We start from the raw sequence: 56824 nt of genomic DNA, 5'->3' as shown, positions 1-56824 counted from the left end.
GTCACTGGTGTGCCTGTTGCTGGCGGGTGCGCGGTTTGAGCTGGGCGGTTGGTTCCAACTGGGGCTGCTGGCGGCGGCGGGCTGCTTTGCCTGGGAATTCTGGTATACCCGGGACAGGGACCGCCTGAAGTGCTTCAAGGCGTTTTTGCACAACCATTGGGCCGGGTTGGCGATTTTTATCGGGATTGTGGTGGATTACGCGGTTCGCTGAAGGCCGTTTTTTGTGGTGATTGACCTGGCGCCTTCGGGAGCAAGCCCCCTCCCACACTTGAATGTATTCACACATCAAAATGTGGGAGGGGGCTTGCTCCCGATGATTTTCAGCAGCGCCGCACAGTCACGGCTTGATCACATGCCAGGCGCCACCCTTGCCATCCCCGGTCTTGTCACCGGTCTTCTTGTCGTCCTTGTAGGTGTAGACCGGCTTGCCTTTGTAAGCCCATTGGCTGGTCTGGTCGTCACGGGTGATGACCTTCCAGTCGCCCGTCGCAATGTCGGTGGACTCGGCCTTCAACGGCGGCCAATTGGTCGCACATTGTTCCTTGCACACTGACTCGCCATCGGCATCCTTATCAAAGGTGTAGAGCGTCATGCCCTTGTGGTCCACCAAAATCCCGTCTTTGGTCATCGCCGGCTCTGCCGCAAACGCCAGGGTCGGCAGCGTCAACGCCGCCGTAACCAGCAGGGCTTTCCAGGAAAAAGTACTTTGAGTCATCGGAACCTTCCTTTTGTGGTTGTCAGGATTCGGACCCAAAGGGTAGTCCAGAGTGCCGCGAATTGCCCAAGCGACTAAATTACTGTCACACGACTGCAATAATTCCGTTATCTAATGCGGCGCAAGACAGTTAAATGACAAGAGGATTGAGCATGGTTGGCAGGAGCATTCTGATCGTTGACGACGAAGCGCCCATTCGCGAGATGATCGCCGTTGCGTTGGAAATGGCCGGCTATGACTGCCTGGAGGCGGAGAACTCCCAGCAGGCCCACGCCATTATCGTCGACCGCAAGCCGGACCTGATCCTGCTCGACTGGATGCTGCCCGGCACCTCGGGCATCGAGCTGGCCCGCCGCCTCAAGCGTGACGAGCTGACCGGGGATATCCCGATCATCATGCTCACCGCCAAGGGCGAAGAGGACAACAAGATCCAGGGCCTGGAGGTCGGCGCCGATGACTACATCACCAAGCCGTTTTCCCCACGGGAACTGGTCGCACGTCTGAAAGCCGTGTTGCGCCGTGCCGGCCCGACCGATGGCGAGGCGCCTATCGAGGTCGGCGGCCTGCTGCTGGACCCGATCAGCCACCGTGTGACCATCGACGGCAAGCCCGCCGAGATGGGCCCGACCGAATACCGCCTGCTGCAATTTTTCATGACCCACCAGGAACGCGCCTACACCCGTGGCCAACTCCTGGACCAGGTGTGGGGCGGTAATGTTTATGTGGAAGAGCGTACCGTCGACGTGCATATCCGCCGCCTGCGCAAAGCCTTGGGCGATGCGTACGAGAATCTGGTACAAACCGTGCGCGGCACCGGCTATCGGTTTTCCACCAAAGGTTGAGCCAGTCCCATTCCTCCCTTAACAGCTGACAAGGACGCATGTTTAAGTGAACCAGAACTGGCATGGCACCCTGATCCGCCACATGCTCCTGCTGATCACCGGCTGCCTGCTGGTAGGCCTGGTCAGCGGCTATTACGGCTGGAGCCTGGCCGTCGGCATTGCCCTGTACCTGGGCTGGACCCTCAAGCAATTACTGCGCCTGCATGACTGGCTGCGCCAGCACAAACCCGACGAAGCACCGCCCGATGGCTACGGCCTGTGGGGCGAGGTGTTCGACAGCATCTACCACCTGCAGCGCCGCGACCAACGGGTACGCGGGCGCCTGCAAGCGGTGATCGACCGGGTGCAGGAATCCACCGCCGCGCTTAAAGACGCAGTGATCATGCTCGACAGCGACGGCAACCTCGAGTGGTGGAACCGCGCCGCCGAGACCCTGCTGGGCCTCAAGACCCCCCAGGACAGCGGCCAACCGGTGACCAACCTGGTGCGCCATCCGCGCTTCAAGGAATACTTCGAGCAGGAAAACTACGAAGAAGCCCTGGAAATCCCCTCGCCCACCAATGACCGCGTGCGCATCCAGCTGTACCTGACGCGCTACGGCAACAACGAGCACTTGATGCTGGTGCGCGACGTGACCCGCATCCATCAGTTAGAACAGATGCGCAAAGACTTCGTCGCCAACGTCTCCCACGAGCTGCGCACGCCGTTGACGGTGATTTGCGGCTACCTGGAGACGCTGCTGGACAACGTCGACGAGATCAACCCGCGCTGGAGCCGTGCCCTGCAGCAGATGCAACAGCAAGGCTCACGCATGCAGACCCTGCTCAACGACCTGCTGTTGCTGGCCAAGCTTGAGGCCACCGATTACCCCTCGGACAACCACCCGGTGGCGGTGCAAAGCCTGCTGCAGACCATTAAGAACGACGCCCAGGCCCTCTCCGGTGAGCGCGGCCAGCAGATCACCCTGGAAGCCGACACACAGGTGCTGCTCAAGGGCAGCGAGGGCGAGTTGCGCAGTGCGTTTTCCAACCTGGTGTTCAACGCGGTGAAGTACACCCAGGACAAGGGCAATATCCGTATCCGCTGGTGGGCCGACGAGCACGGCGCGCACTTGAGCGTGCAGGACTCTGGCATCGGCATCGACACCAAGCACTTGCCGCGCCTGACCGAACGCTTCTACCGCGTCGACTCCAGCCGCAACTCCAACACCGGCGGCACCGGGCTCGGCCTGGCCATCGTCAAGCATGTGCTGTTGCGCCATCGGGCACGCCTGGAAATCAGCAGCGTGCTAGGGCATGGCAGTACGTTTACCTGCCATTTCCCGACAACGCAGGTAACTCGTTCGCGGGTGATCGGCACAGATGAATAACTTGAAAACGACGCTGAGCTAAGGGTGGGAGCGGGCTTGCTCGCGAAGGCTGTGGGCCAGCTATGAATGTGTTGACTGACCCACCGAATTCGCGAGCAAGCCCGCTCCCACATTGGACTTGCAGCGTTTCCAAGAACGTATTCCTTGCCCCGCCCGGCAGCGGGCACTAGGCAAGCGCCCCATCAGCCGCTACATTGCCCGACTTGCGCCTGCCTTTCAGGCCCACCTGTCACCCCTTTTTGAACACACGGAACCCGCAAAACCCCATCATGGACCCTTCCCCTGGCATCACCGTCGCCACACTCTTCGCCGATTTCGGCATGATTCTTTTTGCACTGATCCTGGTACTGCTCAACGGTTTCTTCGTTGCGGCGGAATTCGCCATGGTCAAACTGCGCGCCACCCGGGTCGAGGCCATCGCCCACAAGAACGGCTGGCGCGGGCAGATCCTGCGCACCGTGCACAGCCAGCTCGACGCTTACCTGTCGGCCTGCCAGCTGGGTATCACCCTGGCTTCCCTGGGCCTGGGCTGGGTCGGTGAGCCGGCCTTTGCGCACATCCTCGAACCCATGCTGGGCGCCATCGGCGTGCAGTCGCCGGAAGTGATCAAGGGCGTGTCGTTCTTTGCCGCCTTCTTCGTGATTTCCTACCTGCACATCGTGGTCGGTGAGCTGGCGCCCAAGTCCTGGGCGATTCGCAAGCCTGAACTGCTGTCGCTGTGGACGGCGGTGCCGCTGTATCTGTTCTACTGGGCGATGTACCCGGCCATCTACCTGCTCAACGCCAGTGCCAACGCTATCCTGCGCATCGCCGGCCAGGGCGAACCTGGCCCGCACCATGAGCACCATTACAGCCGCGAAGAACTCAAGCTGATCCTGCACTCCAGCCGTGGCCAGGACCCAAGCGACCAAGGCATGCGTGTACTGGCTTCGGCGGTGGAAATGGGCGAGCTGGAAGTGGTCGACTGGGCCAACTCCCGGGAAGACCTGGTGACTCTGGACTTCAATGCCCCACTCAAGGAAATCCTCGCACTGTTCCGTCGCCACAAATTCAGCCGTTACCCGGTGTATGACGCGGTACGCAATGAGTTTGTCGGCCTGCTGCACATCAAGGATCTACTGCTGGAACTGGCTGCCCTGGACCATATCCCCGAATCGTTCAACCTGGCTGAACTGACCCGCCCGCTGGAGCGCGTTTCGCGGCATATGCCGTTGTCGCAGTTGCTGGAGCAGTTCCGCAAAGGCGGCGCACACTTCGCTCTGGTGGAGGAAGCCGACGGCAAGATCATCGGCTACCTGACCATGGAAGACGTGCTGGAAGTGCTGGTGGGCGATATCCAGGACGAACATCGCAAGGCCGAACGCGGCATCCTCGCCTACCAGCCCGGCAAATTGCTGGTGCGTGGCGACACGCCGTTGTTCAAGGTCGAACGCCTGTTGGGCGTCGACCTGGACCACATCGAAGCCGAAACCCTGGCCGGCCTGATCTACGACACCCTCAAGCGCGTGCCGGAGGAGGAAGAAGTGCTGGAGGTTGAAGGCCTGCGGATCATCATCAAGAAGATGAAAGGGCCGAAGATCGTGTTGGCCAAGGTCTTGCTGCTGGACTGACCCTCACTTGCCCAATGCAAAATTGGGCAATGTCCCGACCGGCAGGTTGAACTCGTAAGGGATCGACACCAGCCCCGCCTCGGTGGCGCGCTGCACCACGAAGTGCAGGTGTGGCCCGCTGCTGTTGCCGGTATTGCCCGACAGCGCCAGCGGGCTTCCCACCGCTACACGCTGCCCTGCCCGGACGCTGACCGAACCTTGCTTGAGGTGCAGGTACACACCCTGGGTGCCGTCATCGTGCTGTACCCGCACAAAATTCCCCGACGGATCAGGGCCACGTCCCAGTTGGTCATTGCCGATCTTCACTACCACCCCGGCCCGCGCGGCAATGACTGGCGTACCTTCAGGCATGGCGATATCCATGGCGTAGCGGCTCTTGGCATCGGTATGGCTGAAACTGCCGTTGGGGCCTTGGGTCAGGCGGAACGGGCCGCCTCGCCAAGGCAACGGGTAGCGATAGGCTTGCTTCGTAGTGGGCACATCCAGCACCGGCCGCCTCACCCGCTCGACCCTGCGCTCCTGGATCACAAACGCCTGGGCGCCCGGGGTTTGCCGGTCGCTGAAAAACACCACGCCATTGGCATCGGTGGATTTGTAGAGGGTCATGGCCTGGGTCAAGGTGGCGACCGAGACCAGCACGCAGGACAGCAATAGGCGAAGGAGCATGGTGCGAACCTGCCGGGGTGACTGAACGGCAGGCTAGCAGCAGATCATGACAGCCCTATGCAGGCAGGGCGTTAAAACAGATATCCACATTCATCTGGGCGGCAGCCGAAAGATTGACCAATGCATCAAGAGAACACTTATCGATCTTGCCGTTGAGCACATCGTTCAGGCGAGGCTGACTGATACCCAGCCTTTGCGCCGCATCCTTCTGGGAAAGCTCCCAACCGCGAATGGTGTTGCACAACTCCAACAGCAACTTTGAGCGAAGGCGCATATTGGCGGCTTGCGCAGGCGTGTCCTCCAGAGCATCCCACACACAGTTGAAACGCTCGGAATGTAACTTTTGATTTGTCATGGGCTTAACCTAATTCCTGCAATCTGGCGCGAGCCAGTTCGATATCCCGCCCTTCGGTTTTCTGTGTGGTCTTGCGCAACGCGTGCAGCACGTAGACAGCTTCCGGCCGATTGACCACATAGAACACTCGAAACGCTCCCGATTCCTCAGTGATCCGGATCTCCTTGACGCCCCTCCCGATTGTTTTCATCGGCTTGCAATCAAAGGGCTGTTCACCCCGTTGCAAGAGATCCAACTGAAAACCGGCTGCCCTTCGGGCGTCGAGAGGAAAATCCTTGAGATCCTTGAGCGAGCTTCCTAGAAACACCACATCCTTGTGCCTTGGCATTGGCTTCTCCTTTCCTGGAAAGAAAAAGCGTAATCGACGATTCAGCCGAAAGCAGTGCAGGTTTGTTTCAAGGCATAGCAACGACTCGAGACCACTGAAGCCTTATCGAGAGACTATATCGAAACAGATATAAATCAAGCCATCTGACGGGAATCAGATGCTCGGTCAATTTCCGCTATTCAGGCGATCAAGCACCCGGCACAAAATGCTTCTGCGCCGTACCGCGCGCAATCAGCCGCGAGATGTAGTCCAGCTTCTGTGCATCCTGGTCGATAAAGCGGAAGGTCAGTTGCAGCCAGTCGCTGTCGGGCTTGGGCTCGTAGGCAACGATGGCGTGCAGGTAGCCGTTGAGGCGCGCGACTTCGGCGTTGTCGCCCTGCTCAAGGTCGAGCACGGCGCTTTCGAGTACTTGGGGCAGGACTTCGCCGCGCCGCACCACCAGCAGCGCTTCCTTGATGCTCAGGGCCTTGATGACGCATTGCTGGGTGCCACTGGAGAGGCGCAACTGGCCCTGGCCGCGACCGCCCGCAGGCGTGGCCGCAGGTGCCGCTACAGGTGGACTATTGAGCAGGCCCTTGCTTGGCGCGGCCGCCACGGGGGCCGGCTTGACCGCTTCGGGCTTGCCGCCGGTCAGGGCGCTCAGGGAGTCGTTACCAAAGGCCGAGTTCATCTTGGTCGGCGCGCTGGCGATCAGTGCATCGAGACGACCGATCTTGTGCAGGGCCTGCTTGACCTTGTTCAGCAACTGCTCGTTGGTAAACGGCTTGCTGACGTAGCCGGAAACACCGGCCTGGATCGCCTGCACCACGTTTTCCTTGTCGCCACGGCTGGTCACCATCACGAACGGCATAGCCTTCAGGTGGGCTTGCTCGCGGCACCAGGTCAACAGTTCGAGGCCAGACATCTCCGGCATTTCCCAGTCACACAGCACCAGGTCGAAGGTTTCGCGCATCAGGATGGATTGCGCCTTTTTGCCGTTCACCGCGTCTTCGATCTTGATCCCGGGGAAGTAATTGCGCAGGCACTTCTTCACCAGGTCGCGAATAAACGAGGCGTCATCCACCACCAATACACTGACTTTACTCATCGACCCTTCATCCTATAAAAACTCGGCATGCAAAACGCCTGACTGATGGCATTTTGCCAAAACCCGCTAGTCACAGTAGGACTTATGGCGCCTGCTGTGTAAAAAATTCAGATGCCGCAAACGAAAACGCCCGGCCAGAGGCCGGGCGTTAATTTCTCGGGCAACCTTACTTATCGTCAGATTCGCCCGGAACATTAGGGATTAGATCAGCAGTGCCTTCAACTTCGGCCTTCATGCGCTTGAGGCCCATGTGCCGAACATCGGTGCCGCGCACCAGGTAAATCACCAATTCCGAGATATTGCGCGCGTGATCGCCGATACGCTCCAGGGAGCGCAGCACCCAGATGATGTTCAGCACCCGCGAGATAGAGCGCGGGTCTTCCATCATGTAGGTAGCCAACTCGCGCAGCGCGGTCTTGTACTCGCGGTCGATGGTCTTGTCGTACTGGGCCACCGACAACGCCAGATCGGCGTCAAAGCGGGCGAAGGCGTCGAGGGCGTCACGCACCATGTTGCGCACCTGGTCGCCGATATGGCGCACTTCCACGTAGCCGCGGGGCGCTTCGCCTTCTTCGCACAGCTGGATGGCGCGGCGGGCGATCTTGGTGGCTTCGTCGCCGATACGCTCCAGGTCGATCACCGACTTGGAGATGCTGATGATCAAACGCAGGTCGGAGGCCGCCGGCTGGCGACGGGCAAGAATGCGCAGGCATTCTTCGTCGATATTGCGTTCCATCTGGTTGATCTGGTCATCGATCTCGCGCACCTGCTGGGCCAGGCCCGAGTCGGCCTCGATCAGCGCGGTGACCGCATCGTTGACTTGCTTCTCCACCAGCCCGCCCATCGCCAGGAGGTGGCTGCGCACTTCCTCAAGCTCGGCGTTGAACTGCGCGGAGATGTGGTGGGTTAAGCCTTCCTTCGAAATCATAGTTTTGCTCCGCAAAAGCTGTAAGCCGCAAGCTACAAGCTGCAAGCTGATGTGTGTCGTGATCAAAATGCTTTTACTTGCCGCTTGAAACTTGCGGCTTGCAGCTGGGGCTAGCCGTAGCGCCCCGTAATGTAGTCTTCGGTCTGCTTCTTCGCCGGATTGGTGAACAGGGTGTCGGTATCGCCGAACTCCACCAGCTTGCCCATGTACATGAACGCGGTGTAGTCGGAAACCCGCGCCGCCTGTTGCATGTTGTGGGTCACGATAACGATGGTGAACTTGGACTTGAGCTCGTAGATCAGCTCTTCGACTTTCAACGTCGAGATCGGGTCGAGGGCCGAGCAAGGTTCGTCGAGCAGCAGCACTTCCGGTTCCACGGCGATGGTGCGGGCGATCACCAGACGCTGCTGCTGGCCGCCGGACAAACCGAGTGCCGATTCGTGCAGGCGGTCCTTGACCTCGTCCCACAGTGCCGCGCCCTTGAGGGCCCATTCAACCGCTTCGTCGAGGATGCGCTTCTTGTTGATACCCTGGATGCGCAGGCCGTAGACCACGTTTTCGTAGATAGTCTTGGGAAACGGGTTGGGCTTCTGGAACACCATGCCTACGCGGCGACGCAACTCGGCCACGTCTTCGCCCTTGCGATAGATGTTGGTGCCGTAGAGGTTGATCGCGCCTTCTACACGGCAACCGTCGACCAAGTCGTTCATGCGGTTGAAGGTGCGCAGCAATGTCGACTTGCCGCAGCCGGACGGACCGATAAAGGCCGTCACACGCTGCTTGGGGATGTTCATGCTGACGTCGAACAGCGCCTGCTTGTCGCCGTAGTACAGGCTCAGGCCCGGAACTTCGATGGCCACGGTTTCCTGGGCCAGGCTCAGGCTCTGTTTGTCGCGACCCAGGGCAGACATGTTGATGCCGTGGGAATGGTTTTCGTGTTGCATGGGATGCTCCCTGTGCTACCGATTTGTTGTGTGGGAGGGGGCTTGCTCCCGATGGCGGTGTGTCAGCTTGCACACTTGTTTCTGATACACCGCTATCGGGGGCAAGCCCCCTCCCACATTTGATCTGCGTTGAATTAGCTGTCGAGCGCTTTGTATTTTTCGCGCAGGTGGTTACGGATCCACACCGCCGACAGGTTGAGCGTGGCGATCACCAGTACCAGCAGCAAGGCGGTGGCGTACACCAGCGGCCGTGCGGCTTCGACGTTGGGGCTCTGGAAGCCGACGTCATAGATATGGAAGCCCAGGTGCATGATCTTCTGGTCCAGGTGCAAGTAGGGGTAATTGCCGTCCAGCGGCAGCGACGGCGCCAGTTTCACCACACCGACCAGCATCAGGGGCGCCACTTCACCGGCGGCGCGGGCCACGGCGAGGATCATGCCGGTCATCATCGCCGGGCTGGCCATCGGCAACACGATCTTCCACAGCGTTTCCGCCTTGGTCGCGCCCAGTGCCAGGGAGCCTTCACGCACGGTACGAGGAATCCGCGCCAGGCCTTCTTCGGTGGCCACGATCACCACCGGCACCGCCAGCAGTGCCAGGGTCAGCGAGGCCCACAGCAGGCCCGGGGTGCCGAAGGTCGGCGCCGGCAGGGCTTCGGCGAAGAACAGGCGGTCAACCGAACCACCCAGTACATACACAAAGAAGCCCAGGCCGAACACGCCGTAGACGATGGCCGGTACGCCGGCCAGGTTGTTCACGGCGATGCGGATCACCCGGGTCAGGGTGTTCTGCTTGGCGTATTCACGCAGGTACACCGCCGCCAGTACGCCGAACGGGGTCACGATCATCGCCATGATCAAGGTCATCATCACGGTGCCGAAGATGGCCGGGAAGATCCCGCCTTCAGTGTTGGCTTCCCGTGGGTCATCGCTGAGGAATTCCCAGACCTTGCTGAAGTAGAAGCCGATTTTGGTCATGGTGCCCATGGCGTTCGGCTGGTAGGCGTGCACCACCTTACCGATGCCGATTTCCACCTCCTTGCCGTTACCGTCGCGGGCAGTCAAGGCGTCACGGTTGAACTGGGCGTGCAGGTCGGCCAGGCGTGCTTCGATGTCCTGGTAGCGGGCGTTCAGCTCGGCGCGGTCGGCATCCATATCGGCCTGGGCGGCGGCGTCGAGCTTGCCTTCCAGTTCCAGTTTGCGACCGTGCAGGCGGATACGTTCGAGGCCGGCGTTGATCGCGCCGATATCGGATTTCTCCAGGGTCTTGAGCTGGGCCGCCAGCTTGTTCACGCGGTCCACGCGGGCTTGCAGCTCCGGCCACGCGGCTTCGCCTTCGGCGATGACCTTGCCGTCCTGCTTGACGTTGACCAGGGTGCCGTAGAAGTTGCCCCACTCACGACGCTCGATGGCCATCAGGTTGGTCGGCTTGGTCTGGTCCTTCAACCACTCGCCGACGATCCAGGTGAAATCGTTGCCGTTCAGGTCGCGGTTACCGACCTTGATCAGCTCGCGGGTCATGAACTCCGGGCCTTGGTCCGGCACCGGCAGGCCCGCGCTTTTCAGGCGCTCACGCGGCACTTCTTCTTTCTGTACCACTTCGCCGATGACGATATGGTTGGCCTGGCCCGGGACGTTGTAGTTGGCCTGGATCAGGTCGGCCGGCCAGAAGTGGCCCAAGCCACGCACCGCAATCACAGCCAGCAAACCAATGGTCATGATGACCGCGATGGACACTGCGCCACCGCTGATCCAGACGCCCGGAGCGCCGCTCTTGAACCATCCATTCAGGGAGTTCTGTTTCACAGACTTCTACCTTTCTTAAAGCGACGAGTATTTCTTGCGCAGACGCTGACGAATCAGCTCCGCGAGGGTGTTCATGATGAAGGTGAACAGCAGCAGCACCAGCGCCGAGAGGAACAGTACGCGGTAGTGACTGCCGCCGACTTCCGACTCGGGCATTTCCACCGCGACGTTGGCCGCCAGGGTGCGCAGGCCCTCGAAGAGGTTCATCTCCATCACCGGGGTGTTACCCGTGGCCATCAGCACGATCATGGTTTCACCCACGGCGCGGCCCATGCCGATCATCAGCGCCGAGAAGATGCCCGGGCTGGCGGTCAGGATGACCACGCGGGTCATGGTCTGCCAGGGTGTGGCGCCCAAGGCCAGGGAACCCAGGGTCAGGCCGCGCGGCACGCTGAACACAGCGTCTTCAGCGATGGAATAGATGTTCGGGATCACCGCAAAGCCCATGGCCAAACCTACTACCAGGGCGTTGCGCTGGTCGTAGGTGATCCCCAGGTCGTGGGAGATCCACATGCGCATGTCGCCGCCGAAGAACCAGGTTTCCAGGTACGGGCTCATGTACAGCGAGAGCCAGCCCACGAACAGGATCACCGGAATCAGGATCGCACTTTCCCAGCCGTCCGGCACTCGCAGGCGAATCGACTCAGGCAAGCGGCTGAAGACAAACCCGGCGACCAGAATGCCAATCGGCAACAGCATCAGCAGGCTGAAAATCCCCGGCAGATGCCCTTCCACATACGGCGCCAGGAACAGGCCGGCGAAGAAGCCGAGGATCACCGTCGGCATGGCTTCCATCAGCTCGATCACCGGCTTGACCTTGCGGCGCAGGCTCGGAGCCATGAAGTACGCGGTGTAGATCGCGGCGGCAACCGCCAGTGGCGCCGCCAGCAGCATGGCGTAGAACGCGGCCTTCAAGGTACCGAAGGTCAGCGGGGCCAGGCTCATCTTGGGTTCGAAGTCGGTGTTGGCGGCAGTGGACTGCCAGACGTATTTGGGTTCGTCGTAGTTCTCGTACCAGACCTTGCTCCACAGCGCGCTCCACGAGACTTCCGGGTGCGGGTTGTCGAGCAGCAACGGTTGCAGCTTGCCACCCGCCTCGACGATCACACGGTTGGCCCGTGGCGACATGCCGAACAAACCCTGGCCGTCGACCACCGGGTCCACCAGCAGGGTGCGGTGGGCGGTGCTGTGGAATACGCCGAACTTGCCGGAGGCATCAAGGGCGGTGAAGCCTTTGCGGCGCTCCTCAGCAGTGATTTCGACGATGGGTGCAGTGCCCATCTGGAAGGTACGGATCTGCTTCAGGCGTTGCTCGCCATCCGGGTCTCGCGCCATGAACCACTGGGCCAGGCCGCCCTTGGAGTTGCCGACGATCAGCGAGATACCGCCCACCAACTGGGTGCTGGCGGTGACTTCAGCCGCGCCGTCTTCCAGGAGTTTGTAACGACCGTTGAGGCTGTTGTCGCGCAGGCTGAACACATCGGCCAGGGCGCGACCGTTGATCACGTACAGCCATTGCTGGCGCGGGTCGACGAAGATGGCTTTCACCGGTTCAGTCATCTGCGGCAGCTCGATGCGCTTCTGCTCGCTGGTGACTTCACCGGTCATCATGTTTTCTTCGCGGCTCAGCGACAGCACGTTCAGGTACGAACCTGCCGAACCGGCCACCACCAGGGTGGAATCAGTGGCGTTAAGCGCGACATGCTCCAGTGGGCGACCGGCCTCATCCAACACGATCGGCGTTTCGCCGTAAGGGTATTCAATCGCTGGGGTGATGGTCTTCTTGCCGTCCGGGTACGACACTTTATAGGTGTGGCGGAACACCAGGGACTGGCCATTGGACAAACCAAGGATCACCAGCGGGCTGCCCGGCTGGTCTTCACCAATAGAAGCAACGCTGGCACCGGCCGGAAGCGGCAGGTCGACACGCTTGAGCTCAGCACCGGTGTCCACGTCAAAGAACAGCGCCTGGCCCTTGTCGGAAACCCGCATGGCAACTTGGTTCTGTTCTTCGAGGGAGATCATCAACGGCTTGCCGGCGTCCTGCATCCAGGCGGGCGTCAGCGCATCTTCCTTGGTCAACGAGGCGCCCTGGAACAGAGGCGCGACTACGTAGCCGAGGAAGAAGAAGATCAGGGTGATGGCGCCGAGGACGGCGAGGCCGCCGACCAGCACGTACCAACGGGTCAGGCGATCCTTGAGCGCGCGAATGCGGCGCTTGCGTTGCAGCTCAGGCGTATTGAAATCAATGCGCTTGGGAGGGGAAGTTGTCGTCATGGTGGAATTGGCCAGATCATTCATGCGCACACCCTAGCGATCCTGTATGACAGAAAGATGACAGTGCAGTGACGCAACAAATCCGCCGCGAAGCAAAGCTGGCAGCGGACTAGAAAATTCGAAAGCGGAGCCGGTACACCGGCCCCGCAGAGGCAATCAGTTGCCTTCTTTCAGACCCAGGTCAGCCAGGGCCTTGGCGGCTACTTTGGCTGGCAGTGGGATGTAGCCGTCTTTCACCACAACTTCCTGGCCCTGTTTGGACAGCACCAGTTTCACGAACTCGGCTTCCAGCGGGGCCAGCGGCTTGTTCGGGGCTTTGTTGACATAAACGTAGAGGAAGCGCGACAGCGGGTATTTGCCGTTCAGGGCGTTTTCTTCGCTGTCTTCGATGAAGTCAGTGCTGCCTTTCTTGGCCAGGGCCACGGTCTTCACGCTGGCGGTTTTGTAGCCGATGCCCGAGTAACCAATGCCGTTCAGCGAGGAGCTGATCGACTGCACGACCGAAGCCGAGCCTGGTTGTTCGTTCACGTTTGGCTTGTAGTCGCCTTTGCACAGGGCTTCTTCTTTGAAGTAGCCATAGGTGCCGGATACCGAGTTACGACCGAACAGTTGCACTGGCTTGTTGGCCAGGTCGCCGGTCACACCCAGGTCGCCCCAGGTTTTCACGTCAGCTTTGGCACCGCACAGACGCGTCGAGGAGAAGATCGCGTCGACTTGTTCCATGGTCAGGTGCTGGATCGGGTTGTCCTTGTGCACGAACACAGCCAGGGCATCCACGGCGACCGGGATAGCGGTTGGCTTGTAGCCGTACTTCTGCTCGAAGGCCGCCAGTTCGGTGTCCTTCATCTTGCGGCTCATCGGGCCCAGGTTGGAGGTGCCTTCGGTCAGCGCAGGTGGCGCGGTGGCGGAGCCGGCAGCTTGAATCTGGATGTTGACGTTCGGGTATTCCTTTTTGTAACCCTCAGCCCACAGAGTCATCAGGTTAGCCAGGGTATCGGAACCGACGCTGGACAAGTTGCCCGACACACCAGTGGTCTTAACGTAAGCCGGGATTGCCGGATCAACACCAGCGGCCACCGCGTTGGCGGTCGCAACGCCAGCAGCGACAAAAGTCATTGCCGCCATCAAACGTTTCAGTTTCATGCCTTGCTCCTAGCAGATAGGGATAGTTGGATCGGGGCCAAGTATCAGGAGGCCGTGTGAACACTCTATGTCTGGAATGTGACAGTTAGATGAAAGGCCACTATCAGGAAGCGAAGGCTTATGCGCAGCGAAACAATGAACACCTTGATTGTGGCGAGGGAGCTTGCTCCCTCGCCACAGTGGATCAGGCTGGTTTTAGCGTCCGCGCTTCCACAGATACCCACCCACCACAATCCCCATCAAGCACAGGGCAGCAACGTAGTAAGCCGGGCCCATCGGGCTTTCCTTCATCAGCAGCGACACCGCCAACGGCGTCAGCCCACCGAACACGGCGTAAGCCACGTTGTAGGAGAACGACAAGCCACTGAAACGGACCACGGGTGGGAACGCCTTGACCATTACATACGGCACCACCCCGATGGTGCCCACGAACAGACCGGTCAATGCGTACAACGGGAACAGCCAGTCCGGGTGGGCCATGAGGCTGTGATACAGCGTCCAGGAGGTTGCCAGCAGCAGCGCGCAACCGGTGACCAATACGCGACCGGCACCAAAACGGTCGGCCAGGGCACCCGAGGCGATGCAGCCCAGGCTCAGGGTCACGATGGCCAGGCTGTTGGCCTGCAGCGCAACTGTGGGGCTGAAGTGATAGACGGTTTGCAGCACGGTCGGGGTCATGAGGATGACAACCACGACGCCGGCCGACAGCAGCCAGGTCAGCAGCATCGACAGCACAATGGCGCCGCGGTGGTCGCGCAGCACGGCGCGCAGCGGCAACTCGGCAGCCAACGTCTTGCGTTGCTGCATCTCCGCGAAAATCGGCGTTTCGTGCAGCCAGCGGCGCAGGTACACCGACAGCAGGCCAAATACGCCGCCGAGCAGGAACGGGATGCGCCAGGCGTAATCGGAGACCTGCTCCGGGGTATAGGCTGTATTGATGGCGGTAGCTACCAGCGAGCCCAGCAAAATACCGGCGGTGAGGCCGCTGGTCAGGGTGCCGCAGGCGTAGCCGATGTGGCGCGGTGGCACGTGTTCGGAGACGAACACCCAGGCGCCCGGTACTTCGCCGCCGATTGCCGCGCCCTGGATGATGCGCATCAGCAGCAGCAACAGCGGCGCCCACAAGCCGATCTGCGCGTAGGTGGGCAGCAGGCCCATGATCAGGGTCGGCACGGCCATCATGAAGATGCTCAGGGTGAACATCTTCTTGCGCCCCAGCAGGTCACCGAAGTGCGCCATGATGATGCCGCCCAAAGGGCGCGCCAGGTAGCCGGCGGCGAAGATGCCAAAGGTCTGCATCATGCGCAGCCATTCGGGCATGTCGACGGGAAAGAACAGTTTTCCGACCACGGTGGCGAAAAACACAAAGATGATGAAGTCGTAGAACTCCAGCGCCCCGCCCAAGGCAGACAGCGACAGGGTTTTGTAGTCGTTGCGGGTCAGCGGGCGCGAGGGTTGCGCACTGCTTGCGGGCACGGAGGACATGGCAAGGTTTCTCTTATAGTAATCAGGACAGCAAGCCCGGGACTTGCGGCAGGTTTGGCAAGATAGCAAATCGCTTCAAAAAGCACAGCGTCGAGCATTTAACCGTTCAGTTGGAGGCAATATCACCGGCGCAGGGCAGCGCTCAACTCGGCCAGAAGCACAGTTGCCGTAAAAAGCCCCGATACAGCGCCTATTTACCGACAAAATGAATCTCGGGAGGTCGTCGCGACGCCAGCGTCTCGATATACTCGGCCGGTGCAGGCGCAAGAACCCGCAGTCTTGACGGGCTGCTGTGCCAAAACGTCGTTGGGTGCCACCCAGCCGATTTGGCAGAGTTTCCCTTCAGTACGCCTTACGAAAAACGCATCGCGCGGTGTATGTTGGTGCTGAAACGTTTTTCTAAGAAGACGGCTATCCACTTGAAGTACCCATGAGCGTCACGGGTCAGAGGCACCCTCGGCATGATCGAACTCGAACAAGAAGATCCTATCCCGCAAGGCGATCTCGCCCTGCAAATCACTGCACTGCCGCGTGAAACCAACGGTTTTGGCGATATCTTCGGCGGCTGGCTGGTCGCGCAGATGGACCTGGCCGGCACGGCAATGGCCAGCAAGGTCGCCGGTGGGCGGGTGGCAACCGTCGCCATTGACCGCATGGCGTTCCTGGTGCCGGTGGCGGTGGGCGCGCAGCTTTCCTTCTATACCCAGGCCCTGGAAATCGGCCGCAGCTCGATTCAGATGATGGTCGAAGTGTGGAGCGATGACCCGCTGTCCAGCGAATGGCGCAAGGTCACCGAAGCGGTATTTGTGTTCGTCGCCATCGATGGCAGCGGCCGCACGCGTTCGGTACCGTCACGGGCGCGTTAAACCTCGCCGGGTTTTAACGGTCAATTGCCCCATTGCCTGCCATTGAGAGTGCTTTGTTATGCCTACGCCCCACGTTGAAACGGTGAAAGTCGACGAGCTGGACTGCTGGCGCATCCGCCACAACGGCGCCGAGCTGATGGTGGCCCAGCAGGGTGCGCATATCTTCAGTTACCAGCGCCAGGGCGAGCAGCCGCTGATCTGGCCGAACCCTGAAGCGCTGTTCAAGCAGGGCAAAGGCATTCGTACCGGCGTACCGGTGTGCTGGCCGTGGTTTGGTGTGTTCGACCGCAACCCCGATAGCGTCAAGGCGATGCGTCAAAGCGACCGACCTGCCGGAGCGCACGGCTTTGCGCGCACGGCACTCTGGGAATTGGCCGGCGCCGAGCTTGAAGGCGAGGCGTTGCGCGTTGACCTAGTGCTGCCAGTACCTGCGAGCGGCTTCCCCGGCTGGCCACATCAGGTCGACCTGAAACTGAGCCTGCTGCTGGATGACCAACTGCATATCTGCCTCACCAGCCACAACCGTGGCACCGACACCGTGACCCTCAGCCAGGCGCTGCACACCTACTTCGCCGTGAGCGATGTGCGCAACGTGCAGGTCGAGGGCCTGGATGGCTTGGCGTATATCGATACCGCCGATGGCTGGACCGAAAAGCAGCAATCCGGCCTGCTGCACTTCACCGCCGAGACGGATCGCATCTACCTGGATACGCCGGCGCAGTTGAGCATTGTGGATAAAGACTGGCAACGCCGCGTCCAACTCACCAGCCAGGGTTCGAACTCGACGGTGATCTGGAACCCCTGGACCGAGCGAGCCCAGGCTTTCGACGATATGGCCGATGATGGCTGGCAGGGTATGTTGTGCATCGAGACGGCGAATGTGCTGGATGATGTGGTGGCTTTGGCGCCCGGTGAAAGCCGCACTTTGGGTGTGAGTATCACCAGTACCACTTTGTAAACCCAATCAAAATGTGGGAGGGGGCTTGCTCCCGATAGCAGAGGGTCAGTCAGCACATTTGTGACTGATAGACCGCTATCGGGAGCAAGCCCCCTCCCACATTGGTTATGTGTGGTTTTAGAGATCGGATTCCTTTACGACTCGCACCTTCCCCGCCTCCAGCGCATAGGCTGCGTCGGCCAACTCATTGTTGACCTTCTCCACCTTCAATGTTCCCGTCACCCACAGTGGCGTGTAGATATCATCCAGCTTCAGGCCCTTGGGATACCGCACCAGTACCAGTTGGTTAGGCGGCGGTGGCGGCACGTGGATGCAGGCGCCCGGGTAAGGCACCAGGAAGAACAGCGTGCTGCGGCCCTTGGCATCGGTTTCCAGCGGCACCGGATAGCCGCCAATGCGGATGTTCTTGCCATTCATGGCGGCCACGGTCTTGGTGGAATACATCACCGCGGGCAGGCCTTTGCTTTGTTTCAAGCCGCCTTTGTCGGTGAACGTGCCTTGGGCTTCGGGGGAGTTGTGGTCGATCTCGGGCATGGCCTCGAGGGCCTTCTGGTCCGAAAGCGGCATCAGGTCGAGCCAATCGGTTTCCGGCAGTTCGCCAGCATGAGCCAGGCAAGAGCCCAGTAGAAGAAGAGTCAACAGAAGACGGCGCATGGAGAGGCTCGGCAAGTACAAGTGCCGAGCATTCTAGCCCTCTGCGCCTGCGCAGCGCAGAGGACTTTGTCGGCTGATTACTTCTTTTTGATCAGGCCGTAGATCACCAGCAACACGATGGCACCTACCAGTGCGCCGATGAAGCCCGCACCCTGGCCTGCCTGGTAGATCCCCAGTGCCTGGCCGCCATAGGTCGCGGCCAAGGAGCCGGCGATACCCAGCAGGATGGTCATGATCCAGCCCATGCTGTCGTCGCCAGGCTTGAGGAAACGCGCCAGCAGGCCAACGATCAAGCCGATAAAGATGGTTCCAATGATGCCCATGGCATTTCCCTCTGATTGAATGTGAGTCATGACGAAGCCTAGTCAGGCTTTATCATCCTGCAATCAGAGAGACGACGGTGAACAATGGTTCCCGCCGACTCCCGGCTTATTACTCGGCGATCAGCGCTTCGACCTTGAGGATCTGCGCCTGCAGCGTTGCGCGATCCTTGCAGCGCAGGTTGGCGTGGCCAACCTTGCGCCCGGCCTTGAAGGCCTTGCCATAGTGATGCAGGTGGCAGTCATCGATGGCGATCACCCGCTCAACCGGCGGGACCACGCCGATGAAGTTGAGCATGGCGCTCTCGCCGACCTTGGCCGTGGAGCCCAACGGCAAGCCCGCCACCGCCCGCAGGTGGTTTTCGAACTGGCTGCACTCGGCGCCTTCGGTGGTCCAGTGCCCGGAGTTATGCACACGCGGGGCGATTTCATTGGCCTTGAGGCCGCCGTCGACTTCAAAGAACTCGAACGCCATCACGCCCACGTAATCCAGCTGCTTGAGCACACGGCTGGAGTAGTCTTCGGCCAGAGCCTGCAGCGGGTGGTCGGTACTGGCTACGGACAGCTTTAGGATGCCGCTGTCGTGGGTGTTGTGCACCAACGGGTAGAAGCGGGTTTCACCATCACGGGCACGCACGGCGATCAGCGAGACTTCACCGGTGAACGGCACGAAACCTTCCAGCAGGCAGGCGACGCTGCCCAGCTCGGCGAAGGTGCCGACCACATCGGCGGCGGTGCGCAGGACTTTCTGGCCCTTGCCGTCGTAACCCAGGGTGCGGGTTTTCAACACGGCTGGCAGGCCGATGCTGGCGACAGCGGCGTCCAGGTCTGCTTGGGACTGGATGTCGGCAAAGGCCGGTGTCGGAATGCCCAGGTCCTTGAACATGCTCTTCTCGAACCAGCGATCACGGGCGATGCGCAGGGCTTCGGCGCTCGGGTACACCGGCACGAATTGCGACAGGAAGGCCACGGTTTCGGCCGGGACGCTTTCGAACTCGAAGGTCACCAGGTCGACTTCGTCGGCCAGCTGGCGCAAGTGATCCGGGTCGCTGTAGTCAGCGCGCAGGTGTTCACCCAGGGCGGCGGCGCAGGCGTCTGGCGCCGGGTCCAGGAAAGCGAAGTTCATCCCCAGCGGAGTGCCCGCCAGGGCCAGCATGCGACCGAGTTGGCCGCCACCGATTACACCGATTTTCATCGTCAACAACCTCAGGCGATGCGTGGGTCTGGATTGTCCAGCACGCTGTCTGTCTGCTCAGCACGGAATTTTTTCAGCACCGCATGGAACTGCGGGTGCTTGGCGCCCAGGATGCTGGCGGACAGCAATGCGGCGTTGATCGCGCCGGCCTTGCCGATCGCCAGAGTCGCCACCGGAATGCCGGCCGGCATCTGCACGATGGACAACAGCGAATCCACGCCCGAGAGCATCGCCGACTGCACCGGCACGCCAAGGACCGGCAGGTGAGTCTTGGCCGCACACATGCCTGGCAGGTGCGCCGCGCCACCGGCACCAGCGATGATCACCTCGATGCCACGGGATTCTGCTTCATCGGCATACTGGAACAGCAAATCCGGGGTGCGGTGGGCAGAGACCACCTTCACTTCATACGGAATGCCGAGTTTTTCCAGCATATCGGCGGTGTGGCTAAGGGTGGACCAATCGGACTTGGAGCCCATGATCACGCCAACCAATGCACTCATCGTCGTGCCTCTTCTCTCTGGGCGCCCGCAGGCGCGTCAAAAAACAACAAGCCACGCGGGAAATCCGGCGTGGCTTGTTGTACGAATTAAGGCCGGTTGGACCGGCCGAAGGCCGCGCAGTATACCGTAATAATCCAGATAAACAGCCCCTGGAATGACCATCTGTCTAACCGTCCAAACCGGCGGTTTTATTGACTTTCAGGTCAGCGAAAACACCACTAAATGCTGTGGCAAGCCAGCTTCCACACTTAACCGCGTTCGACCGACGGACTCTGCGCCGTCCCACCTTCCAACTTACGCCACAACAACCGCACATTCGCTTTGCGCACCAACGCACAGCGATACAGGCGAATCTCCAGCGGCACATGCCATTGCGGCCCACCGCATACCACCAGTTCGCCTCGGGCCAGTTCGGCACGTACGCTCAACTGCGGCACCCAGGCGATCCCCAAGCCTTCAAGGGCCATGCTCTTGAGGCTGTCGGCCATCGCGGTTTCGTAAATAGTGGTGAAACGCAGGGCCCGCTGGCGCAGCAGCAAATTCACCGAGCGCCCGAGGAACGCCCCGGCACTGTAGGCGAGCAACGGCACACTGCCCTCGCCTTCCAGGTCGAACAGCGGCTTGCCGTCGGCATCGGCGGCGCACACCGGGAGCATCTCGGTGTTGCCCAGGTGCAGGGACGGGAAGATCTCGGCGTCCATCTGCATCGCGGCGTCCGGGTCGTAGAACGCCAGCATCAGGTCGCAGCCGCCCTCGCGCAGGGCGTGCACGGCGTCGCCGACGTTGGTGGCGACCAAGCGCGTGGCGATGTTCAGTCCCTCGTTGCGCAGCTGTGCGATCCAGCGCGGAAAGAACCCCAGTGCCAGGGAGTGGGCAGCCGCCACTTGCATGACTTCGCCCTGCCCGCCTTCCAGGTGATGCAAATGGCGCAGCACTTCACCGAGCTGTTCGACCACCGTGCGCGCGGTCACCAGGAACAACTGCCCCGCCGCCGTCAGCTCCACGGGCGTGCGTGAGCGATTGACCAGGGTCAGGCCCAACGCGGCCTCAAGGCTGCGGATACGGCGGCTGAACGCCGGCTGGGTGACAAAGCGCCGTTCCGCTGCCTGGGAAAAGCTGCGCGTGGCCGCCAGGGCGCTGAAGTCTTCCAGCCATTTGCTCTCAAGGTTCATCACATCCTCCCACGGGTATGCACCATTTTGGCACACACGCCCGTCATCATAGCTGGGTCACATCCACATTATGCCGTTTGTGCATAGGCCAGTGTTTAACAGCATTGGCCCAAAAAGTTCTACAGGCCTAGCATTCGCAGCGTTCCGGCCAGTTCCGGGTCCATATCGAGATGATTTCCGTCATGTCCTCCGCTGCATCATTCCGCACAGAAAAAGACCTGCTTGGCGTACTCGAAGTACCTGCCCAAGCGTATTACGGCATCCAGACCCTGCGAGCCGTGAATAACTTCCGTCTCTCCGGCGTTCCGATTTCGCATTACCCGAAATTGGTGGTCGGCCTGGCAATGGTCAAGCAAGCCGCAGCTGACGCCAACCGTGAGTTGGGCCAGCTCAGCGAAGCCAAGCACGCTGCCATCAGCGAAGCCTGTGCCCGCCTGATCCGCGGCGATTTCCACGAAGAGTTCGTGGTGGACATGATTCAAGGCGGCGCCGGCACTTCAACCAACATGAATGCCAACGAAGTCATCGCCAACATCGCGTTGGAGGCCATGGGCCACAACAAGGGCGAGTACCAGTACCTGCACCCCAACAACGACGTGAACATGGCGCAGTCGACCAACGACGCCTACCCGACCGCGATCCGCCTGGGTCTGCTGTTGGGCCATGACGCGCTGCTGGCCAGCCTCGACAGCCTGATCCAGGCGTTCGCCGCCAAAGGTGCCGAGTTCAGCCATGTGCTGAAAATGGGCCGTACCCAATTGCAAGACGCCGTGCCAATGACCCTCGGCCAGGAGTTCCGCGCCTTCGCCACTACCTTGGGTGAAGACCTGGCCCGCCTGAAAACCCTGGCGCCGGAGCTGCTCACCGAAGTCAACCTGGGCGGCACCGCCATCGGTACCGGCATCAACGCCGACCCGCGCTACCAAGCCCTGGCCGTACAACGCCTGGCGACCATCAGCGGCCAGCCGCTGGTACCGGCGGCCGACCTGATCGAAGCCACCTCCGACATGGGCGCCTTCGTGCTGTTCTCCGGCATGCTCAAGCGTACCGCGGTGAAGCTGTCGAAGATCTGCAACGACCTGCGCCTGCTGTCCAGCGGCCCACGTACCGGCATCAACGAGATCAACCTGCCAGCGCGTCAGCCAGGCAGCTCGATCATGCCCGGCAAGGTCAACCCGGTGATCCCGGAAGCGGTCAACCAAGTGGCGTTCCAAGTGATCGGCAACGACTTGGCCCTGACCATGGCCGCCGAAGGCGGCCAACTGCAACTGAACGTGATGGAGCCGCTGATCGCCTTCAAGATCTTCGACTCGATCCGCTTGCTGCAACGTGCCATGGACATGCTGCGCGAACACTGCATCGTCGGCATCACCGCCAACGAAGCCCGCTGCCGCGAACTGGTGGAGCACTCCATCGGCCTGGTCACCGCGCTGAACCCCTACATCGGCTATGAAAACGCCACCCGCATTGCGCGTATCGCCCTTGAAAGCGGCCGCGGCGTGCTGGAACTGGTGCGCGAAGAAGGCTTGCTCGACGACGCCATGCTCGACGACATCCTGCGCCCCGAAAACATGATTGCCCCACGCTTGGTCCCGCTGAAGGCCTAAGCGTTTGTTGCACCGCTCACCAGGTTGAGGGACTAGACACCTCTCACCTTTTGAGGGCTTGAAGATTTCGATCTTCAGGCCCTTTTTTTTGCCTGCTCGTCCCTGCAAATATCTATATAGAAACGCACAACTGCGTTTCACATATAAAACAAATAAGCCCCTTCGTAACTTCCCGCGTTACCTGAAAAAGCACCCATTTCTCGCAACTTCCCACTGCACGCCCGGGCAGTGTGCAGTTTCGTGCCATATAAGAACCAATGTTTCATATACAAAACATCGTATTTTCAATCACTTGAACCCAACTTATTAATACAAAAGGATATTTATTAAAACCTTGTAGGAAATAACCCACTGGCATTGTTCATGCACTAAACGGCGTATCACCTATAAAACAGACCAGAGTACCTACCTGATGGCTGTGAAAGAGATGTACGCCGTGACGCCCCAATGGAATAACCCCGCTCTCAGGGAAGAGCTGGAGCCGACTGAAATTGAATTTCGCAATGTCGGTAAATGTTTCCCGGCCAAGGGTAAAGCGGACGCGCCCTTCGCCATTCGCGAGGTGAACTTCAAGATTCGCCGGGGTGAAGTGGTGTCGATCATCGGCCCTTCCGGTTGCGGCAAGAGCACCATTCTGAATATGGGCTCGGGCCTGTACCGCCCCAGCGAAGGTGAAGTGTTCGTCGGTGGCGAGCCGGTCACCGGGCCCGTGCCGCAGGTCGCGTTCATGTTGCAGAAGGACCTGCTGATGCCATGGCGCAGCATCCGCCGCAACGTCGAACTGGGCCTGGAGATCCAGGGCGTGGCCGCCGCCGCCCGGCAGAAGGTGGCCCTGGACCTGCTCGACCGCTGCCACCTCAATGGCTATGCCGATCACTACCCGTTCCAGCTCTCCGGTGGCATGCGCCAACGCGCCGCCCTCGCCCGCACCCTGGCCATCGACCCGCAGGTGCTGTTCCTCGACGAGCCGTTCTCGGCCCTCGATGCCCAGACCAAGATGATCCTGCAACAGGACATGGCGCGGATGCTGTTCAACGAAAAGAAGACCGCGCTGTTCATCACCCACGACCTGATCGAAGGCATCGCCATGTCCGACCGCTTGCTGGTCATGAGCGCCCGCCCCGGCACGATCATCGAAGAAATCAGCATCGACCTGCCATTTCGCGACAACCCCCTGGAGCGCCGCAAGCTGCCGGAAATCGGCCCACTGGTAGGCCGCCTGATGGAGTTGCTCCAGGTCGGGGCCGACACCGAACTGCACTGATCACCGCCCTTGCGGCCCCAAACGATTCAGGAGTCCCCATGCTCAAGTCTCTGTTTCAACGTCTCTGCGCCCTCAGCCTGAGCCTCGGTGTGGCCTGTGCCGCCCAGGCACAGCCGACCAAGGTCACCTACCTGCTGCCAGCGCCGCCCAACTCGCCGGCGTTTGCACCGTGGATCATCGCCAAGGAAAAAGGCTACTACGCCGCCCAGGACCTGGACCTGACCTTTATCGCCGCCAAAGGTGGCGTGGACGTCGCCAAGCAGATCGGCGCCGGCAATGCCCTGATCGGTGGTGCCATCGGCGACACCCCGATTGTGGTGCGGGCCAACGGCATTCCAGTACGCGCCGTGGCGGTGCTGGGCGACGGCGGGGTGACCATGATCGCCACCAACGCCAAGGACAACATCAATAGCGTCAGCGACCTCAAGGGCAAGACCATGACGGTGATGTCGTACTCCGACACCACCTACTACGCCCTGCTCGCCTCGCTGCGCAAAGCCGGGCTGGGCAAGAACGACGTGAACATCCAGGCCGCCGGCCCCGCCGGGGTCTGGCAGTTGTTCTCCGCCAACAAGGCCCAGGCCATGGCGGGTGTGCCGGACTGGGTGATCAATGCCGAGGAAGCCGGGGTGCAGATCAAGCTGATCCCCCAGGACCAGATCTTCGAAAGCATGGCCCAGGCGATCCTCGCCTCGGACGACGCCATCAAGCAGCAGCCACAGATTGTGCGTGGCGTGGTCCAGGGCACCCTGCAAGGCATGCGCGACATCATCCAGGACCCTCGCGCCGCCGCCGTGACCTTCGCCAAGGCAGTACCGGCCTATGTCGGCAAGGAAGACTCGCTGGAGAAGATCTTCAAGCTCTACGTCGAGCACGTCTACGCCAAGCAGGCCGTGCTCGGGCACATCGACCCGGAGCATCTGGACAAGGTGCGCCAGTTCTATGTCAGCGAAGGCATCGTCACTCAGGCGACCCCGCTTGAGGAGCTCTTCACCAACCAATTCGTCGACAGCCCGGTCGCCGCACAGTGAACCGCCGGGACATTGAGGTACGCACACGATGAAAAGCAATAACTCCGTACTCGGTAGCGTCGCGCTGATGATCCTGTTCCTGGTCCTCTGGCAATGGGGCCCCGGCCTGCTCGGCATGCCCGAGTTCGTCATGCCCAAACTCAGCCGCGTGGCCCAGGAAAGCCTGGTGATGTGGCAGACCGGCGGCCTGCTGCAACACACCCTGATCACCGCGCTGGAGATCGTCGTCGGCTTCGCCCTCGGCGCCCTGCTCGGCGTAATGATCGGCGTATCACTGGGCCTGTCGCCGGCAGCCGAAGCCATGCTGTCGCCGTACATCCTGGCCTTGCAGATCGCCCCCAAAGTCGCCTTCGCGCCGCTGTTCGTGATGTGGCTGGGCTACACCATCTACCCGAAGATCCTGATCGCGATCCTGATCGTGTTTTTCCCGGTGATGATCAACGTGCTCTCGGCGATCCGCACCGTCGACCCGGACATGATCAACCTGGTACGCACCATGAACGCCAGCCGCTGGCAGATCTTTCGCCTGGTGGAGTTCCCGTCGGCCATGGCCGCGCTGTTTTCCGGCCTGCGCATCGCCTCGACCCTGGCAGTGATCGGCGTCACCGTCGGTGAACTGGTGGGCGGTAACCAGGGCCTCGGCTTTTTGCTGGTGGACGCCGAGGGCCAGGGCAATACGGCTGGGGTGTTCGTCGCCATTGTCGCGCTGACCCTGATTGGGGTGATCGCCTACGGCGCGGTGGTGTGGGCGGAAAAACGCGTCCTGCACTACATGCCCAAAGCCATGTTGAGCACCCAATGATGAGCCGCCATGATCGTTTGCTTGCAGGCCGCCGCGTGCTGGTCACCGGTGGCGCCCGTGGCCTGGGCTATGCCTTTGCCCAGGCCATCGGCGAGGCCGGTGCGCGGGTGGTGATTGCCGATGTGCTGCACGAGCGTGTGCAGCAGGCCGCCTGTGAATTGCGCGCGCTGGGCCTGGACGTGCAGGCCGTGACTGTGGACCTGGCACAACCCGAATCCATCCAGGCGTGTATCGAATCAACCCTGAGTTTGCTGGGCGGCCTCGACGGCCTGGTGAACAACGCCTCGATCACCAACTCCGGCGGCAAGGGCTGCGAAGCACTGAGCATCGACACCTGGGACCAGGTGATGCAAGTGAACGTACGCGGCACCTGGCTGATGACCACCGCCTGCCTGCCGGCCCTGCGCGCCAGCGGCCAAGGCGCCATCGTCAACCTGGCCTCGGACACCCCGTTGTGGGGCGCGCCGAACCTGTTGGCCTACGTGGCCAGCAAGGGCGCAATCATCGCCATGACCCGCAGCCTGGCCCGGGAGCTGGGCTGCGACAACATCACCGTCAACGCCATCGCCCCCGGCCTGGTGCTGGTGGAAGCCACCGCCTACGTACCCGAGGCACGCCACCGTTTGTACAACGACCAACGGGCCCTGCAACGCCCGCAATTACCCGAAGACGTCAGCGGCGCCGTGCTGTTTGCGCTGTCCGACCTTGCCCGCTTCATCACTGGACAAACCCTGCCGGTCAACGGCGGGTTCGTCATGCCTTGATCTGGAGACTGTCATGACTGATCTATCTGCCGAAAACGACACCCCGAAAAGCTGGGACCGCCCTGCCGGCGCCAGTCTGGAAAGCTGGATGAGCACGCGCATCGCCCGCTACGAGACGCGCAAGTACGACTGGGATGCGCTGAAGTTCCAGGCCGACTACGACCCCAAGTTCCGCCGCGCGCAAATGCGCTATATCGGCACCGGCGGCACCGGCATCAGCACCGACATGAACACCATCCCGTCCGAGCACTTCACCTTTTCCACCATGGTGATCCCGGCCGGCCACGAAGGCCCGCCGCACCTGCACATTGACGTCGAAGAAGTGTTCTTCGTACTGCGCGGCAAACTCAAGGTCGTGCTCGAGAAGGACGGCGAGCGTTTCGAGACCATCCTCACCGACCGCGACGTGATTTCCGTGCCACCCGGCGTGTACCGCGAAGAGATCAACATCGGCGACGAAGACGCGCTGATGTGCGTGATGCTCGGCGCTAAAAAACCAATCACCCCGACCTATCCGCCAGAGCACCCTCTGGCCTCAATCAAGCGCGGGTAAGGCCATGTTGCCAGGACTCACTCAAGCCGCGCCGACGGCTCATCTGCAAGCCCAACTGCAGCGCGACTTCCCCCAGCAACGGGTCGCCTCAGCGGGTGGCCAGCAGGCCCTGCGCGAATGCGGCACGGGGCCTGCGGTGGTGTTGCTGCACGGCATCGGTTCCGGCGCGGCGTCCTGGCTGCAGGTGGCACAGCATCTGGCGGCCCAGGCTCGGGTCATTGCCTGGGACGCGCCCGGCTATGGCGACTCCAGCCCCCTGGAATCGCAAGTACCTAAAGCCGAGCAATACGCCGCCCGCCTGGCGCAGATGCTCGATGCGCTGGATGTTGAAGAGTGCGTGCTGGTGGGGCATTCCCTGGGCGCACTGACCGCCCTGGCATTCGCTCGCAGCGCGCAGGCCAGACGGGTGAGCCGCCTGGTGCTGATCAGCCCCGCTCGCGGCTATGGCGCGCCAGAGCGTAGCCCGCAGCGCCAGCAGGTACGCCAGCAACGCCTGGCCAACCTGCAACGCCTGGGCATCGCCGGGCTGGCCGAGCAACGCAGCGCCCACATGCTCTCGCCCCGCCCCCAGCCCGAAGTATTGGCCTGGGTGCAATGGAACATGGCGCGCCTGAACCCGGTGGGTTATCGCCAGGCCATCGAACTGCTGTGCGGCGATGACCTGCTTCGCCACGGCCAACCGGCGATGCCCTGCGAAGTGCATTGCGGTGAAGCCGACGGCATCACCACGCCCGACACCTGCCTGGGCGTGGCCAAGGCCCTGGGTGCCAGCTTCAACCTGATCGCCGACGCAGGCCATGCCAGCCCCATCGAACAACCGCTGGTGGTTGCCGGTCGCCTGGCCTACGCCCTCAAACAATCCCTGACAGGTAAAACCTTATGAACGACTCAGATCTGCTGAAGGATGCCCAGGACAAATACATCGTGCCGGGCCTGGAGCGCGGCTTGCTGCTGCTCTGCGAGTTCAGCCGGCGCAACCGCACCCTGACCGCGCCGGAGTTGGCGCGGCGCCTGGCGCTGCCGCGCTCGACGATCTTCCGCCTGCTGACCACCCTGGAAACCATGGGCTTCGTGACGCGCAGCGGTAACGAATACCGCCTGGGCATGTCGGTGCTACGCCTGGGCTTCGAGTACCTGGCGTCGCTGGAGCTGACCGAACTCGGCCAGCCGCTGCTGGCGCGGTTGTGCGACCGGGTTAACTACCCGAGCAACCTGGTGGTGCGCGACGGACGCTCCATCGTTTACGTAGCCAAAGTCTCGCCACCTTCGGTGTTCTCCAACGCGGTCAACGTCGGCACCCGTTTGCCGGCCCATGCCACGGTATTGGGGCGCATCCTCCTCGAAGATCTGTCACTGGCCGAACTGCGCGAACTGTACCCCGAGGAGCACCTGGAACAGCACTCCCATTGCACGCCAAAAACCGTGATGGAGCTGTTCGACCTGGTTCAGGCCGATCGCCAGCGCGGCTTTGTCAGCGGCGAAGGCTTCTTTGAGTCGGCGATTTCCACGGTGGCCGCGCCTGTGCGCGACCAGAGCGGCGGCATCGTTGCAGCCCTCGGCGTGACCATCCCCACCACGCAGATCGCTCACGTGAATTTTGAAGAGCTGTTGACCCAGGTGCGGCGCAGTGCCGACGAGCTGTCGCGCCTGCTCAACTACAACGGCGGCGCCCACAGCGGGCAGCCTCGCGTCACTGCCTTGATGAGAGATTGAGATGAGCCTTTATCAATTGCAGGGCCGCACCGTGATTGTCACCGGTGGCTCCTCGGGTATCGGCCTGGCGTGCGTCGAATTGCTATTGGAGGCCGGTGCCGCCGTGGCCTTCTGTGGGCGCGACGCCGATCGCCTGGACCGTGCCGAAGCCAGCCTGCGCCAACGCTTCCCGCGGGCTCGATTGCTGGCTCAGGTTTGCGATGTGCTCGACGGCGAATCAGTCAACGCCTTCGCCAGCATCAGCCGGGCCACGCTTGGCGACGCCAGCGTGTTGATCAACAACGCCGGGCAAGGCCGCGTCTCGACCTTTGCCGACACCACCGACAGCGCCTGGACCGAAGAGCTGAACCTGAAGTTTTTTTCGGTGATCAACCCGGTCCGCGCCTTCAAGCCACAACTGCAAAGCCAGGTCGACGCCGCCATTGTCTGCGTCAACTCGCTGCTGGCCAGCCAGCCGGAGCCGCACATGGTCGCGACCTCCGCCGCCCGCGCCGGGATCAGGAACCTGGTGCGCTCGATGGCCACTGAGTTCGCCCCGCAGGGCATCCGTGTCAACGGCATCCTGATTGGCCTGGTGGAATCCGGGCAATGGCGCAGGCGCTTCGAAGCGCGTGAAGAGCGCGACCTCGACTGGGCGCAATGGACCGCCCGCCTGGCCCAACAAAAACATATTCCCCTGGGGCGCCTGGGCCTGCCGATTGAAGCGGCCCGCGCGATCCTGTTTCTGGCCTCGCCTCTGTCGGCTTACACCACAGGCAGCCATATCGATGTATCCGGAGGCCTGTCCCGCCATGCGTAATGAAAACACTGTCACCGTGGGCGCTGCCATCACCGCCTTTCTCGAACAATGCGACGTCAAGGCCGCGTTTGGCGTGATCTCGATCCACAATATGCCGATCCTCGATGCCTTCGCCGTGCGCGGCAATATCCGCTTTGTCATGGCCCGGGGTGAAGCCGGCGCCGCCAACATGGCCGATGCCTATGCCCGCACCACCGGCGGCCTGGGCGTGTGCCTGACGTCCACCGGCACCGCCGCCGGGAATGCCGCTGGCGCCATGGTTGAAGCACAGACCGCAGGCACCCCGCTGCTGCACATCACCGGGCAGATCGAGACGCCGTACCTGGACCAGGAGCTGGCGTATATCCACGAAGCCCGCGACCAGTTGAACATGCTCAAGGCCGTGTCCAAGGCCGCCTTCCGCGTGCGCAGCGTCGAGACCGCCATCAGCACCCTGAAGCTTGCGGTGCAGACCGCGCTGACCGCGCCGACCGGCCCGGTCAGCGTCGAGATCCCGATCGACATCCAGTCGACCTTTATCCCGATGCCCACCGACCTGTCGCCACTGCCGATTCCGGTCGCCGTGCCGGCGCCGGAAGCACTCGACCTGGTAGCCGAGCGCCTGGCCAGTGCCAAGCGCCCGATGCTCTGGCTCGGTGGCGGTGCGCGGCATGCCGGGGCGCAGGTCAAACGCCTGCTGGCGATGGGCGTTGGCGTGATCACCTCGACCCAGGGGCGCGGCGTGGTCAATGAAGACGACGAGCGTTGCCTGGGAGCGTTTTCGCAGAACAAGCGCGTCGAGCAGTTCCTGCAAACCTGTGATGCATTGCTGATCGCAGGTTCGCGCCTGCGCAGTAACGAGACATTCAAGTACGCGCTCAAGTTGCCGCAGAACACCTTGCGCATCGACGCCAACCCGGCCATCGAAGGCCGCAGCTATGCCAGCGAGCTGTTTATCTGCGGCGATGCGGCCCTGGCCCTGGACGGCTTGGCTGATCGCCTGGAAGGCCGCCTGCACACCGACCCGCAGTTCCTCGCCGAGCTGAAGGCCGTGCGTGAGCAATCGCGCAGCCAACTGGTGGCGGACCTGGGCCCATATTCGGCGATGGTCGAGCAATTGCAGGCCAGCACCGGGCGCAACTTCTCCTGGGTGCGCGATGTGACCCTGTCCAACAGCATCTGGGGCAACCGCCTGCTCAACCTGTACCACCCGCGTGCCGGGGTTCACGCCCTCGGTGGCGGTATTGGCCAGGGCCTGGCGATGGGCATCGGTGCCGCAGTGGCGGCGGCTGAAACCGCGCCCGAACGCAAAGTGTTTGCCCTGGCGGGCGATGGCGGTTTCATCCTCAACCTCGGCGAACTGGCGACCCTGGTCCAGGAGCGCGCCAACCTGGTGATCCTGCTGATGAACGACCAGCGCTACGGGGTGATCCGCAATATCCAGGACGCGGTCTACGGCAGCCGGCATTGCTACGTCGATCTGCACACCCCGGACTACACCAAGCTCGCCGAATCCATGGGCCTGCGCCACGGCCTGGTCACCGACCTCAAGGACTTCGGCAAAGTGGTCGACAGTGCGCTGAGCCAGCCCGGCCCGTTCCTGCTGGAAGTGGACATGCTCAGCGTGGGCAACTTCGCCACTCAGTTCGCCGGCCCGCCCAACAGCGAAACCAAAGCCCAGAAGGCCACCGCCTGAGGATCGCCGCATGTTGCATATCACCATGATCGGCTGCGGCGCCATTGGCGTCGGCGTGCTGGAGTTGCTGGAGAGCGATCCGCAGTTGTGCGTGGACTACGTCATCGCTTCCGAGGGCTCCGAGGCCTTGGTGCGCCAGCGCCTGGCCAGTTTCAAACAGCCACCGCAAGTGCTCACGGCATTACCGGCCGATACGCGCCCGGACCTGCTGGTGGAGTGCGCCGGCCACCGGGCCATCGAAGAACATGTGCTGCCGGCCCTGGAGCGCGGTATTGCCTGCCTGATTGTCTCGGTGGGCGCCTTGTCTGAGGTGGGCCTGGTGGAACGCCTGGAGGCCGCAGCCGCACGCGGCAAGACCCGCATCGAGCTGCTGCCCGGTGCAATTGGCGGCATTGATGCGTTGTCAGCGGCCAAGGTCGGCGGGCTGGACTCGGTCAACTACACCGGGCGCAAGCCGGCCCGTGCCTGGAAGAACACCCCCGGCGAGCAGGCTTGCGACCTGGACAGCATCAGCGAAGCCACGGTGATCTTCCAGGGCAGTGCCCGCGAAGCCGCGCGGCTGTACCCCAAAAACGCCAACGTCGCCGCGACCCTGTCCCTGGCCGGGCTGGGCCTGGATCGCACCCACGTCACGCTGATCGCCGACCCCCACAGCGACGAAAACGTCCACCACTTCGAAGCCCGTGGCGCCTTTGGCCGTTTCGAGTTGAGCCTGCGCGGCAAGCCGCTTTTGGCCAACCCCAAGACCTCGGCGCTGACGGTGTACAGCGTGGTTCGTGCGCTGGGCAACCACGCCCATGCCATCTCAATTTAGGAGCCCGTCGATGACCCTCGAACAGACTTTACCGATCTGCATCGCCGGCCACTGGCGCCTGGGCCGTGGCGAGCGCTACGCCAGCCGCTACCCGGCCACCGGCGAAGCCGTTGCCTGGCTCAATGCCGCCGATTTACAGGATGTGGAAGACGCCATCCAGGGCGCGCACCAGGCCTTCCTGCACAGCGGCTGGGCCCAGCGTAAACCCCACGAACGGGCCGGCGTGCTGTACCGCATCGCCGAGTTGATCCGCCTGCACAGCGAAGAGCTTGCGCAGTTGCAGCGCCAGGACAACGGCAAGCCGATCAATGAAACCCGCGCCTTGGTGGCCAGTGCTGCCGGCACCTTCCAGTTCTTCGCCGCCGCCTGCGAAACCCTGGAAGAAACCATCACCCCGTCGCGCGGTGATTTCGTCAGCATGAGCGTGTATGAGCCGATGGGTGTGGTTGCCGCAATCACCCCGTGGAACTCGCCGATTGCCAGCGAGGCGCAAAAGGTCGCGCCAGCGCTGGCGGCGGGCAATGCGGTGGTGATCAAGCCGGCGGAAATCACCCCGCTGCTGGCGCTGCGCCTGGCACGTTTGTGCGAGGAAGCCGGCCTGCCCAAGGGCCTGATCAGCGTGCTACCAGGCAAGGGCTCGCTGCTGGGTGATGCGCTGACCCGCCACCCGCTGGTCAAGCGCGTGTCGTTTACCGGCGGTACCCGCACCGGCAAGCACATCGCCCATATCGCCGCTGACAAGATGATGCCGGTGTCCCTGGAGCTGGGCGGCAAGTCGCCGACCATCGTCCTTGATGACGCCGACCTCGACCACGCAGTAGCAGGCGTGCTGTACGGCATTTTCAGCTCCTCGGGCGAGGCGTGTATTGCCGGCTCGCGGCTGTTTGTCGCGCGCGCCTTGTACGAACCCTTCATGCAACGCCTGGTGGCCGCCGCCGCCAACCTGCGCATGGGCGACCCTGCCGATGAAAACACGCAGATGGGCCCGCTGATCAGCGCCGACCATCGTGAATCGGTGGAGCGTTACGTCGCCCTCGGCCTGGCCGAAGGCGGGCGCTTGCGCCTTGGCGGGCAGCGTCCCAGCGGTGGCGTGTATGACCAGGGTTACTTCTACCCGCCGACCATCCTGGAGGGCCTGCACAACCAACAACAGGTGTGCCAGGAAGAAATCTTCGGCCCGGTGCTGGTGGCCATGCCCTTCGACGATGAAGAGCAACTGCTGGAACAGGCTAACGACAGCCTCTACGCCCTCGCAGCGGGGATCTGGAGCCGCGACTACAAGCGCGCCTGGGCCCTGGGCCGGCGCTTGCAGGCCGGCACGGTGTGGATCAACACCTACAAGCAGTTCTCGATTTCCACGCCATTTGGCGGTTGGCGCGACAGTGGCCTGGGCCGCGAAAAAGGGCGCCTGGGGATCCTGCAATACATGGAACAGAAGAGCCTTTACTGGGGCATGAACCAACAGCCACTGGCCTGGGCCGGTGTGCCACACGAGGTAGCGTGATGAGCGTTTTAGGTATTGATGAAGTCACCTATGGCGTCGAAGACCTCGACACCTGCGTGCGTTTTTTCAGCGACTGGGGCCTGACCCACGTCAGCGCCCAACCCGATGAGGTGGTTTTCGAGACCCTCAACGGCTGCCGCGTGGTACTGGCCGACCTGAACAAACCGGGCCTGCCGCCCGCCATCGAAGCCGGTTCCACCGTGCGCGAAGTGGTGTGGGGCGTGGCCGACGCTGCCGACCTGGCGCTATACGCCGAACGTATCGCCAACGACCCGGGGTTTGTCGAGGGCAACGGACGCATCGGCTGCACCGACCCCAACGGCCTGGCGATCCGCCTGCAGGTGACGCGCAAGCGTGAACTGGAGATTGAATGCAGCGGCCACAACACCTGGCAGACCAAGGGCCGGATCAACAAGGCCGCACCGATCTACGAACGCGCCACACCGATTGAAGTCGGCCACGTGGTGTTTTTCGTCAAGGACGTGAATGCCTGCGAAGCCTTCTACCACGAACGCTTCGGCTTCCAGGCCTCGGACCGCTACCCGGATCGTGGCGCCTTTTTGCGCACCGCCGAGGAAGGCGGCCACCACGACCTGTTCATGCTGCAACTGCCGGCGCCACGGGCCGGCCTGAACCATGTGGCCTTTACCGTGCGCGATGTGCACGAGGTATTTGGCGGCGGCATGCACGTGTCCCGCAGCGGCTGGCCGACCGAGATCGGCCCCGGGCGCCACCCGGTGTCTTCGGCGTTTTTCTGGTACTTCAAAAACCCGGCCGGCGCACTGGTGGAGTACTACGCCGACGAAGACCAACTGACCGGCGAATGGCAGCCACGCACCTTTGAACCGGGCCCCACGGTGTTCGCCGAATGGGCGATTGCCGGCGGTATCGACGGTAATACCCGGCGCCAGCAACACGTGGAGGCGCCGCAAGGCAAGTTCCTCACCGACAAACCCAAATCCTGAGCAGGAGTCGCCCATGCCTTCCCTGAATATTGCTATCGCCGGTGCCGGTATCGGCGGCCTGACCGCCGCCATCGCCCTGCATCGCGCCGGTCACCAGGTCACTGTGTTCGAACAGTCCAAGGCCTTTTTGCGGGTCGGTGCCGATATCAACCTCACCCCCAACGCGGTACGTGCGCTGGATGGCCTGGGCATTGGCGCCGCCGTGCGCATCCCTGCCGCCCGGCCGACCCATCGCATCAGCCGGATGTGGGACAGCGGCGAAGAGACTTCGCGCCTGGAAATGTCCGACGCCGCCGAGCAGAAATACGGCGCCCCGCAACTGACTATCCACCGCGCCGACCTGCTGGCAGCCCTGGCTGAGGTGTTCCCGCTGGAGCAGGTGCAGTTCGCCAAGCGCGCCGAGCGGGTTGAGCAACATGACGACGGCATTTGCCTGCACTTCAAGGATGGCAGCCAGCACCGCTGCGATGTGCTGATCGGCGCCGACGGCATCCACTCAGTGGTGCGCAACGCGCTGTTTGGCGAAGAGCACCCGCGCTTTACCGGGGTGGTAGCGTACCGCGCCGTAGTGCCGGCCGAGTGCGTGGCCCATGTGCCGAATATCCAGGCCTTTACCAAGTGGTGGGGCCCCAACCCGCAGAGCCAGATCGTTACGTTCCCGCTCAACCAGGGCAAGGACATCTTTATCTTTGCCACCACCGCCCAGGACAGCTGGCACGAAGAGTCGTGGACCAGCGCAGGCGATGCTGACGAGCTGCGCAGCCACTATCAGGCGTTCCACCCCGACGCCCGTGCCCTGCTGGATGCGTGCAGCGATGTGCTCAAGACCGCGTTGTATGAGCGCGACCCGCTGCCGTTCTGGTCCAAGGGCGCGATCACCCTGCTGGGCGATGCCTGCCACCCGATGATGCCGTTCATGGCTCAGGGCGCCGGCCAGGCCATCGAGGATGCCGTGGTGCTCGCCCGTTATCTGCAAGACCTCGACAGTCAAGCCCAGGTCGCTGACGCCTTGCAGGCTTACCAGCAGGCGCGCCTGGAACGCACCAGCCAGATCCAGATCGGCTCGCGCGGCAACCAGTGGCTCAAGGACGGCGGCAACGCCGACTGGGTCTATGGCTACGACGCCTGGACCGTCCCCACACAAAGCGCGGCCTGAACATGAGCGACACCTTGCTGGTGACTGTGCTGCTCAAGCACGACCAATCGAAGAACCTGGAAGACATTCAGCGGCATATGAAGCAGCAGGACTGGTGGGAACGCTTTCCGCCCCAGGGCGTGGAGCTGGTGAGCTGGACCGTGGTCATGGGTCTGGGCCAGATCGTCACGCTGCGCCTGCCACCAAGCCTGCTGCCCGCCCTCAACGTCGAGCTTGAACGCTCGGCGTGGGGCGTATTCAGCACCGAGGTTTTCCCGACATACGACTTTATCCCGGTGCGCGAAACGATCCGCGAACGGGTACGCAACGGAGGTCAATGAGATGAGCACTACCGAACGATTCCTCGAACCCCATCAGGCGCGCAAACGGCCCAATACCCAATTTGAAGAGCTGCTGGGTGACTCCATCGAACGCGCCTTCGGCAACGGCGTGACCGAGCTGCCGGCGCTGCTCGCCCACCTCAACCTGGCCGGCCCGCCCTGCCCGCTGACCAGCGGCGAGTGGACGGCAGATGCCTATCAAACCCTGATGGCCCGGCTGGGCGAATGACCCGGCAGAAGGAATAAAACAATGACTACGCAACTGACCGTCGACCCTGTTGAAAACCATCTGGCCAATGGCCTCAAAGACCTCTGGTTCCCGGTATTACCCTCGGACCTGCTGGGGGAAAAGCCGGTGTCGGTGCGCCGCCTTGGCTACAAGATTGCCCTGTGGCGAGACAACGATGGCCGCGTCCATGCCCTGGAAGACCATTGCCCTCATCGCGGCGCGCCGCTGTCCCAGGGCCCGGTGCTGGGTGATCGTTTGCAGTGCCCGTATCACGGCATCGAAGTACGCTGTGACGGCACCGTGACCAAGGTGCCGGGCAGCCCCGGCTGCAAACTCGAGGGCAGCCGCCCGACCCGCATGTTCCATACCCGCGAAGCGGCGGGTGCGATCTTTTTGTTCAACGCCACCGACCCGCACTTGCAGACACCGCCGGAACTGGTGTTGCCCGAGCAGCTTACTTCCCCTGAGTGGAGCAGCTTTGTCTGCTACACCGAGTGGAAAGGTGACTACCGCTACGTGATCGACAACGTCATGGACCCGATGCATGGCACCTACCTGCACAAGATGTCGCACTCGATGAGCGAAGGCGAAGCCACCGCCAAGTTCGTTACCCGCGACACCGACAACGGGTTCTTCTTCGAGAAGGAGGGCCAGCGTGGGGTGAACTTTGACTGGACCGAGTTCATGGACAACGGCTGCCACTGGCTGCGCCTGGAAATCCCCTACCCGAAAACCGGCGGCCCGGGCGGCAACTTCACCATTATTGGCAGCTATACGCCGAGCAGCCGCGCGCTGTCAGCCGTGTTCCACTGGCGTTGCCGACCGCTGACCGGCTGGCAGCGCAACACCTGGCGCTTCCTCTACAAGACCCGCCTGGAAGCCCGCCACTGGGCAGTGCTGGAACAGGATCGGGTGCTGTTGGAGTTCATGGAGCCGGACGCCAACCAGCGCGAAAACCTCTACCAGCACGATCTGGGTGTGGTGCGCATGCGCCGTTACCTGAAGAACGCGGCCAAGGCCCAGCTTGAACTGATCGCAGCGAAGCAGCTGCCATGAACCCGGTCGTGGTGGCGCCCGCCGGGGCCAGTTGGTCGAATGCGCTGCTGATCGGTCGCGAGGTGGTGATGTCGGGGATGACTGCGCACCCCGCCAGCCGCGAGGCGACCCTGGACTGCTACGCCCAGACCCTGGTGGTGCTGGGCAAGATCCAGGCCCTGGTGGAGGCTGCCGGTGGGCATATCGGCACTATCTACCGGCTGACGGTGTACCTCACCGATATTGCCGACAAGGACCAGGTGGGCCGCGCCCGTCGGGATTTTTTCGGCGGGCAGGCAGTGTTTCCCACGTCCACCCTGGTGGCCGTCAGCGCGCTGGTGTTTCCTGAACTACGGGTGGAGATCGAGGCCAGTGCCAGGCTCGATGTCGACCTGCGTACCGTCACAGAGGTGAATGATGTCTAAGCCCTCCCTGCTCACCGCCCGTGTGCACACTCTGCGCTATGAAGCCGAAGGCATCATCAGCGTCGAGTTTCGGCCGTTGGGCGATACCGTGTTCCCGCCGTTCGAGGCCGGCTCGCACATCGACCTGCACCTGGCCAACGGCCTGGTGCGCAGTTACTCGCTGCTCAACTCTCCCAGCGACCAGGGGCGCTATACCGTCGGCATCCTGCGTGACCGCAACAGCCGGGGTGGCTCGGAATATGTGCACAGCCAACTGCGGGTCGGCATGCCGCTGTCGATCTCGGCGCCACGCAACAACTTCGCGCTGGACCTGAGCGCCAGCCACAGTGTGCTGGTGGCCGGTGGCATCGGCATTACGCCGATCTACTGCATGTTCCGCCAGTTGCTGGCCCAGGGGAAATCCGCCGAGCTGATCTACTGCGCGCGCTCGCGCCAGGAAGCGGCGTTGGTGGAGGCGTTGAACGGGCTCGATGCGCGGGTGGTGTACCACTTCAATGACGAAAAAGGCGTGCCGCCCGACCTCGCCGCCTACCTCGCCGGCCAACCGGCAGATACGCACTTCTACTGCTGCGGGCCCACGCCGATGCTGGATGCCTTTGAGAGCACCTGTGAGCGCCTGGGTTACCCCCATGCGCATATCGAGCGCTTTACCGCCGCCGAACTGCCGCCCAGCGAAGATGCCCGGAACAGCTACAGCGTGGAACTGAAAAAATCCGGCAAGACGCTGACGGTGGAACCCGGTTTGAGCTTGCTGGATGTGCTACTCGAAGCCGGTTGCGACGTTGACCACAGCTGCCGCGAAGGGGTATGCGGCTCCTGTGAAACGCGGGTAGTGGAAGGTGAGATCGACCACCGCGATGGGGTGCTGACCAAGGCCGAGCGTGCGGCGAACAAGTCGATGATGGTGTGTGTTTCCGGCTGCAAGAGCCAACGGTTGGTGCTCGACCTCTAGCTGATGTAGGAGCGAGTAAGCTCGCTCCTACAGTGTCACCGGTAAAACAGAGTAAGTGCCCGTTTCATTGGCAGCGTGCAATAAAGACGCACCTATCATGGGCAACGTTGTTACCGCACTTTCTCGCCGTTTCATGGGTTATACAAACAGTGTTGTTTCCCATATAAACAATTGTTTTTAAGCCGTTTTTTTACAAAACCCCAACTAATTACCCGCCTGGCACACTTCCTGCTCTACTCCTATGCGCCCACTGATCAAACAGCGTTTCACCGATAAAACAATAATAACCAACACTTAAACCCGGTAAGACCCGCTCCCTCCTTAGTTGCCTTTAAAGGCAAGTGGACGAGTGTTGCCGATCACCCGGTATAGCCGAGTATTACAAGGTGAGGTCGATATGAAGCGTCATGTCTTATGTGCAGGGTTGATGTTTGCCAGTTTCACCAGTTTCGCCGCCGAACCGATACCTTCCGAGCCAGTGCGGGCCAACGCCGCCAACAAACCCTTCCCGCATATTTCCTGGCGCAGTGAAGCCGGTGACAGCAGCCTGGATATTGGCGGCGCGTTGCGCACCAATTATCGCGACGAGCATTGGGGCACCACCGAGAACAATGGTCGCTTCCTCTTCGACACGTTCCGCCTGGATGTACAGGCCACCTACAAGAGCCTCTATAGCGATATCGGCTACTGGTTCCAGGACGATGGCAAACGCTCCATCGACCGTGGGTTCGTCGGTTATCGGCTCAATGCAAACTCGAACCTGCAGCTGGGGGCGCCGTTCAAGCCGTTTGGCCTGGAGCCATACCCACAATTTGGCTGGAGTTACCACCTGCCGTTTTTCATGGGCTATGCAGTGAGCGCCGGCACCGGCCTCAAGTACAGCTACAAGGACCAGGATTGGGATGTGCAGTTGGGCTTCTTCCCGCGCATGTTGCCCAGTGATATTCGCTACTCGCCTGAAGTGGGGCGCTATGCCGACCTGAAGGACAATGCGATTGCCTTCACACAGTCGCGCCAAGACAACGAAAAACGCAACCAGCTCAACGCCCGCGTGGCGCGAACGTTCAACAACGATGGCTGGAAGACCGAGATCGGCGCGTCGCTGACCACCGCCCAGTTGTACAACGCCACCACCAAGGATGATGGCGACTACTGGGCCGCGGGTGTGCACGCCGTCATCAGCAAGGGCCTGTGGACGGTCACCACCCAGGCCATCCGCTACGAATACGATCCCGAAAACCCGGCCGGCGTCAGCAAGGATTCGGTGCTGATGGGCGGCAATGGCCTGACCCCGGCGTACCTGATCGCCTCTAAGGCCAGCCTGGCCTCGGTCAACCTCGGTTATGACGTCTACACGCCAGCGCTGGGGCAGTTGAAGAAGGTCAAGCTGTACACCGACTACAGCCGGATGAAGAAAGACAAAAGCGCCTGGGATGACTCGCAGATGTTCACCGTGGGCGCACAGTTCCTGGCGATGCCGGTGATGGCTTGGGTCGACCTGACCTGGGCCAGGAACGCCAACCCCTACGGCGGCGCAGAGAATGGCAGCGGCTTTACCAACACCAGTTCGGTGGGCAGCAATGAGTGGTATTACCGCACTAACGTCAACATCGGGTATTACTTTTAAGCCTGACGCACACAGGGGCTCTGGATCGGCGCGACCCCGCTGACGCATGAATCGATCCAGCCCCTTGACCCGCTTACCGTTCCTCGCCCCGTTGCGTTGTTTGCAGACGTCTGGCGCTCACCTAGGTATAGTGCCGCCCCTCTTCGCGTCTGCGGCCGTCGGTAACGAGGCCCGGATACAACGCGAAAGCGCATGAATAACAACACCCGCAAAAGGATGGGGATCGAAGCGTCGTGCACTGCCTGGTGCTGAGCGATGCGTCGGACCGTCCTGCGTTTGCCATCAGAAAAATCAGCGAGGAACACTCCATGCTCGAAGTCATCAACGACTTCCTCTCAGGGAAAGTACTGATCGTGCTCATAGTCGGGCTCGGCGGTTATTTCACGATCCGCTCGCGTTTCGTTCAATTGCGTCACTTTTTCCATATGTTCTCGGTGTTTAAAGACAGCCTGAAGAGCAGCGCCGGCCAACTCAGCTCGTTCCAGGCGCTGATGCTCAGCCTGGCCGGCCGCGTCGGTGCCGGTAACATCGCAGGCGTCGGTATTGCCGTGACCCTGGGTGGCCCGGGCGCCGTGTTCTGGATGTGGGTCACCGCACTGGTGGGCATGTCGTCGAGCTTTATCGAGTGCTCCCTTGGCCAGTTGTACAAGCGCACGGACGCTGAAGGTACCTACCGTGGCGGCCCGGCGTATTACATCCAGCATGGCCTGCACAAACGCTGGCTGGGCATGGTCATGGCGTTCCTGCTGCTGGTGACCTTCGGTTTTGCCTTCAACGGCCTGCAAGCCCACGCTGTGACCCACTCGCTGAACAACGCTTTCGGCCTGGATACCACCTACACCGGCCTGGCGCTGGCGGTGTTGCTGGGCCTGGTGTTCATCGGCGGGATCAAGCGTATTGCCTCGATTGCCGACCTGCTGGTGCCGGTCAAGACCCTGGTTTACATCGCGGTGACCCTGTACGTGATCGTGCTGCAATTCGACCACGTACCCGCCATGCTCGCGACCATCGTCAAGAGCGCCTTCGGCCTCGACCAAGCCTTCGGTGGCCTGGTGGGCAGCGCAATCATCATGGGCGTGAAGCGCGGCGTGTTCGCCAACGAAGCCGGCCTGGGCAGTGCGCCTAACGTGGCGGCAGTCGCTTCGGTTGAACACCCGATCGCCCAAGGCGTGGTGCAAGCGTTCAGCGTGTTCCTCGACACGTTCATCATCTGCACCTGCACCGCGTTGCTGATCCTGCTTTCCGGTTTCTACACCCCAGGCTTTGAAGGCGACGGCATTGCCCTGACCCAGAACTCCCTGGCGGCGGTAGTGGGTGACTGGGGCCGGATGTTTATCTCGGTGGCCCTGGCGTTGTTCGTGTTCACCTCGATCATGTACAACTACTACCTGGGCGAGAGCAACCTGCGCTTTCTGGTCGGCAACAATCGCAAGGTGCTGATGGGCTACCGCGCGTTGGTACTGGTGCTGATTTTCTGGGGTTCGATCGAGAACCTGAGCACCGTGTTCGCCTTCGCCGACATCACCATGACCATGCTGGCGTTCGTCAACCTGTTCGCCCTGGCGTTCCTGTTCAAGATCGCCATGCGCATCCTGAACGACTACGACAACCAGCGCGCGGCAGGCATCAAGACCCCGGTGTTCGACTCCAGCCAGTTCCCTGACCTGGACCTGGACCGCAAGGCCTGGCCGGCCAACCCGGTGAAGCCTGAGCCAACCGCTCAAGCATCCGCTGAACCGAGCGCTCAAACGCAACGCTGAGAACGCCCCCTAGGTAGATGACACGCCGCCCGGCCTTGGGCATGCTCTGGGCCCGGCGGCGTTTTTCGTTCAGGAGATTTTTCATGCAACCAGCTAACAACGTCATGGTGCTCTACACCGGCGGCACCATCGGTATGCAGGCCAGCGCCAACGGCCTGGCCCCCGCGTCGGGTTTTGAAGCACGCATGCGTGAGCAGCTTGCCAAGCAGCCAGTGCCCGCCTGGCGCTTTCGCGAAATGTCGCCGCTGATCGATAGCGCCAACATGACCCCGGCCTACTGGCAGCGCCTGCACGTCGCCGTGGTTGAAGCGGTGGACGAGGGTTGCGATGCCGTACTGATCCTGCACGGCACCGACACCCTGGCCTACAGCGCAGCGGCCATGAGTTTTCAACTGCTGGGCTTGCCGGTACCGGTCGTGTTCACCGGTTCCATGTTGCCTGCCGGTGTGCCGGACAGCGATGCCTGGGAAAACGTCAGCGGTGCGTTGGAGGCATTGGGCGAAGGTCTCGCACCGGGTGTGCACCTTCACTTCCACGGCGCGCTGATGGCTCCGACCCGTTGCGCGAAGGTCCGCAGTTTCGGGCGCCATCCATTTGCAGCCTTGCAACGCAATGGCGGCGTAGCCCAGGCGGATAACCTTCCCGCCGCGATGGATTACCGTCACGACAAGGCTCTGGCCAATGTCGGCGTGCTGCCGCTGGTGCCGGGCATCGCCGCCGGGCAATTGGATGCGTTGATCGACAGCGGTATCCAGGCGCTGGTGCTGGAGTGCTTCGGCAGTGGCACCGGGCCGAGCGATAACCCAGCGTTCCTCGCCAGCCTCAAGCGCGCACAGGACCAAGGCGTGGTGGTGGTAGCGATCACTCAATGCCATGAGGGCGGCGTGGAACTGGACGTGTACGAAGCTGGCAGCCGTTTGCGCGGCGTGGGCGTGCTATCCGGTGGTGGCATGACCCGTGAAGCGGCGTTCGGCAAACTCAATGCCTTGATCGGCGCCGGGCTGGACACCGCCGAAATTCGCCGCTTGGTGGAACTGGACCTGTGCGGCGAACTGAGCTGACCGGCATACAAATTGCTCCACTTCCAGCCACCCCCTGGCTGGAAGTTCCCATGTTGCACTCCCACCTCACCACCCTCAATGCCGTGTCCCTGGTGCTCAACACCTTCAAAGCCGAAGGTCTGTCCGCCGACGCACTGCTGGCCGGCAGCGGTATCTACGCAGCCGACTTGAGCCGTGCCGACACCCGCATCACCACCAATCAGGAAATGCGCGTGTGTGCCAACGCGGTCGCCCTGCGCCCGGATGTGGGCCTGGAGCTCGGCCGCCAGATGCATGTCTCGGCTTACGGCATGCTCGGTTACGCCCTACTCACCAGTGCCACCTTCGGTGACGCTTTACGCCTCGCGCTGCGTTATCCGGCGCTGCTGGGAACACTTTTCGAGCTCAGCCTTGAAGAGGACGACGAGCGAATCTGGTTCACCGCCAGCGACTACCGAGAAAATCCCACACTGGAAACGTTCAACGTTGAACTGTGCTTGACGTCACTCAAGGTGATTTGCGACGACCTACTCGGCCAGCCCCTACCGCTACTCGCTGCACGCTTTGAACACGATGCCCCGGACTACCGCACGCGTTACGCAGAACACTTTCCCTGCCCGATGCAGTTTCAAGCCACGGCCAACGCCTTTGCCTTCGAGAAGCATTGGCTCAAGCAGCCACTACCCTTGGCTGATGCCATTACCCACCAGGCCATGGCTGAACGCTGCCGCAAACAGAACCTGGAGTTCACCGGGCGCCAGGCCTGGCTGGGCAGGATCCGCCAACTACTCACCGCCCAGCTCAACGCCGCACCTGGCCTGGAAGGCTTGGCCGAGCAAATGAACTGTTCAGCGCGTACCCTGCGCCGACATCTGCACGACTTGGGCAGCAGCTATCAAGAACTGCTGGACGAGTTGCGCTTCGAGCGCGCCAAGCAACTGTTGGCTGAAGGCCAGTGGCCGATCTACCAGATTGCAGAGGCGCTGGGGTTCAGCGAGACCGCCAGTTTCAGGCATGCATTTGTGCGTTGGAGCGGACTGGCACCGAGCCAATTTCGCGCATGACGCCCCATCGAGGGGCGAATTTCGGACAAACAATTTGGCCTTATTTATCCCCTTTTGGCCGCTCCTGCCGTTCTCTTAAAATCGGCCCGCCGCAAGACTGGACCCACTGATACAGCCTGCGGAGAACAACAATATGCTGACGATCTACTCGGACGATCACCACCTGCACCACGGCCGCTGCGAATTGATGGACGGGCAACTGATGCCCTGCTTCGAAATGCCCTCGCGCGCCGACCATGTACTGCAACGCGTCAAGGCGCGTGACCTGGGCCCGGTGCAGTCCCCGCAGGACTTTGGCCTGGCACCGCTGCAACGCATTCATAGCCGCGACTACCTCGACTTCTTCAAAGGTGCGTGGGAGCGCTGGACCGAATTCGGCCAGGACGGCGACCTGCTGCCCTACACCTGGCCAGCGCGCACCCTGCGCCGGGTGATACCCACCAGCCTGCACGGCCAGTTGGGTTACTACAGCTTTGACGGCGGTGCACCGATTACGGCCGGCACATGGCAAGCCGCCTACAGTGCGGCGCAGGTCGCACTCACCGCACAACACGCCATCGCGCAAGGTGCCAACGCAGCGTTTGCCTTGTGTCGCCCGCCGGGGCATCACGCCGCCAGCGATTTGATGGGCGGTTATTGCTACCTCAATAACGCGGCGATTGCCGCCCAGGCGTTTCTCGACCAGGGCCATGAAAAGGTCGCGATCCTTGATGTGGACTATCACCACGGCAATGGCACCCAGTCGATTTTCTATGACCGCCGTGATGTGCTGTTCACCTCGATCCACGGGCATCCGGAGGCGGAGTTTCCGTTTTTCCTGGGCTATGCCGACGAGCTGGGTGCAGGCGCGGGTGAAGGCTTCAATTTCAACTATCCCCTGCCGGCAGGTTCCGGCTGGGAGGGTTGGAGCGCAGCGCTCGAAGAGGCCTGTCAAGAGATCGAGCGCTACGGCGCCGATGTCATCGTGGTGTCCCTGGGCGTGGACACCTTCAAGGACGACCCTATCTCACAGTTCAAACTCGACAGCCCGGATTATCTGGCGATGGGGGCGCGCATCGCGCGGTTGGGCAAGCCGACGCTGTTCGTGATGGAAGGCGGCTACGCCGTGGAAGAAATCGGCATCAATGCCGTCAACGTTCTCGAAGGTTTCGAGGGGGCCACCCAATGAACATGCTCAAGTCACTCGCCCTCTGTGCAGCCGTTCTCGGCGGCGCAGCCCACGCCGAAGAAAAACCCCTCAAGGTCTACAACTGGTTCGACTACATCACGCCCAAGGCACTTGAAGACTTCAAGGCGCAGAACCCGAAGATCAAGCTGGTGTATGACATCTTCGACACCAACGAAGCCCTTGAAGCCAAACTGCTCACCGGCAACTCAGGTTATGACGTGGTGGTGCCGTCCAACGTGTTCCTGGCCAAGCAGATCGAAGCCTTGGTGTTTCAGCCCCTGGACCGCAGCCAACTGCCAAACTGGCAACACCTCGACCCTAAGCTGATGAAACTGATCGAAGCCAATGACCCGGGCAATAAATTTGCCGTGCCCTACATGTACGGCACCATCCTCATCGGCTTCAACCCGGCCAAGGTCAAGGCAGCGCTGGGGGATAATGCGCCAGTGGACAGCTGGGACCTGATCTTCAAGGAAGAGAACATCAGCAAGCTCAAGCAGTGCGGCGTGGCGCTGCTGGACTCGCCCTCGGAGATCCTGCCCCTGGCATTGCAGCACCTGGGCCTGGACCCCAACAGCAGCAACCCCAAGGACTACGTCAAGGCCGAAGCGCTGTTGATGAAAATCCGCCCCTACATCACCTACTTCCACTCCTCCAAGTACATGGCCGATATCGCCAACGGAGATATCTGCGTGGCCGTGGGTTATTCCGGCAGTTTCTCTCAAGCTGCCAACCGCGCCAAAGAAGCCAAAAACGGCGTAACCGTGGACATGCGCCTGCCCAAGGAAGGCGCACCGATCTGGTTCGACATGCTCGCCATACCCAAGGGCGCGCAAAACCCGCAGGACGCCTACACCTTTATCAACTACCTGCTGCAACCCCAGGTGATTGCGCCGATCAGTGACTTTGTTGGCTACCCCAACCCGAACAAGGACGCTACCGAGCAGGTCGACCCGGCGATCCGCAATAACCCCAACCTGTACCCTACCGATGCGGCGATGGCCACGCTCTACACGCTCAAACCCCTGGGCCGTGATGCCGAACGCGCCAGGACGCGGGCCTGGACCAAGATCAAGTCCGGTACCTGACCCTTAGCGGGGCGGGCTTGCTTGCCCTTATTTATCTACCGTTCTCGCCGTATCTGGAATCGTTACCTTGCGCCTCCCAAGGCCCGTCGCTGCCGCGCGGGCCAACGCTCGCCAAGGAACTGCAGATGCCTAACAGCACGCCCGTCACGGATACGCCTCAAAACGATCGACCGCCCAATGTCTATGAACTGCTGACCCAAATGACCGCCGGCCCCACCAGCCGGGAAGTGGCCAGTGCCACGTTGCGCAACGCCCTGCGCGAGCAGTACCCCACGGTGGACATCAACCCGGACCTGGCCATGGTCTGTACACCGCGCTGGCAAATCGTTGACGATAAAATCGTTTCGCTGGATGGTTTTTTCGAACCGCTCACTTCCGTCCTCGCACGCCAGGCCATATCGCCCGACCCTGTCATCTATATCGACGGCGAGCATTACCTTTCACTCCAACCCAGTGCCAGCAATGACGTGCACCTGCCGGTGAAGATCGATGCCGTGGGGCGCTTGATCAATGAGCTGTCGCCGCTGCTGTTCACTGCGTTTCAGGAACAGCAGCTCGATTACTGGAACCAATCGAACGGCAGCAGCGGCCCGCGCTGGCAAGTGTTCGCCAACTCACTGTGCAAGGTATGGAACGTGAGCACGGTGGAAGGCTGGGATGCCGATGACTGTGCCATGGCCCGCATGCTGTTTCACTCCCCCCAACAGGAAAACCGCAGCCTCAAGAACCCGTACAAAAGCCGGGCCTATCTGATTGATGTCGATATTCTGCGCAATGGCCAGACCCACCATGCCGGCGTACTGGACAAGGCGGTATTGATCGGCGAGCACGGAAAAACAACCCGGATCCTCACCTACTCGCTGGTCAGCGGCTACGAGAAATTTGACTCATTGCAAGCGCTTGGCGAAAACCTGGCGACCCAAGTGACCGGCGCGCAACAGGATATAGCGCTGCAATGGCGCCTGTCTGAACCGACCGGCAACTTTTTCGACAGCCTGGCCTGTGCCCTGATCGCCATGCAAATCGACACCCTCGGCCAGTTAGGTGCGGCCCAAGACCGCGAGCCACACAGCCAACCCAGCGCCCCCATAAGCCTCACCCGCGCAGTACCCAGCATAGAAGAGCTGAGCGCCCACTCCATGTCGAGCATTCGCCAGATTCAACAGCGCATACCCGACTGGCTGGCCAACGCCAGCGACACCGATGCCGCTGCCTATGGCCGCTACCTCATCAACCTGGCGCAGGTGCATACGCACAACCAAGGCCGCTCGTTTCTGGACGGTATTGCACCGATACGCGACTACGCCCGCACACAATTACAGAACCGACTCAGAGGCCGTATACGCGGCACCAGGATCAAACCTGACAAGGTCGAGGTGGTCATCCGCAGCCCTGTCATCTGGGGGACGTTCACGGTACCCGGACAGGTCGACATCACGCGACGCAACCTGGTCGACCTCGCCCTGGAAAATCTCACCGGCCTGCCCACCGGAGACACCAGCGTGGAATACAACGGCGCTCCGGCGCCCGATTGGCTGCCCTATAGCTACCTCGAGGAGGTGATCACAGAGCTGGATATCGGCGAGCACTACCCGGCGCTGATCAAGCGTACGCTGCTCGAAGACTCGACTCAGTCTGCGGCTCGGCAGTTGCTCTACACCGACCACTTGCAGGTGCAGCTACCGCTGCTGGCCTTGCAATGGAAGATCCAAGCGCGCAACGACATCAATGAGCTCGGCTACCGCTACGTCGCCGCCGTGATGAAAACCGACGCGCACCAACGCCAGGTGGACGGGCAGGAAATCGTCATCCGTCAATTGGCCTTCATCCCCACGCTGCGCCCCGGCAACAGCAAGGATGCGGTCACCAACATGTTCCTGATCGAGCCAAAAACCGCCGATACGGGCCCTTGTCTGCTGTACCGCCCTTTGCTTGAACCGGTGCTGCGCCAGTTCCCCTCCCGGCAAAACCTGCTCTATGCGATCAAACATGAGCGGCAACTACGTGAATCGGTGCTGGCGTGGTTGCCCGAAGAAGTACGCTTCAACTATGCGCAATACGTGTTCCCCGATACCTGGCCCTCGCCATGGACCCTCGCCCGAGCCTTGGTCGAACCCGCCACCGTTGTGTATATGAGCGGCCCTCTGACCTTCAGTGACGAAGTGCTGGGCAATGACATGCTGGGGACGTTGTTCAAGGCCAATGCCAATGCCATGGTCGAACTTGCGACTCGCCAGTCCGTATCCAACGTGCAAAAACGCTGGGCGACCTATCGCCAGGCCGGCTGGCAGATTTTCAATGCAGTCCTGCCGTTCCTTGGCCCAACGGTGGGTGTCGCCGCGTGGATGTGGCAAATCATGAGCGACCTGGAAGAGGTCGAAAAAGCCCTCAATGCCCCAGACGAGCCAACACCCTGGACCTCGCTGGTGGACCTTTGGCTGAACCTGAGCATGGCCTTGGTGCTGCATGCGGCCACGCGTCATCCGACCACGCAGCAGACGAGCGAACCGTTAAGCCTCAAGGCACCCGAGGAGCCGGTATTGATCGACGTCCCAGAGAAGCCGGCATTGCCGGTGCCCAAGATCACCTCGGTGCAAATGCCAGACCTGCCCAGCGCCGACCTGTTCACGTTGCACCCTGGCGCCCTGCACAGCAGCGGCGCACTGAGCCGCACCTCATCAAGCCTGGGCATGCGGTTGGACAGTTTCAAAGTAGAACGGCCCGCGGCATTGGGTGAGCAGAACAAACAGCCCGGTACCCATCACTATCTGTACCCCGCCGACAGCAAATGGTACGCCCCGGTCGGTGAGCGCTGGTTCGAAGTGCAGGTGGACGCCAACGACAATGTGGTCATTGTCGATTCGCTCAGCCCAACACGCTCCGGCCCGCTCTTGATCAATAACATGGCCGGGAAATGGTTCGTCGATACCCGCCTGCGCCTGCGCGGTGGAGGGTTTCGCAATCGCCGCAAAGCAGCTCAGGGCCAGAAGCCTTCGCGTATTGAAGAGCTGCGCAAAAGCCTCGCTGAATTCAATTCCACTGAACTGGGTCGGCAAAGCGACCTTTCCGCTGCCCTTGCCGCCATTGATTCGCAGCCGGGGCCGTCCACCGAGTCACGTCGCCAATCCTTTATCAGTGATGTGAATGCACGCTTGCTGGAGTACGACGTGCCGATTCGCCAACTCAGGTCCCTGGGCATCATCGACACGGTGCCCGATTACCAGAGCTACATGATCAGCTACCTGGGAAACCAACTGGCGTTGACCCGAGCGGCGATCGATGAACAGCTGCCCACCTACCGTAGCGCCTTGACGGCCTCCCTGGACGTGCTGGAAACGTCGGAGCCCGTAGAGCCCGCGCTGCAGACACAAGTCGCCCAAAGCCTTGCAACCCAGAGCCTGGAAATGATCATGCGCCTGGAGTACGTGACCGGCCGTTTCAAAGAGCTGGAAAACCTCGGTGCAGAGGGTGCCAAAGTCATCCAGTCGACAGTGCGCGCCTTACCCAATATGACGCTGTCCGACCTCAAGAACCTGATGGTCAGCGTGTCACGCTACCTGTGCATCAATGCTGGCGACAGCGAAGTATTGACCAATGTCCGCGCACAGTTAGGCGACATCGTCGATGCCGCCGAGCTGAATGTGCAGAGCCTCACCGACCTCATGAGTCAGCCTCAGGACAGCACCCTGGATGAACGCATCGACGTGCTCAACAGCCTGGCTGAGCAACTCTCGGTCGTTGACCAGCGCCTGCTGGACCTGCACGCCGATTACACTGAGCAACTCCAACGCGAGCCCTTGGAAAACCTGCGCCAACGCATTGACGAGTTTCATCAACAGGCCCTGCGTGAACTGGTGCAGACGTTGCGCAAACGCAAAGCCTTGGAGCCCAAGCCCAGCCCATCGAAACCACCCGAGCAACCTCAACGCAAAATCATCAAGACTCGCTTCAAGGGCACCGTGGTGGGAGAGCCACGCGAAAACGACGCCACGTTGGTGGACGTCAAGGCCCCTCTGACCGGCAAGGTCATCGCCACCTTCCACGAAAAAAATCCTGGGGTTTGGGTCGAGCACAAAGCAACCACCGCTCCCCCGGCAGGCTCAAGGCCAGCCGACCTGGGAGTAAGCCTCAACGCCGGGCAACAGTTGCTGGATGAAGAAAGAGCCTTTACCCAACGCATTTTGGCCCGCTCGCGCAAACCGGAGCGCATACCGGTAGAAATCGAAGAAATGTTCCACCAACAAGCGGCACGCCTGGAGGAGGCCGTGACCACGGTGGAGGCGGCCCTGACCCAACTCAATCTCACCGAAAGCGACCGCCCCTCAGCCGCCACGCTCAACCGCAACCTCAATGAGAGCGCCAAGCGCCTATATGAGCTGGGCACCCAAACGCGGATCAATATGATCAAACAACAACCGCCCACGGCGGCGCGACTGCAATGGTTGCACGATCAAGGGCTGGTGAAGATTGCCAAGGTAACTAATCGTCAACGCCTCAAAGGCCCCAGCAACTACTTGGACGAATATGAAATCCGCGACAGCCAAAACAATACCGTGCTGTGGTATGCGCACTTTCACTACTCGTCATCCAAGGCAGCCCTCGAAGACTTTATCGACGGCGCGGGGCACCTCAAAACCCGCCAGCAGCGAAAACTCGGCGGCAAGGTACAGCGCATCGGCACCAGCGACAAAGACCTGATCGACATTCACCGCAGTGAAATCAGTCCGAGGCTGGCCAAATCACTGTTTTTCGAAGGCTGACCTCAACCCTGCCATGCCGCCCGCAGCCGTGCCAGCGCGTCGCTGATCGCCGCCTCCGGCACGGCGGCGAAGCCCAGCACCAGGCCGGCGCGTTGGTCGGCGGGCGTCGCAGAGCTGGGTAGCCAATAACTGCTCAAGCCGTTCACTTCTACGCCGACAGCGAGGGCTTGGGCCAGCAATTGCTGCTCGCGCGCCAGGCTGTCCACACGCACCGTCAAGTGCAGCCCCGCCGCAACGCTGGGCAGTTCGCCCACACCTGGCAACCCACTGGGCCAACCGGCGAGCAAGGCATTGCGGCGACTCAGCGCGGCACGCCGCATGCGCCGGATATGCCGCTGGAAATGCCCGGCCGCCATAAACTCCGCCATCACTGACTGGGTACTGACCTCGGAATGGCGCATATCCACGGCGCGGCGCCGGGTAAAGGCGCCCACCAAGCCTGGGGGCAGTACCAGATAGCCCAGGCGCAAGGCCGGGAACGCCACCTTGCCGAAGGTGCCGACATACAGCACGCGTGCGCTGCGGTCCAAGGCCGCCAACGGCGCCAGAGGCGCGCCGCTGTAGCGATATTCACCGTCGTAGTCGTCCTCGATAATCCAACCGTTCGTGCGCTCGGCCCATGCCAGTAGTTCCAGGCGGCGCGCCAGGCTCATCACCACACCCAAAGGGTACTGGTGCGAGGGTGTGACATACGCCACGCGGCAATCACCCAACGTATTGAGCACCTGGCAGTCGATGCCCTCGCTGTCCACCGGCACGCCATGCAGTCGCCCACCGGCCAGGGCGAACGCATGGCCTGCCGCACGATAGCCAGGGTTTTCTACTGCAACGCCGTCCCCCGGCTCCACCAGCAACTGTGCACAAAGGCTAATTGCCTGCTGTGCGCCACTGGTGATCACTATTTGTTCAGCGCTGCATTGCATGCCCCGGGAGCTGCGCAGGTAAGCCGCAATCAACCCGCGCAGGCGGCCGTCACCCGCCGGGTCGCCATAACACAGCTGCTCAAGGTCCGGCTTGCGCCAGAACGCCCCGTTCAGCTTGGCCCACACCTCGAACGGAAACAGATCGAATGCCGGCACACCCACGCGAAATGCCCGCGGTGGCCCTGCTGGCGGGCTAGGGAGAAAGTTGTTTTTAATCCGCGCCAAACCCGCAATGTGGATAACTTCAGGGTCCAGGTCTTCCGATGAATTCACCCGTTTTGTGGATAAGGCTGGGGATAAGCCTGTTAATAAGCCTGTGGATACTTTTGTGGATAGTTTTTTAGAGGTAGGCAATTGAGCTACGTAAGTGCCATCACCGACACGGCTTTCGATGAAGCCCTCCGCATACAACTGGTCGTAGGCCCGTACCACGCTGTTGCGCGAAATCGACAACGCCGCCGCCAGATCGCGCGTGGCGGGCAACCGTGTGCCACTGACCAGCCGCCCGTCCAGTACGCGCTGGCGCAAAGCTTCATACAGCTGCCGAGTCAGGCCCTGGCGGCGATCCAGCTCGATCCCGGCAGGGTTGAATGACAACGGCGGCGAAACAGGCGGCATATTGGACCTATGAAATTGGCGCTAGATGGCTCTTACAACGAACCATTAGCCTGCCTAGGATGCAGGCATTCGCCAAGGAAAACTTTCATGTACACACCCCGCGCCTTTGCCCTCGATGATTTGCCCGAAATCCAGCAATTGATCCAGCACACCCGCCTGGCGCAACTCGTGACCGTTGGTGAGCAAGGCCTGCAAGCCAGTCACCTGCCGCTGTTGCTCAACCCCGATGAAGGCGCCCATGGCACCCTCTACGGGCACTTGGCCAAGGCCAACCCGCAGTGGCGTGATCTGCAAAATGGCAGCCAGGCCCTGGTGATCTTTGCCGGTGCCGACGCCTACGTCAGCCCGGCGTTTTATCCGGCCAAGGCCGAACACGGCAAAGTGGTACCCACCTGGAACTACATCGCCGTGCATGCATACGGCGACCCCGAAGTGTTTACCGACGCCGAACGCTTGCTGGCCGTGGTCACGGCGTTGACCGACCGCCATGAAGGCCAGCGCACCCAGCCGTGGAAAGTCAGCGACGCCCCGGCCGACTACATTGACGGCATGCTCAAGGCTATCGTCGGCTTTGCCCTGCCGATCGAGCGACTGGTCGGCAAGCGCAAACTCAGCCAGAACCGCAGCGAGGCCGACATCAACGGCGTGCGCGAAGGCCTGGCCGCCAGCGTGGATGTGCGCGACCAGACCCTCGCCCGCTTTATTCCCCAAGGAGTTTCAGAATGAGCCCGATCGACATCCGCCCGGTCACCGCCGCCGACCACGCCGCCTGGCTGCCGCTGTGGCAGGCGTATTTGACGTTCTACAACACCGAGCTGCCGGACGCCGTCAGCCAGAGCACCTGGCAGCGCTTGATCGATACCAGCGAGCCAACCCACTCGGCCCTGGCCTGGAAGGACGGCAAGGCGGTGGGCATGGTCAACTTCATCTACCACCGCTCCAACTGGAGCATCGAGAACGCGTGCTACCTGCAGGATTTGCTGGTAGACCCGAATCAACGCGGCACCGGTGTGGGCCGCAAACTGATCGAATTCGTCTACGCCACCGCCAAGGCTGACGGTTGCTGCAAGGTTCACTGGCTGACCCACGAAACCAATGCCACCGCGATCCAACTCTACGAACGCATCGCCGAACGCCCTGGCTTCATCCAATTTCGCAAAGGTCTTTAAGGAGCGCAGCATGTCCACTTCCCTCGCCAACTGGAAAGGCGTCCCGGCGCCCACGGTGCAACGGCTTGAAGGGCGGTTTATCCGCCTGGAAAAACTTGACCCTGAGCGCCACGGCGATGACCTGTTTAACGCCCTGCAAGGCCCCGGTGCCGATCCCAAGCTGTGGGACTATTTGCCCTATGGCCCCTTCCCTGAACGCAGCACGTTTGATGCCTGGCTGAACAATCACGCGGCCCATAACGACCCGTATTTTTTCAGCGTGATCGACCGCGCGACCGGCCAGGTCCAAGGCATCCTCAGCCTGATGTCGATCGTCCCCGAACAAGGCCGCATCGAAATCGGCCACGTCACCTTCGGCGCACCAATGCAGCGCTCGCCCAAAAGCACTGAGGCGGTGTACCTGCTGGCCAAGTACGCTTTCGAGCAAGGTAACCGCCGCCTGGAATGGAAGTGCAACAACGCCAACGCCCGCTCCAAGTACGCGGCCGAGCGCTTGGGCTTCAGCTTTGAAGGGGTGTTCCGCCAGCATACGGTGGTCAAGGGCAAGAACCGGGATACCGCGTGGTATTCGATCATCGATTCGGAATGGCCGAAGGTGGGCGCGGGCTTTGAAGAATGGTTGTCGGAAGGGAATCAGAGCGGTGATGGGCAGGTGAAAACGTTGGCCGAGTGCCGGGCCTGATGATTGTTGTGGTGAGTGGCTTGCCCTCTCACCACAAGTCCAGGCATGCCTTAGCTTCTGCGGACCCTCACCACGCCCATCTTCAAACCAAACGGCCTGAATACCGCATTCAACGACTTCAGCGTCTGATTCCCTTCGCCATGCTCAATATGCACCAACGTACGCACGGAGATTTTGCACATCTTGGCGAATTGACTCTGATGCAGGCCGGTGACTTCGGTGCGCAGGCGGCGTACCGCTGCGGCGATTTCCAGCGTGCCATCCGCCAAGGCATCCTGGATGCTTTCTATCAACCGGGTTCGTTCTTCAACGGTCAGGCTCATTTCAGTCCCCACTCTTTCAGGCGCTGCGGCAAATTTTTCAAGGCAATGCCCGGATGATTCATCGTCACAGCCGGCAGGCCGCTGGCATTGAGGATTTCTGGCAAGGCTGAAAACTGTTGCGCCGCTACCCTCAGGTCTTCGAACAACTTCCGGCTGTCGACAAGGTCGCCCAACACATCACACACACCCTTCCAGTTCACGTCGCCCGCCCGCTCAAGCGCCCTGGGCCATTTGGTCGTGCGCGTGATGCCCTCGTCGTCCATCACCATCGGCGCCAAATCGTAAATAGGGGCAAGGCGCAAGGCGTTCGCTTCACGAATGATCGAGGTATTGCGACCATGGTTGTCCGAGTTACCGAGGATTTTGTTCAGCAGATCGCGTTTGAGGTACTCAGCAACCAAGGCCGGTACTTCACTGGACTGGCCCGCCTCCCGCCACAACCCGACCAGCAGCTCCACAACCTCGCGATGCGCCATGGCACTGCCAGGTTCAGTGACACCCGCCAATGAGTCAATCGACTCCACGGCATAGCGCTCGACCCCATGCTCAGTGACACATCGATCAAAGCGTTGCATCCACAAACTGGGCTTGCCTGCTTCCTCCAGTGACAATCCTGACGAAGGCACGGTATCAATTCCCAAGGTCTGCAAAGCTTTGTAATAGTGGTATTCGCTACGAAGAATATCCTGATCCATCTGCGTGCCTTTGTTGCGCGCAAACTTCACGAACCAATGCTGCTTGACCTGTTCGTCATCCAGAACTGCATCCGGGAACAACAAACCGCCGTGGTTTTCCGTCAGCAGCAGCTTCGGCGCCTCGCCGCCCGCGCCTGTGGCTCCGCCGATAGCCGCGCCTTGTTCATAGGCATATTCGAGAAAACGGTTATCCCGCTGGATGACTTCATCACGCTCAAATCCTATGGCAGGCTGATTGTCCAAGGCCTCAATCGATTCTTTGATCCGCATATGGCCGATGGGAGCGGGCGTGCTGCGCATCAGCAGAAAAAGCTCTGCGCTGATGTCATCTGGTTTTTCCCGGCCAATACGCGCCATCAGAAAACGTTTAGCGGCACCCGCCGGTGCGATGTCATGCACGAAGGCGGGAGCATGCTGGGACCTACCGCCTTCCCATTGCAGGGGGAATCCGGTGCTCACGGACGTAGCGAAGGGAGTTGCCAACTCATCGAGGTGGCTCACCAGGTAGCGCTGGTCATAACCAAAGCTGCACCGGCTTTTGAACCCCTGTTGCGGCGTATCAAAAGTCAGGAGCATGGCGTCCTGCCACTTTCCCTTGGTATAGATTTGTAGAGTCAGGCTGACCATGGCGTTTACCTGCAATTTAATGCATTCGCAAATTAAAAAAGCGCTCCAGAATTGCAATATAGTGCAGATAGGCTCTGTGTGCACGCGCGAAAACTGCATTAAAATGCAGATTGAAAACAAATCATAAAGAATTTACGCATTAAATTGCATATAAGGCTCCCCCCTCATCTCCGACACATTCCTGCAATCCCCCTCCGCTATACAGACCGACACACCGACCACCACCAGCCAAACCCTGACCGGCAATGGCACGGCCTTCAACGTGGACGGCAGCGCCCTGGATCGCGACAGCCTGCTGCTGGAAGCGGGCCTGGACGTGGGCTTGTCAGCCCGCCATCGCCTGGGCCTGGGCTACACCGGTGACCTGGGCAGCAATAGCCGCAATCATGCGCTGACCGGCCAATGGCAGATGAGTTTTTAATCGCGCCGTACTAAAGACAACTCCCGCAA

The 56824-nt window shown here is 61.4% G+C and carries 54 protein-coding genes and 1 pseudogene (1 of these 55 running past the window's edge); 36 read left to right on the top strand and 19 right to left on the bottom strand.

Annotated elements, in window-relative coordinates:
* On the top strand, positions 1 to 211 hold the end of the coding sequence (ubiA, locus tag JFT66_RS16370) for a 4-hydroxybenzoate octaprenyltransferase (protein WP_198859641.1). The gene continues 680 nt to the left of window position 1, outside the view; only the last 211 of its 891 coding nucleotides appear in the window; the start codon falls outside the window, past its left edge; the stop codon is at positions 209 to 211.
* 126 nt (positions 212 to 337) lie between these two features.
* Here ubiA and JFT66_RS16365 read toward each other — a convergent pair whose 3' ends face one another.
* On the bottom strand, positions 338 to 715 hold the full coding sequence (locus JFT66_RS16365) for a COG4315 family predicted lipoprotein (RefSeq protein ID WP_198859640.1): 378 nt from the start codon (positions 713 to 715) through the stop codon (positions 338 to 340).
* A gap of 152 nt (positions 716 to 867) precedes the next feature.
* Here JFT66_RS16365 and phoB point away from each other — a divergent pair, with 152 nt between their 5' ends.
* The 3 genes from phoB (at position 868) to JFT66_RS16350 (ending at position 4536) form a co-directional block, all read left to right on the top strand.
* Positions 868 to 1557, top strand: a complete 690-nt coding sequence (gene phoB / locus JFT66_RS16360; RefSeq protein ID WP_003176964.1) for a phosphate regulon transcriptional regulator PhoB — start codon at positions 868 to 870, stop codon at positions 1555 to 1557.
* A gap of 82 nt (positions 1558 to 1639) precedes the next feature.
* Positions 1640 to 2926 (top strand): phosphate regulon sensor histidine kinase PhoR, encoded by a 1287-nt coding sequence (gene phoR / locus JFT66_RS16355; RefSeq protein ID WP_153837567.1) that lies wholly within the window; start codon positions 1640 to 1642, stop codon positions 2924 to 2926.
* 269 nt (positions 2927 to 3195) lie between these two features.
* Positions 3196 to 4536: a hemolysin family protein gene (locus JFT66_RS16350; RefSeq protein ID WP_034116459.1), complete on the top strand. Its 1341-nt coding sequence runs from the start codon at positions 3196 to 3198 to the stop codon at positions 4534 to 4536.
* A gap of 3 nt (positions 4537 to 4539) precedes the next feature.
* Here the strand turns inward: JFT66_RS16350 and JFT66_RS16345 are convergent, their stop codons facing one another.
* From JFT66_RS16345 to JFT66_RS16300, 10 genes are all read right to left on the bottom strand, one after another.
* Positions 4540 to 5202, bottom strand: a complete 663-nt coding sequence (locus JFT66_RS16345; protein ID WP_198859639.1) for a peptidoglycan DD-metalloendopeptidase family protein — start codon at positions 5200 to 5202, stop codon at positions 4540 to 4542.
* Positions 5203 to 5257: 55 nt separating this feature from the next.
* Positions 5258 to 5557 (bottom strand): helix-turn-helix domain-containing protein, encoded by a 300-nt coding sequence (locus tag JFT66_RS16340; RefSeq protein WP_034116461.1) that lies wholly within the window; start codon positions 5555 to 5557, stop codon positions 5258 to 5260.
* Positions 5558 to 5561: 4 nt separating this feature from the next.
* Positions 5562 to 5885 (bottom strand): type II toxin-antitoxin system RelE/ParE family toxin, encoded by a 324-nt coding sequence (locus JFT66_RS16335; RefSeq protein WP_034116462.1) that lies wholly within the window; start codon positions 5883 to 5885, stop codon positions 5562 to 5564.
* Positions 5886 to 6072: 187 nt separating this feature from the next.
* Entirely contained in the window at positions 6073 to 6972 is a 900-nt protein-coding gene (locus JFT66_RS16330) for a response regulator (RefSeq protein ID WP_034116463.1), read from the bottom strand.
* A 166-nt stretch (positions 6973 to 7138) separates the two neighbouring features.
* Positions 7139 to 7900, bottom strand: coding sequence for a phosphate signaling complex protein PhoU (phoU, locus tag JFT66_RS16325; protein ID WP_034116464.1), 762 nt, complete (start codon positions 7898 to 7900; stop codon positions 7139 to 7141).
* 110 nt (positions 7901 to 8010) lie between these two features.
* Complete coding sequence (pstB, locus tag JFT66_RS16320; protein ID WP_034116465.1) at positions 8011 to 8844, bottom strand: phosphate ABC transporter ATP-binding protein PstB; 834 nt, start codon at positions 8842 to 8844, stop codon at positions 8011 to 8013.
* A 134-nt stretch (positions 8845 to 8978) separates the two neighbouring features.
* On the bottom strand, positions 8979 to 10649 hold the full coding sequence (gene pstA / locus JFT66_RS16315) for a phosphate ABC transporter permease PstA (RefSeq protein ID WP_034116466.1): 1671 nt from the start codon (positions 10647 to 10649) through the stop codon (positions 8979 to 8981).
* Positions 10650 to 10664: 15 nt separating this feature from the next.
* Entirely contained in the window at positions 10665 to 12698 is a 2034-nt protein-coding gene (locus JFT66_RS16310; RefSeq protein WP_198859702.1) for an ABC transporter permease subunit, read from the bottom strand.
* A gap of 384 nt (positions 12699 to 13082) precedes the next feature.
* Positions 13083 to 14069 (bottom strand): phosphate ABC transporter substrate-binding protein PstS, encoded by a 987-nt coding sequence (locus tag JFT66_RS16305; protein ID WP_017135798.1) that lies wholly within the window; start codon positions 14067 to 14069, stop codon positions 13083 to 13085.
* Positions 14070 to 14264: 195 nt separating this feature from the next.
* Positions 14265 to 15554, bottom strand: coding sequence for an MFS transporter (locus JFT66_RS16300; RefSeq protein ID WP_034116468.1), 1290 nt, complete (start codon positions 15552 to 15554; stop codon positions 14265 to 14267).
* A 461-nt stretch (positions 15555 to 16015) separates the two neighbouring features.
* On the opposite strand from JFT66_RS16300, the gene JFT66_RS16295 reads away from it, so the two are divergent.
* On the top strand, positions 16016 to 16420 hold the full coding sequence (locus tag JFT66_RS16295) for an acyl-CoA thioesterase (protein WP_003176975.1): 405 nt from the start codon (positions 16016 to 16018) through the stop codon (positions 16418 to 16420).
* A 58-nt stretch (positions 16421 to 16478) separates the two neighbouring features.
* The gene (locus tag JFT66_RS16290; RefSeq protein WP_153837334.1) at positions 16479 to 17378 is read left to right on the top strand and encodes a D-hexose-6-phosphate mutarotase; all 900 of its coding nucleotides are present in this window, start codon (positions 16479 to 16481) and stop codon (positions 17376 to 17378) included.
* Positions 17379 to 17495: 117 nt separating this feature from the next.
* Here the strand turns inward: JFT66_RS16290 and JFT66_RS16285 are convergent, their stop codons facing one another.
* The 5 genes from JFT66_RS16285 to JFT66_RS16265 form a co-directional block, all read right to left on the bottom strand.
* Positions 17496 to 18032, bottom strand: coding sequence for a DUF3299 domain-containing protein (locus JFT66_RS16285; protein WP_034116470.1), 537 nt, complete (start codon positions 18030 to 18032; stop codon positions 17496 to 17498).
* A 77-nt stretch (positions 18033 to 18109) separates the two neighbouring features.
* A complete protein-coding gene (locus tag JFT66_RS16280; RefSeq protein WP_005792540.1) occupies positions 18110 to 18355 on the bottom strand; it encodes a GlsB/YeaQ/YmgE family stress response membrane protein in 246 nt (81 codons plus the stop codon).
* A 109-nt stretch (positions 18356 to 18464) separates the two neighbouring features.
* Positions 18465 to 19547 carry a 5-(carboxyamino)imidazole ribonucleotide synthase gene (locus JFT66_RS16275; RefSeq protein ID WP_198859638.1) on the bottom strand — a complete coding sequence of 361 codons (1083 nt, stop codon included), beginning with the start codon at positions 19545 to 19547 and terminating at the stop codon, positions 18465 to 18467.
* An 11-nt stretch (positions 19548 to 19558) separates the two neighbouring features.
* A complete protein-coding gene (purE, locus tag JFT66_RS16270) occupies positions 19559 to 20050 on the bottom strand; it encodes a 5-(carboxyamino)imidazole ribonucleotide mutase (protein ID WP_003176980.1) in 492 nt (163 codons plus the stop codon).
* A gap of 248 nt (positions 20051 to 20298) precedes the next feature.
* On the bottom strand, positions 20299 to 21222 hold the full coding sequence (locus JFT66_RS16265; RefSeq protein WP_034116472.1) for a LysR substrate-binding domain-containing protein: 924 nt from the start codon (positions 21220 to 21222) through the stop codon (positions 20299 to 20301).
* Between the two features lie 182 nt (positions 21223 to 21404).
* On the opposite strand from JFT66_RS16265, the gene aspA reads away from it, so the two are divergent.
* The 26 genes from aspA (at position 21405) to JFT66_RS16135 (ending at position 51337) form a co-directional block, all read left to right on the top strand.
* Complete coding sequence (gene aspA / locus JFT66_RS16260) at positions 21405 to 22829, top strand: aspartate ammonia-lyase (RefSeq protein WP_034116473.1); 1425 nt, start codon at positions 21405 to 21407, stop codon at positions 22827 to 22829.
* Positions 22830 to 23256: 427 nt separating this feature from the next.
* Positions 23257 to 24093, top strand: coding sequence for an ABC transporter ATP-binding protein (locus tag JFT66_RS16255; protein WP_233097114.1), 837 nt, complete (start codon positions 23257 to 23259; stop codon positions 24091 to 24093).
* A 38-nt stretch (positions 24094 to 24131) separates the two neighbouring features.
* Complete coding sequence (locus tag JFT66_RS16250) at positions 24132 to 25124, top strand: ABC transporter substrate-binding protein (RefSeq protein WP_198859636.1); 993 nt, start codon at positions 24132 to 24134, stop codon at positions 25122 to 25124.
* A gap of 28 nt (positions 25125 to 25152) precedes the next feature.
* Entirely contained in the window at positions 25153 to 25926 is a 774-nt protein-coding gene (locus JFT66_RS16245) for an ABC transporter permease (protein WP_198859635.1), read from the top strand.
* On the top strand, positions 25923 to 26690 hold the full coding sequence (locus tag JFT66_RS16240) for an SDR family oxidoreductase (protein ID WP_442963609.1): 768 nt from the start codon (positions 25923 to 25925) through the stop codon (positions 26688 to 26690). Before JFT66_RS16245 ends, JFT66_RS16240 begins: the two co-directional genes overlap by 4 nt.
* A gap of 13 nt (positions 26691 to 26703) precedes the next feature.
* On the top strand, positions 26704 to 27243 hold the full coding sequence (locus JFT66_RS16235; protein ID WP_034116478.1) for a cupin domain-containing protein: 540 nt from the start codon (positions 26704 to 26706) through the stop codon (positions 27241 to 27243).
* Between the two features lie 4 nt (positions 27244 to 27247).
* Positions 27248 to 28126, top strand: coding sequence for an alpha/beta fold hydrolase (locus JFT66_RS16230; protein WP_153837333.1), 879 nt, complete (start codon positions 27248 to 27250; stop codon positions 28124 to 28126).
* Positions 28123 to 28956 (top strand): IclR family transcriptional regulator, encoded by an 834-nt coding sequence (locus JFT66_RS16225; RefSeq protein WP_034116480.1) that lies wholly within the window; start codon positions 28123 to 28125, stop codon positions 28954 to 28956. The genes JFT66_RS16230 and JFT66_RS16225 overlap by 4 nt, the downstream gene beginning before the upstream one ends.
* Position 28957: 1 nt before the next feature.
* Positions 28958 to 29755, top strand: a complete 798-nt coding sequence (locus tag JFT66_RS16220; RefSeq protein WP_198859633.1) for an SDR family oxidoreductase — start codon at positions 28958 to 28960, stop codon at positions 29753 to 29755.
* Entirely contained in the window at positions 29748 to 31430 is a 1683-nt protein-coding gene (locus tag JFT66_RS16215) for a thiamine pyrophosphate-binding protein (protein ID WP_034116482.1), read from the top strand. Before JFT66_RS16220 ends, JFT66_RS16215 begins: the two co-directional genes overlap by 8 nt.
* 10 nt (positions 31431 to 31440) lie before the next feature.
* Positions 31441 to 32244 (top strand): aspartate dehydrogenase, encoded by an 804-nt coding sequence (locus JFT66_RS16210; RefSeq protein WP_034116483.1) that lies wholly within the window; start codon positions 31441 to 31443, stop codon positions 32242 to 32244.
* Positions 32245 to 32254: 10 nt separating this feature from the next.
* Positions 32255 to 33748 carry an aldehyde dehydrogenase gene (locus JFT66_RS16205; RefSeq protein ID WP_198859632.1) on the top strand — a complete coding sequence of 498 codons (1494 nt, stop codon included), beginning with the start codon at positions 32255 to 32257 and terminating at the stop codon, positions 33746 to 33748.
* Positions 33748 to 34713 carry a VOC family protein gene (locus JFT66_RS16200; RefSeq protein ID WP_198859631.1) on the top strand — a complete coding sequence of 322 codons (966 nt, stop codon included), beginning with the start codon at positions 33748 to 33750 and terminating at the stop codon, positions 34711 to 34713. Before JFT66_RS16205 ends, JFT66_RS16200 begins: the two co-directional genes overlap by 1 nt.
* Positions 34714 to 34726: 13 nt before the next feature.
* Entirely contained in the window at positions 34727 to 35869 is a 1143-nt protein-coding gene (locus tag JFT66_RS16195; RefSeq protein ID WP_153871254.1) for an FAD-dependent monooxygenase, read from the top strand.
* Between the two features lie 2 nt (positions 35870 to 35871).
* A complete protein-coding gene (locus JFT66_RS16190) occupies positions 35872 to 36189 on the top strand; it encodes a hypothetical protein (RefSeq protein ID WP_198859630.1) in 318 nt (105 codons plus the stop codon).
* Between the two features lies 1 nt (position 36190).
* Positions 36191 to 36418: a recombinase-like helix-turn-helix domain-containing protein gene (locus JFT66_RS16185; protein WP_034116488.1), complete on the top strand. Its 228-nt coding sequence runs from the start codon at positions 36191 to 36193 to the stop codon at positions 36416 to 36418.
* 21 nt (positions 36419 to 36439) lie between these two features.
* Entirely contained in the window at positions 36440 to 37474 is a 1035-nt protein-coding gene (locus JFT66_RS16180; protein WP_198859629.1) for an aromatic ring-hydroxylating oxygenase subunit alpha, read from the top strand.
* The gene (locus tag JFT66_RS16175) at positions 37471 to 37878 is read left to right on the top strand and encodes a Rid family hydrolase (RefSeq protein ID WP_034116490.1); all 408 of its coding nucleotides are present in this window, start codon (positions 37471 to 37473) and stop codon (positions 37876 to 37878) included. The genes JFT66_RS16180 and JFT66_RS16175 overlap by 4 nt, the downstream gene beginning before the upstream one ends.
* On the top strand, positions 37871 to 38830 hold the full coding sequence (locus JFT66_RS16170) for a PDR/VanB family oxidoreductase (protein ID WP_198859628.1): 960 nt from the start codon (positions 37871 to 37873) through the stop codon (positions 38828 to 38830). The genes JFT66_RS16175 and JFT66_RS16170 overlap by 8 nt, the downstream gene beginning before the upstream one ends.
* Positions 38831 to 39227: 397 nt before the next feature.
* Positions 39228 to 40457: a hypothetical protein gene (locus tag JFT66_RS16165; protein ID WP_198859627.1), complete on the top strand. Its 1230-nt coding sequence runs from the start codon at positions 39228 to 39230 to the stop codon at positions 40455 to 40457.
* Positions 40458 to 40765: 308 nt separating this feature from the next.
* Positions 40766 to 42217 carry an alanine/glycine:cation symporter family protein gene (locus JFT66_RS16160; protein ID WP_034116697.1) on the top strand — a complete coding sequence of 484 codons (1452 nt, stop codon included), beginning with the start codon at positions 40766 to 40768 and terminating at the stop codon, positions 42215 to 42217.
* A gap of 83 nt (positions 42218 to 42300) precedes the next feature.
* Positions 42301 to 43278 carry an asparaginase gene (locus JFT66_RS16155; protein WP_153837324.1) on the top strand — a complete coding sequence of 326 codons (978 nt, stop codon included), beginning with the start codon at positions 42301 to 42303 and terminating at the stop codon, positions 43276 to 43278.
* Between the two features lie 50 nt (positions 43279 to 43328).
* On the top strand, positions 43329 to 44321 hold the full coding sequence (locus tag JFT66_RS16150) for an AraC family transcriptional regulator (RefSeq protein ID WP_034116494.1): 993 nt from the start codon (positions 43329 to 43331) through the stop codon (positions 44319 to 44321).
* Positions 44322 to 44454: 133 nt separating this feature from the next.
* The gene (locus JFT66_RS16145; RefSeq protein WP_198859626.1) at positions 44455 to 45489 is read left to right on the top strand and encodes a histone deacetylase family protein; all 1035 of its coding nucleotides are present in this window, start codon (positions 44455 to 44457) and stop codon (positions 45487 to 45489) included.
* Entirely contained in the window at positions 45486 to 46577 is a 1092-nt protein-coding gene (locus JFT66_RS16140) for a polyamine ABC transporter substrate-binding protein (protein ID WP_034116496.1), read from the top strand. Before JFT66_RS16145 ends, JFT66_RS16140 begins: the two co-directional genes overlap by 4 nt.
* Before the next feature lie 125 nt (positions 46578 to 46702).
* Complete coding sequence (locus JFT66_RS16135; RefSeq protein ID WP_198859625.1) at positions 46703 to 51337, top strand: dermonecrotic toxin domain-containing protein; 4635 nt, start codon at positions 46703 to 46705, stop codon at positions 51335 to 51337.
* 2 nt (positions 51338 to 51339) lie between these two features.
* On the opposite strand, the gene pdxR is transcribed toward JFT66_RS16135, so the two are convergent.
* Positions 51340 to 52878 (bottom strand): MocR-like pyridoxine biosynthesis transcription factor PdxR, encoded by a 1539-nt coding sequence (gene pdxR / locus JFT66_RS16130; RefSeq protein ID WP_198859624.1) that lies wholly within the window; start codon positions 52876 to 52878, stop codon positions 51340 to 51342.
* 87 nt (positions 52879 to 52965) lie between these two features.
* On the opposite strand from pdxR, the gene JFT66_RS16125 reads away from it, so the two are divergent.
* Genes JFT66_RS16125 through JFT66_RS16115 form a run of 3 tightly spaced genes read left to right on the top strand, consistent with a single transcriptional unit; the run spans position 52966 to position 54729 of the window.
* Entirely contained in the window at positions 52966 to 53604 is a 639-nt protein-coding gene (locus JFT66_RS16125; protein WP_034116499.1) for an FMN-binding negative transcriptional regulator, read from the top strand.
* Positions 53601 to 54047 (top strand): GNAT family N-acetyltransferase, encoded by a 447-nt coding sequence (locus tag JFT66_RS16120; protein ID WP_034116500.1) that lies wholly within the window; start codon positions 53601 to 53603, stop codon positions 54045 to 54047. Before JFT66_RS16125 ends, JFT66_RS16120 begins: the two co-directional genes overlap by 4 nt.
* A 10-nt stretch (positions 54048 to 54057) precedes the next feature.
* On the top strand, positions 54058 to 54729 hold the full coding sequence (locus tag JFT66_RS16115; protein ID WP_198859623.1) for a GNAT family N-acetyltransferase: 672 nt from the start codon (positions 54058 to 54060) through the stop codon (positions 54727 to 54729).
* A gap of 50 nt (positions 54730 to 54779) precedes the next feature.
* Here JFT66_RS16115 and JFT66_RS16110 read toward each other — a convergent pair whose 3' ends face one another.
* Complete coding sequence (locus tag JFT66_RS16110; protein WP_153871241.1) at positions 54780 to 55052, bottom strand: helix-turn-helix domain-containing protein; 273 nt, start codon at positions 55050 to 55052, stop codon at positions 54780 to 54782.
* On the bottom strand, positions 55049 to 56374 hold the full coding sequence (locus tag JFT66_RS16105; protein ID WP_198859622.1) for a type II toxin-antitoxin system HipA family toxin: 1326 nt from the start codon (positions 56372 to 56374) through the stop codon (positions 55049 to 55051). Before JFT66_RS16105 ends, JFT66_RS16110 begins: the two co-directional genes overlap by 4 nt.
* Positions 56375 to 56582: 208 nt before the next feature.
* Between JFT66_RS16105 and JFT66_RS16100 the strand changes: the two are divergent.
* Positions 56583 to 56795 (top strand): annotated as a pseudogene (locus tag JFT66_RS16100) (autotransporter domain-containing protein); the annotation flags it as partial.
* Positions 56796 to 56824 lie beyond the last annotated feature (29 nt).

It is taken from the genome of Pseudomonas sp. MF6755 (assembly GCF_016405635.1).
GTDB lineage: Bacteria > Pseudomonadota > Gammaproteobacteria > Pseudomonadales > Pseudomonadaceae > Aquipseudomonas > Aquipseudomonas haemolytica.
Note: the sequence above shows the minus strand (reverse complement) of the source record. Positions and strands in the feature narration are given on the sequence as shown.

Bases quoted from the DNA above. Each gene is read 5' to 3' on its own strand.
- JFT66_RS16365 (WP_198859640.1), bottom strand. From the start codon at position 715: ATGACTCAAAGTACTTTTTCCTGGAAAGCCCTGCTGGTTACGGCGGCG.
- phoB (WP_003176964.1), top strand. From the start codon at position 868: ATGGTTGGCAGGAGCATTCTGATCGTTGACGACGAAGCGCCCATTCGC.
- phoR (WP_153837567.1), top strand. From the start codon at position 1,640: ATGCTCCTGCTGATCACCGGCTGCCTGCTGGTAGGCCTGGTCAGCGGC.
- JFT66_RS16350 (WP_034116459.1), top strand. From the start codon at position 3,196: ATGGACCCTTCCCCTGGCATCACCGTCGCCACACTCTTCGCCGATTTC.
- JFT66_RS16345 (WP_198859639.1), bottom strand. From the start codon at position 5,202: ATGCTCCTTCGCCTATTGCTGTCCTGCGTGCTGGTCTCGGTCGCCACC.
- JFT66_RS16340 (WP_034116461.1), bottom strand. From the start codon at position 5,557: ATGACAAATCAAAAGTTACATTCCGAGCGTTTCAACTGTGTGTGGGAT.
- JFT66_RS16335 (WP_034116462.1), bottom strand. From the start codon at position 5,885: ATGCCAAGGCACAAGGATGTGGTGTTTCTAGGAAGCTCGCTCAAGGAT.
- JFT66_RS16330 (WP_034116463.1), bottom strand. From the start codon at position 6,972: ATGAGTAAAGTCAGTGTATTGGTGGTGGATGACGCCTCGTTTATTCGC.
- phoU (WP_034116464.1), bottom strand. From the start codon at position 7,900: ATGATTTCGAAGGAAGGCTTAACCCACCACATCTCCGCGCAGTTCAAC.
- pstB (WP_034116465.1), bottom strand. From the start codon at position 8,844: ATGCAACACGAAAACCATTCCCACGGCATCAACATGTCTGCCCTGGGT.
- JFT66_RS16310 (WP_198859702.1), bottom strand. From the start codon at position 12,698: ATGCAGGACGCCGGCAAGCCGTTGATGATCTCCCTCGAAGAACAGAAC.
- JFT66_RS16305 (WP_017135798.1), bottom strand. From the start codon at position 14,069: ATGAAACTGAAACGTTTGATGGCGGCAATGACTTTTGTCGCTGCTGGC.
- JFT66_RS16300 (WP_034116468.1), bottom strand. From the start codon at position 15,554: ATGTCCTCCGTGCCCGCAAGCAGTGCGCAACCCTCGCGCCCGCTGACC.
- JFT66_RS16295 (WP_003176975.1), top strand. From the start codon at position 16,016: ATGATCGAACTCGAACAAGAAGATCCTATCCCGCAAGGCGATCTCGCC.
- JFT66_RS16290 (WP_153837334.1), top strand. From the start codon at position 16,479: ATGCCTACGCCCCACGTTGAAACGGTGAAAGTCGACGAGCTGGACTGC.
- JFT66_RS16285 (WP_034116470.1), bottom strand. From the start codon at position 18,032: ATGCGCCGTCTTCTGTTGACTCTTCTTCTACTGGGCTCTTGCCTGGCT.
- JFT66_RS16280 (WP_005792540.1), bottom strand. From the start codon at position 18,355: ATGGGCATCATTGGAACCATCTTTATCGGCTTGATCGTTGGCCTGCTG.
- JFT66_RS16275 (WP_198859638.1), bottom strand. From the start codon at position 19,547: ATGAAAATCGGTGTAATCGGTGGCGGCCAACTCGGTCGCATGCTGGCC.
- purE (WP_003176980.1), bottom strand. From the start codon at position 20,050: ATGAGTGCATTGGTTGGCGTGATCATGGGCTCCAAGTCCGATTGGTCC.
- JFT66_RS16265 (WP_034116472.1), bottom strand. From the start codon at position 21,222: ATGAACCTTGAGAGCAAATGGCTGGAAGACTTCAGCGCCCTGGCGGCC.
- aspA (WP_034116473.1), top strand. From the start codon at position 21,405: ATGTCCTCCGCTGCATCATTCCGCACAGAAAAAGACCTGCTTGGCGTA.
- JFT66_RS16255 (WP_233097114.1), top strand. From the start codon at position 23,257: ATGTACGCCGTGACGCCCCAATGGAATAACCCCGCTCTCAGGGAAGAG.
- JFT66_RS16250 (WP_198859636.1), top strand. From the start codon at position 24,132: ATGCTCAAGTCTCTGTTTCAACGTCTCTGCGCCCTCAGCCTGAGCCTC.
- JFT66_RS16245 (WP_198859635.1), top strand. From the start codon at position 25,153: ATGAAAAGCAATAACTCCGTACTCGGTAGCGTCGCGCTGATGATCCTG.
- JFT66_RS16240 (WP_442963609.1), top strand. From the start codon at position 25,923: ATGATGAGCCGCCATGATCGTTTGCTTGCAGGCCGCCGCGTGCTGGTC.
- JFT66_RS16235 (WP_034116478.1), top strand. From the start codon at position 26,704: ATGACTGATCTATCTGCCGAAAACGACACCCCGAAAAGCTGGGACCGC.
- JFT66_RS16230 (WP_153837333.1), top strand. From the start codon at position 27,248: ATGTTGCCAGGACTCACTCAAGCCGCGCCGACGGCTCATCTGCAAGCC.
- JFT66_RS16225 (WP_034116480.1), top strand. From the start codon at position 28,123: ATGAACGACTCAGATCTGCTGAAGGATGCCCAGGACAAATACATCGTG.
- JFT66_RS16220 (WP_198859633.1), top strand. From the start codon at position 28,958: ATGAGCCTTTATCAATTGCAGGGCCGCACCGTGATTGTCACCGGTGGC.
- JFT66_RS16215 (WP_034116482.1), top strand. From the start codon at position 29,748: ATGCGTAATGAAAACACTGTCACCGTGGGCGCTGCCATCACCGCCTTT.
- JFT66_RS16210 (WP_034116483.1), top strand. From the start codon at position 31,441: ATGTTGCATATCACCATGATCGGCTGCGGCGCCATTGGCGTCGGCGTG.
- JFT66_RS16205 (WP_198859632.1), top strand. From the start codon at position 32,255: ATGACCCTCGAACAGACTTTACCGATCTGCATCGCCGGCCACTGGCGC.
- JFT66_RS16200 (WP_198859631.1), top strand. From the start codon at position 33,748: ATGAGCGTTTTAGGTATTGATGAAGTCACCTATGGCGTCGAAGACCTC.
- JFT66_RS16195 (WP_153871254.1), top strand. From the start codon at position 34,727: ATGCCTTCCCTGAATATTGCTATCGCCGGTGCCGGTATCGGCGGCCTG.
- JFT66_RS16190 (WP_198859630.1), top strand. From the start codon at position 35,872: ATGAGCGACACCTTGCTGGTGACTGTGCTGCTCAAGCACGACCAATCG.
- JFT66_RS16185 (WP_034116488.1), top strand. From the start codon at position 36,191: ATGAGCACTACCGAACGATTCCTCGAACCCCATCAGGCGCGCAAACGG.
- JFT66_RS16180 (WP_198859629.1), top strand. From the start codon at position 36,440: ATGACTACGCAACTGACCGTCGACCCTGTTGAAAACCATCTGGCCAAT.
- JFT66_RS16175 (WP_034116490.1), top strand. From the start codon at position 37,471: ATGAACCCGGTCGTGGTGGCGCCCGCCGGGGCCAGTTGGTCGAATGCG.
- JFT66_RS16170 (WP_198859628.1), top strand. From the start codon at position 37,871: ATGTCTAAGCCCTCCCTGCTCACCGCCCGTGTGCACACTCTGCGCTAT.
- JFT66_RS16165 (WP_198859627.1), top strand. From the start codon at position 39,228: ATGAAGCGTCATGTCTTATGTGCAGGGTTGATGTTTGCCAGTTTCACC.
- JFT66_RS16160 (WP_034116697.1), top strand. From the start codon at position 40,766: ATGCTCGAAGTCATCAACGACTTCCTCTCAGGGAAAGTACTGATCGTG.
- JFT66_RS16155 (WP_153837324.1), top strand. From the start codon at position 42,301: ATGCAACCAGCTAACAACGTCATGGTGCTCTACACCGGCGGCACCATC.
- JFT66_RS16150 (WP_034116494.1), top strand. From the start codon at position 43,329: ATGTTGCACTCCCACCTCACCACCCTCAATGCCGTGTCCCTGGTGCTC.
- JFT66_RS16145 (WP_198859626.1), top strand. From the start codon at position 44,455: ATGCTGACGATCTACTCGGACGATCACCACCTGCACCACGGCCGCTGC.
- JFT66_RS16140 (WP_034116496.1), top strand. From the start codon at position 45,486: ATGAACATGCTCAAGTCACTCGCCCTCTGTGCAGCCGTTCTCGGCGGC.
- JFT66_RS16135 (WP_198859625.1), top strand. From the start codon at position 46,703: ATGCCTAACAGCACGCCCGTCACGGATACGCCTCAAAACGATCGACCG.
- pdxR (WP_198859624.1), bottom strand. From the start codon at position 52,878: ATGCCGCCTGTTTCGCCGCCGTTGTCATTCAACCCTGCCGGGATCGAG.
- JFT66_RS16125 (WP_034116499.1), top strand. From the start codon at position 52,966: ATGTACACACCCCGCGCCTTTGCCCTCGATGATTTGCCCGAAATCCAG.
- JFT66_RS16120 (WP_034116500.1), top strand. From the start codon at position 53,601: ATGAGCCCGATCGACATCCGCCCGGTCACCGCCGCCGACCACGCCGCC.
- JFT66_RS16115 (WP_198859623.1), top strand. From the start codon at position 54,058: ATGTCCACTTCCCTCGCCAACTGGAAAGGCGTCCCGGCGCCCACGGTG.
- JFT66_RS16110 (WP_153871241.1), bottom strand. From the start codon at position 55,052: ATGAGCCTGACCGTTGAAGAACGAACCCGGTTGATAGAAAGCATCCAG.
- JFT66_RS16105 (WP_198859622.1), bottom strand. From the start codon at position 56,374: ATGGTCAGCCTGACTCTACAAATCTATACCAAGGGAAAGTGGCAGGAC.